This window comes from Scandinavium sp. UTDF21-P1B, from assembly GCF_040750395.1.
Taxonomy (GTDB): Bacteria; Pseudomonadota; Gammaproteobacteria; order Enterobacterales; family Enterobacteriaceae; genus Scandinavium.
The window spans coordinates 71,569-129,102 of the sequence record NZ_JBFLVD010000005.1; the positions used below are offsets into that span (position 1 = coordinate 71,569).

Genomic DNA, 57,534 nt, shown 5'->3' on the forward strand with positions numbered 1-57,534 from the left:
ATGCCAGCGCGATGGTGGTGGGTGAAGGCGATAAGGTTGAAGTCCGTCAAATCACCGCCAGTCAGGCTATCGGCGACAAATGGCTGGTTACTGACGGTCTGAAATCCGGCGACCGCGTCATTATTACCGGTTTGCAGAAAGTCAGACCGGGCGCTCAGGTAAAAGCGCAGGAAGTCACTTCTGACAAAGAGCAACAAACCGCAGGTAATGCGGCGTCAGAACAGCCTAAGTCTTAACTTAAACAGGAGCCGTTAAGACATGCCTAATTTCTTTATCGATCGCCCCATATTCGCATGGGTGATCGCCATCATTATTATGCTGGCAGGGGGACTTGCGATCCTCAAATTGCCGGTCGCGCAGTATCCAACGATTGCGCCACCGGCGATTGCCATCACGGCCGTCTATCCCGGAGCGGATGCTGAGACCGTGCAGAATACCGTGACTCAGGTTATCGAACAGAACATGAACGGCATCGATCACCTGATGTACATGTCCTCGAACGGTGACTCCACGGGTACTGCCACCATCACGCTGACTTTTGAATCCGGTACCGATCCGGACATCGCGCAGGTTCAGGTGCAGAACAAACTACAGCTGGCGATGCCGCTTCTGCCGCAGGAAGTTCAGCAGCAGGGCGTGAGCGTTGAAAAAGCATCAAGCAGCTTCCTGATGGTTGTCGGCGTTATCAACACCGATGGTACCATGACCCAGGACGACATCTCCGACTACGTCGCCGCCAACATGAAAGATCCGATCAGCCGTACTTCCGGCGTCGGTGACGTTCAGCTGTTCGGTTCCCAGTACGCGATGCGTATCTGGATGGACCCGAACAAGCTGAATAACTTCCAGTTGACGCCGGTTGACGTGATCAGCGCCCTGAAAGCACAGAACGCCCAGGTCGCAGCCGGTCAGTTAGGCGGTACGCCACCGGTAAAAGGCCAGCAGCTGAACGCCTCAATTGTGGCGCAGACCCGTCTGACCAACACCGAAGAGTTTGGCAAAATTCTGCTGAAGGTGAATCCGGACGGTTCGCAGGTTCGCCTGCGCGACGTGGCGAAAATTGAGCTTGGCGGTGAGAACTATGACATCATCGCGAAGTACAATAACCAGCCGGCATCAGGCCTGGGGATTAAACTGGCCACCGGTGCGAACGCGCTGAACACCGCCGATGCGATTCGCGCTGAGCTGAAGCGTATGGAGCCTTTCTTCCCGTCAGGGATGAAAATTGTTTACCCATACGACACCACCCCGTTCGTGAAAATCTCCATTCATGAAGTGGTGAAAACGCTGGTCGAAGCGATCATCCTGGTGTTCCTCGTGATGTATCTGTTCCTGCAGAACTTCCGTGCGACGCTGATCCCAACCATCGCCGTACCGGTTGTGCTGTTAGGCACGTTCGCGGTGCTTGCAGCCTTCAACTACTCGATAAACACCCTGACGATGTTCGGGATGGTGCTCGCCATCGGCCTGCTGGTGGATGACGCCATCGTGGTGGTGGAAAACGTCGAGCGTGTAATGGCCGAGGAAGGCTTGCCGCCGAAAGAAGCGACCCGTAAATCCATGGGCCAGATTCAGGGCGCGCTGGTCGGGATCGCGATGGTGCTCTCTGCAGTATTCATCCCGATGGCGTTCTTTGGTGGGTCAACCGGCGCGATTTACCGTCAGTTCTCGATCACTATCGTTTCGGCGATGGCGCTGTCGGTACTGGTAGCGTTGATCCTGACCCCTGCCCTGTGTGCCACCATGCTGAAGCCTATTCAGAAAGGCGGCCACGGCGAGCACAAAGGCTTCTTCGGCTGGTTTAACCGCATGTTCGAGAAGAGCACGCACCACTACACCGACAGCGTGGGGAACATTCTGCGCAGCACCGGGCGTTATTTGCTGCTCTATATCATCATCGTGGTCGGCATGGCTTACCTGTTCGTCCGTCTGCCAAGTTCGTTCCTGCCGGATGAAGACCAGGGCGTGTTCCTGAGTATGGCCCAGCTACCAGCCGGGGCAACGCAGGAACGCACGCAGAAAGTGCTGGATGAGATGACCAATTACTATCTCACCAAAGAAAAAGCCAACGTGGAATCCGTGTTCGCGGTTAACGGCTTCGGCTTCGCCGGCCGTGGTCAGAACACCGGTATCGCGTTCGTTTCACTGAAGGACTGGAGCGAACGTCCGGGCGATGAGAACAAAGTGGAAGCTATCACTGGCCGGGCAATGGCGCGCTTCTCGCAGATAAAAGATGCGATGGTGTTTGCCTTCAACCTGCCGGCGATTGTGGAGCTGGGTACGGCAACCGGCTTCGACTTCCAGCTTATCGACCAGGCGGGCCTCGGCCACGAAAAACTGACTCAGGCGCGTAACCAGCTGTTTGGCGAAATTGCCAAACATCCTGACGTGCTGGTCGGTGTGCGTCCGAACGGTCTGGAAGATACGCCACAGTTCAAAATCGATATCGATCAGGAAAAAGCACAGGCGCTGGGCGTCTCCATTAGCGACATCAACACTACGCTGGGTGCGGCCTGGGGTGGCAGCTACGTCAACGACTTCGTTGACCGTGGACGCGTGAAGAAAGTGTACCTGATGTCAGAAGCGCCATACCGTATGCTGCCGAGCGATATTGGCAACTGGTACGTTCGTGGCAGCAATGGCCAGATGGTTCCGTTCTCCGCCTTCTCAACCTCGCGCTGGGAATATGGTTCACCGCGTCTGGAACGTTACAACGGTCTGCCATCGATGGAAATTCTCGGCCAGGCAGCACCGGGTAAGAGTACCGGTGAAGCCATGCTGATGATGGAACAGTTAGCCAGCAAACTGCCAACCGGCGTCGGCTATGACTGGACGGGTATGTCCTATCAGGAACGTCTGTCCGGCAACCAGGCCCCTGCCCTGTACGCCATTTCTCTGATTGTGGTGTTCCTGTGTCTGGCTGCGCTGTATGAGAGCTGGTCAATTCCGTTCTCAGTCATGCTGGTTGTACCGCTTGGTGTGGTCGGGGCGCTGTTAGCCGCCACAATGCGTGGGCTGACCAACGACGTGTACTTCCAGGTAGGCCTGCTGACAACCATTGGCTTGTCGGCGAAGAACGCGATTCTTATCGTGGAATTCGCCAAAGACCTGATGGAGAAAGAAGGCAAAGGGCTCATTGAATCCACGCTTGAAGCCGTGCGTATGCGTCTGCGTCCGATTCTGATGACCTCGCTGGCCTTTATCCTCGGCGTAATGCCGCTGGTTATCAGCACTGGTGCAGGCTCCGGTGCACAGAACGCCGTCGGTACTGGCGTAATGGGCGGGATGGTCACCGCAACCGTGCTGGCAATCTTCTTCGTTCCGGTATTCTTCGTGGTGGTTCGCCGCCGATTCAGCAAGAAAACCGATGATCTGGAGCACAACCATCCGGTAGAGCGCCATTAATACGGGCAAGGCAAAATGAAAAGGGTCGCGAAAGCGGCCCTTCTTTTTTACACCGGACAAATTTTATCGCTCAGGTTTATTTAACTAAGATTCGTATTAAGAAATAATCTTAATAGCGAGGTTAATTCTCCGGACAATATGCGAGGATTCTGATTTGTTTTCAGACAACCCCTTAAGACTCTTCCGAATTTCGGATCGAATACTCAGGATAAATCACCTTGTCATTGGGTGGTCATATACATAACCTAATGAAAAATAAGATGGTCCATAGATATTTAACGTTTTTAATCTGGCTTGTCAGCTATTAGGCGAGATAAAAAAATTGGCGACATCTCAGGTGAATAACCAGTAATTGTAATTTTTCGTAATAGCGCGATGAAATCTTTTTCAGAGTAGATTATAGTTAACGTATCAGGTCACAGCGTATGTTCCGGGTCAGACAGTAGTATCCATCCCACACGGTGTTTGTTGGTTAATCATAAGGGGATGCGTTATGGACGAATACTCGCCAAAAAGACATGATATCGCACAGCTTAAATTTCTCTGTGAAACCTTGTATCATGACTGTCTTGCTAACCTTGAAGAGAATCGCGCAGGCTGGGTGAATGACCCTACGTCAGCCCTTAATCTTCAGCTCAACGAACTGATCGAGCATATTGCTACTTTCGCACTTAATTACAAAATTAAGTACAATGAAGACAATAAACTGATCGCGCAAATTGATGAATATCTGGACGATACTTTTATGTTGTTCAGCAACTATGGCATTAACGCAGAGGATCTGCAGAAATGGCGCAAGTCTGGTAACAGACTGTTTCGCTGTTTCGTCAATCTGAGCCGGACGAACCCGGTCAGCCTCTCTTGTTAAAATTATTACAAGCAAAAAGGTGAAGTTATGTCAGATAAACCTTTAACAAAAATCGATTATTTGATGCGACTACGACGTTGCCAGACGCTCGATACATTAGAACGTGTTATTGAAAAAAATAAATATGAACTTTCCGACAATGAACTGGCTGTTTTTTACTCAGCGGCCGATCACCGTCTTGCCGAACTCACTATGAATAAGCTCTACGACAAAATCCCATCATCTGTATGGAAATTTATTCGCTAATTATCACAACCTGAGATCGTCACCCCTCACCTTCTTTGATAAATAACGCAAAGAGTACTGTGCGACATAAGTCACACACTGACACAGGGAACGTTCCCAATTCATCAGCGAATCGCTACTGTGAGTCTCAGCCTAAGAGGAGAATCACATGAGTGAAGAAAAACGTAAAATGATCGCCGGAGAGCTGTATCGTCCGGGTGATGTCACCCTCCGTGCCGACCGTTTACGCGCCAGAACCCTTCTGCACAGTTACAATCATTCCACGCCTGAGGAAAAAGCTCTGCGCAGTCGCTTGCTGGGTGAACTGCTGGGCCGTGCTCAGGACGCCTATATCGAGCCAACTTTTCGCTGCGATTACGGCTATAACATTTTTCTCGGCAATAATTTCTACGCCAACTTCGACTGCGTAATGCTCGACGTCTGCCCAATCACTATCGGCGACAATTGCATGCTCGCGCCCGGCGTGCATATTTATACTGCCACGCACCCACTGAACGCCGATGAACGCAACAGCGGCGCCGAGTTCGGTAAACCCGTTACCATCGGCAACAGCGTCTGGATTGGCGGGCGCGCCATCATCAACCCGGGCGTCACAATCGGCGATAATGCGGTAATCGCTTCCGGCGCCGTGGTCGTTAAGGATGTACCGGCGAATGCGGTGGTAGGCGGCAACCCGGCGAAGATCATCAAAATGCTCGCCTGACTGTTATGCTTTTCTGCAACCAAACTGTTACTTTTCGCCTGAATCCACGCAACATAAAATGAAGCATCACCCAATTCAGGCATAACAGAAGGCGCAGATGAGCGAAATCCAGCAGCTGCTTACGCAAACCATCAACGAGCTGAACCACGCTGAAAAGCGCGATAACCGTCCGCGCTTCAGTATCAGCTTCATTCGCCGTTTTCCAGGTTTGTTTATCGCCATGTATCTCGGTTTTCTCGCGACATGGGTGGTCATGTACCGTTCGGAAACACTGGCCGATTCGCAATGGCTGCTTGTGGTGCTCTTCATTGTCCTGAACGGCTTCTTCTTTTTCGACGTGGCCCCACGCTATCGCTACGAGGATATCGACGTCCTCGATTTTCGCGTCTGTTACAACGGCGAGTGGTACAACACCCGCTTCGTGCCTGAAGCCCTTATCGACACCATTCTGCACTCTCCGCGCGTGGCGCAGCCGCAGAAAGCTCAACTGCAAAAAATGGTCGCCACCAAGGGTGAGCTGTCGTTCTACGACATCTTTACCCTCGCCCGGGCCGAGTCTGCGCAATCAGCCGGTTAAGCACGCGAATACCAGAGGCAAACCCGGAAGCGGACGTATTGCCGTAGCCCAGTACCAGCCCGGTTTCACCGCACGCAGGGTCGAGATAAAAGCGGCTCAGCGCTGCCGGAGCCATCTGGTACTGGCGCGCCAGATCGACAACCGCCCCGTCATCAATTTCCGCGATTTTTACCGTCAGATGCATCCCGCCCTCTCCTGCAGAAACCTGATGCGGTACGGTGAGTTCCTCTTTCAGCGCAGCCCGCAGCTGAGTCTGGCGTTTGCGATATAAGCGGCGCATCGACGCCAGATGCCGCGCGTAATGTCCTTCCTCAATAAACAGCGCCAGTGCCCGCTGCTCAGCCCGATGTCCTCCACGTAGCAGAGATTCGATGGCCGGCTGCACCGAAGCGGCTAATGCCTTCGGCATCACCATAAAACCAATTCTCAGCGAAGGGAAAAGCGTTTTGCTGAAGGTGCCAAGGTAAACCACCGGTGCGTCAGGCACCATGCCAAGCATCGCCGGGATCGGCACACCGCTGTAGCGAAACTCGCTGTCGTAATCGTCCTCAATAATCCAGGCTTTCGCCTTGCGGGCAAACTCCAGCAGCGCCAGGCGCCGGGTAGCGCTCATTAACGTGCCGAGGGGAAACTGGTGTGAAGGCGATGCGAAGATGAGGCGCGGCGCTGACACATCCATGGTCTGGAAGCACATGCCTTCCTCGTCCACCGGTAAGCCACGGAAGGCAAGGCCGGCAGCGATAAATGCGCTACGGGCACCGAAATAACCTGGATCTTCCAGCCAGGCAAGCTGGCCCCGTTCGCTTAATAACTGCGTACAGAGATTAAGCCCTTCCCGGGCACCTTCGGTGATGACAATCTGACTGGCATCACAGTTGATACCACGCGACAACGCGAGATGACGGGCAATGGCAACCCGCAGCGACGGCTCTCCGGCGGAATCACCATAACCCAACAGCATACTCCCTTCCTCCCTCAGCACGCGGTCAAGCAGGCGTCTCCACAACGGTAAGGGGAAATAGTTGACCGCAGGCATGCCCGGTGTAAAAGCGAGGGTCGGAGAATCTCGTCTTGTACCGGGAGGCAGCAGGTTCAGGTGAGGAGATAATCCAATAACAGGGTGAGAATCAGGGGAGGAAACTGTCGCCTGAGGCAGCGCGGCCACCTGCGATCCTTGCCGATCGCGCAGCAAAAAACCTTCCGTTGTCAGTTGTTCAAGCGCCGCGTTGACGGTATTGCGCGATAAATGCAGCTGTTGCGCAATAGTGCGTGAACCGGGCAAACGACACTGAGGATGGAGCGTCCCCTTAAGAATCGCCTGCCGCAGGGCGTGATAGAGCGTTCGCTGCAGCGTCTCTTCTGCTCGCCGCTGCAGAGCCTGGGTTAATAATGCATAAAATGCGTCGTCCGGGATATTCATCGCGCCTCCTTGTGGTACCACAAGAAGATACGTCAGTGGTTCTTTTTATGGAACCATCCACGCCCTATTCTGCGATGGTGCGTTCACAAAGGAGTCACTATGAGTCAAAAGAATCAGTTTGGTCAGCCCGTTGGTGATGCTTTGCCTGACTGGCAGCCCCGCCCACATCCGCAGCGCGAAACGCTTGATGGCCGGTTATGCCGTCTGGAACCCCTTAGCCAGCACCACGCCGAAGCGCTGTTTGCTGCTTATCAGCTGGCCGAAGACACGCGGGCCTGGACCTGGCTGCTGCGGGAGCCGGACGTAACGCCGGAAAGCTACGCCGCCTGGGTGGAATCGGTACTGGCGCTTCAGGATCCGATTCACTTCGCGGTTATTGATAAACAAACGGGGCAGCCGGTCGGCACGCTCGCGCTGATGCGCATCGACAGCAAAAACGGCGTCGTGGAAGTGGGCCATGTGCACTTTTCACCTCTGCTGAGCCGCACGCCGATGTCCACTGAAGCGCAGTGGCTACTGATGCGCTACGCGTTTGAGACGCTCGGCTATCGCCGCTATGAGTGGAAATGCAACAGCCTGAACGAGCCGTCACGACGCGCCGCGCTGCGTATGGGTTTTCAGTATGAAGGACGTTTTCGCCAGGCGTTGGTCATTAAAGGCCATAACCGCGACACAGACTGGTTCTCGATTATCGACAGTGAATGGCCAGGAGTGAATGGGGCGATGCAGAAATGGCTTGCCGCCGATAATTTCGATACCGACGGCAAGCAGTTGAGTTCCCTGGAAAGTTGGCGACAGCCTTAAAAACTAACGTTTTTTCTTACGCCCCTGCACGGCCTTAAAGCGGGGGTTGGTTTTGCAAATCACATACAGCCGCCCTTTGCGCCGTACAATCTGGCAATCCGGGTGGCGCTGTTTGGCGCTTTTAAGCGAGTTCAGAACCTGCATGGCTAGCTCCGTTTCGCATCAATAAATCCGCCAAAACGCTGACGGAAGCGCGCCATACTGCCTTCGCTGGAGGCTGTTCTTTGCTTCCCGGTATAAAACGGGTGCGACTTCGATGACACGTCCAGAGTGATATACGGGAAAGTTTCCCCTTCCAGCTCAATTTCCTTATCGGTTTTGATCGTTGAACCGACTTTGAAATATTCGTTGGCGCTGGTGTCGTGGAAGACCACGGTGCGGTAGTGCGGATGAATACCGGCTTTCATGATTAACCTCACTTGTTATATTATAACATAACACAAAGATACGCCGACGTTGGCACAAGATCAACCCTGTAAACAAAGCGGTTTTTTGAACGTAAAAAAGGGCGACTGTTGTCGCCCAGATTGATGAATTAAAAGCGTGGGTTATCGTACTGACTCTGCGTAGCGGGCGTTTTCCTGCTGCTTTTGTTCCCGACCGACAAGCCACGTGGTCAGCACGAAAGACAGCACCAGCGCAATCGCCACGCCCGACAGCGCAAACATAAAATACGGGCCGATATACGCAGGCAGGCTGAAAATGCTCGACAGAATGTAGCCGTACAGGCGCACGCCAAAGAAGGCAATAAACGCAGAGGCCAGCGAACTGGCGATCGTCGCGGCAATAAACGCCTTTTTATAGCGGGTCAGCACGCCGAACAACGCCGGCTCGGTAATGCCCAGCAGCGCAGACACCGCCGCCGAAAGCGTTACGGTTCTGTCCTGACGGTCCTTGCTGAGCCGCCAGATGGCAAACGTTGCCCCGGCAATCGCCATATTGGCCATAAACATCATCGGCATCAGCATGTCATAGCCGCGATCGCTGAAGTTTTGCAGCGCAATCGGCGTCATCGCGTGGTGCATACCGGTCAGGATCGCTATCGGACGGATAGCGCCAACCACCAGCCCGGCGAAACTTGCCGAGATGCCGAACAGGCCTTCGATAAACAGCGCCAGCCCTTTACCCAGCCAGATACCAATCGGGCCAATCACCACCAGCGCCGCCAGCGCGCCAATAAACAGCGTCAGCGTCGGCGTGAAGACCGTTTTGAGCACGTCAGGCATAATACTGTCGACCCATTTATGGATGTACTTCAGCGCCAGCACCGAGAAAATCACCGGAATAACGCTTGAGGCATAGTTAAAGACCGACACCGGAATGGCATTCATCAGCCACAGTACGGAAGCGGCGTCCGGCTGGTGCGCCGCCAGCGCTTTTGCCGCATCGATAAGCGTCGGATACATCAGGCAGGCGGCCACCGCCGCGGCCAGGTACTCATTGGTTTTAAAGATTTTCGCCGCCGACACTGCGAGGAAAAACGGCAGGAACCAGAACACGCCGCTGGCGATCAAATCGATAATCATCACCGTATCGCTTTTCGGTGACACCACCTTCAGCGCAATCAGCCCCGCCAGCAGGCCTTTAATCATCCCTGCCCCGGCGATAGCCGGCACGATTGGGCCAAACACACCGGACACCGTGTCCATAAACATCGACACCAGGCTCTTACGTCCCTTATTCGTGGCAGCAGGCTCTGCTATTTGCTGGCCGAATCGGGCCTGCAAGGACTCATACCATTCATTGACCTTCGGTCCGATGATTATCTGAAACTGGTCGCTCTGAAGCTGCGCGCCCAGCACGCCGGGCAGCGTTTTGATTTCACGCAGTTCGATTTTGCTATCATCAATCAAATCAAAGCGTAAGCGGGTCATGCAGTGCCAGACTTTATTGATATTCTCATGCCCACCGACCCGCTGAATAATTTGGTCGATGACGTCTTGCGTCCCCATAGTGACTCCTGCGAAGTGTTCTTTTTTTGGTTATCAGCATCGTAATAAAGCCTGAACAGCAAAACAAACCAATAAAACTTGAAACCGCTCACACTTCGCTACAAGAAAGGATTAAAGAAGCAGAATTATTGATTATTGGTCTGGTTTTTAATTCAATCCCCTCCTCATTTCAGACCAAAATATTTATTCCAGAAAAGAGTTTACTGCTGCCTAAAAATAGGGCGAAGATAACGCATCATTTAATTATTTTCCGTCTTATGCAGGGAGAGATTTTCGTGGAACCGACTCTGATTACCGCCATCGACTGCTTTATCACCCGCCCGGATCGTCACAACCTGGTGACGGTGAGAGTAATGACCGACAAAGGGATTTTCGGCCTCGGCTGCGCCACGTTCCAGCAGCGCCCGCTGGCGGTGAAAACGCTGGTTGATGAGTATCTGCGCCCGCTGCTGCTCGGTCGCGACGCCAACAATATCGAAGATCTCTGGCAGATGATGAACGTGAACGCCTACTGGCGAAACGGCCCGGCAATGAATAACGCCATTGCGGGCGTCGACATGGCGCTGTGGGACATCAAAGCCACGCTCGCCCAAATGCCGCTCTACCAGCTGTTTGGCGGGAAATCCCGCGACGCGATTGCCGCCTATACCCACGCCAGCGGCGAAACGCTGGAACAACTCTATGCTGCGGTCGACATTCTGCTCCAGCAAGGCTACCGCCATATCCGCTGCCAGCTCGGTTTTTATGGCGGAACGCCCACGGATTTACACGCCCCGGAAAATCCGTCGCCGGGGGCCTGGTTCGATCAGGATCAATACATGCGCAATACCGTGGAGATGTTCCGCGCCCTGCGTGAGCGTTACGGCCACCGCTTCCATATTCTGCACGACGTACACGAACGCCTGTTCCCACATCAGGCCGTTCAGCTGGCAAAACAGCTTGAACCGTACCAGCCGTACTTTATTGAAGATATTCTGCCGCCGCAGCAGACGCCGTGGCTGACGCAAATCCGCCAGCAGAGCAGCGTGCCGCTGGCGCTCGGCGAACTGTTCAATAATCCGGCGGAGTGGCACGATCTGATCGTTAACCGGCAGATCGACTTTATTCGCTGCCACGTCTCACAGATTGGCGGCATCACGCCAGCGCTCAAGCTGGCTGTACTGTGCCAGGCCTTTGGCGTGCGACTTGCGTGGCATGGCCCGGGAGACATGACGCCCATCGGCGTGGCGGTAAATACGCACCTCAATATTCATCTGCACAACGCCGCGATTCAGGAATTCATTCCACGCTCGGCCACCACCAATGCGGTGTTCCCCGGCGCACCGGCAGTGAAAGAGGGTTACGTCTACCCGCCGCAGGCTATCGGCATTGGCGTGGGCTTTAATGAAGAGCTGGCCGCGCTTCACCCGGTGGTTTATCGCCCGCATGAATGGACGCAAAGCCGCCTGCCAGACGGCACGATGCACACCCCGTAATCATCCGGGAAGCTGGCGGAAGGCAAGGTTATCGCGGTTGTGTGGAATGACGTAGGTGCAGGTGTAATTGATATCAATAATATCGCTGATCTCATACACCTCACCGCCTTCCAGAATACCGCGGTTGTTGATGTGCATAGCCGGGCTGCCCTTTTTGCAGCCCAGCAGTTCAGCCTGTTCCCGGCTGACGCTCACCGCCCGGTAGGTCGTCAGCATATGCGAAATCAGATAGCCCTTTTGCAGGACATATTGCTGTAACGATCCTTCGATAACCTGCTGATTAAGGTCCGCGAATGCCGCCGAGGGCATACGCGACACCTCAATTTGCACTGGGCTGTCGTCCACATAGCGCAGACGGCAGAACTGCCAGATAAAATCATCCTCCGTTAGCCCGAATATCTGTTGCTCCTCACGGTTCGGACGTTTTTTATGCAGGCTTATCATCCGGTAACGCATCTGGTCGAAACGCTTTTCGGTGATGGAGTTATACACCAGCGGGTTGTTGCGCGCCCGATCGTTAATCCAGCAGCCAGAACCCTGCACAATGCTGACTACGCCAATACTGGCGAGCTTCTCCAGCGCCTGCCTCACCGTAAAGCGCGACACGCCATATTCCTCCGCAAGCTTCCGCTCCGGGGGAAGCTTGCGCGGGCCACCGTCGCCCTGCTGATAAATCTTGCTGAGCAGATCCTGGGTGACGAACTCATTTTTCTTCATCGGGCGCGTCCTGATGATTTCTTTGAAAAAAGACAGTCAGCATTATCATTGCATCTGATGGGCAAACATAACGATTTCAGCAATAAAAGGAAGAGAGGCCCATGACAAGCCACAAGAGATGAAGGCTAAAACGGCTGGCGGCACGCCGCACAGCCGTTATGGCTTACTCGTCGAGGATCGGCGCAAAGCCGCCGTAAATCATCCGTTTACCGTCGAAAGGCATGCTTTCCCCCATCTCCTTCATCCGGGGATCGGCCATCATCTTCGCATTGGCCGCGTCCCGGGCCTCTTTCGACGGGTACTCAATCCAGCTGAATACCACCGCTTCATTCTCTTCCGCTTTGACCGCCATGCGGAAGTCCGTGAGCTTGCCGTCAGGCACGTCGTCTGCCCAGCACTCCACTACGCGAGTTGCCCCAAACTCCTTAAATAACGGAGCAGCCTTTGCCGCAAGCGCGAGATATTCCTCCTTTTTGTCCACCGGAACGGCAACGACAAAACCATCAACATACTTCATGAGAGAATCTCCGAAGTGAACGGCGCGGCCAGCGGTTCTGACCGCGTCCGGCGTTGATAAGTTTAGTCGCGGCCCCAGCTGAACGCATAGCGCAGACGACGTTCGGGCAGCAGGAATTCCGGCGCAACGCTCGGGCTCCAGGAATCATCCCCGCCAACCCCCATATGAAACGCATCCAGATTCAGCCAGCAGCCCTCTTCTTCGCGCAGCAGATGATTATGGGTCGTTTCGCGGAGCTGCTGCTGGCCGTAGCGGCTAAGACCGAAGTGGAAATTGCCCTGCCAGCAGTTTGTGCCATAGCGCAGCTCACGCGTGTCGCAGCGCAGGCCATTTTCCGTTGGGAAAATGTAAGGTGTGTGCATCCCTTCAAGCGGCACAGTCCAGCGCCCGTGACGGACAGATAGCTTACGATCCGGGTAGTTTTCATGCGGTCCAAGCCCCAGCCAGGATGCAGAAGGAGCCACTTCCGCAAGCTGGCAGCAAATGCCAATCCGCGGCGGCTCGGGTATATCCGCGGCCACGGTAACCTCGATATCCGCATGCAGCATGCCGTGCCCGTCAATGCGCCAACGCTTGTCGGAAATAAACAGCACCCTTTGCTGATGCTTCCAGGCGTGGCGGGTCACGATCGTCACGCTATCGTCCTGAGTTTGCGCTTCACAGTGCAGTAAAGTCGCCGTCATGTCATACAGCCCCGCCGCTTTCCAGCGCTCCACCCAGGCATTGGGATCAATGCGGGTCGCTTCGCTCACGCCAATATCGTTATCGAGCGGCGCGCGGGTAAAGTTATCCAGCACCGGCGACAGCAGCCCCGGCTGTTCGTTGCGCCACCACTGCTCCAGATGCCCGCTTTCACGGCTGAAATCCCAGCGCTGATTACCATGGCTAACGGTAAAGGTTGCGTCATTGGCGTTAAGGAGCGGAGCGTCGCCTGCGGAGGGCCATTCCGGCAACGCCAGCGGGGAAGGCATTCGCCACTGATCCCACGCACAGAGGTGCTGCGCATCGGACCAGGTCGTGGCATCGGTTTGCCACACTTCGACGTTCAGCCAGATTTCGCCTTTGCCAGCGGGTAAAGGGGGTGCCGCCAGCTCAATCGTCTGCGTTCCTTGCGGGAGAATATCGAGCGTGCACTCACCTTCGAGCAGCGTTTCACCGTCACGGGCCAGCCACCAGCGCAGGCGTTCGTTGTCGCTGCGGCGGAACAGGTATTCGCTGACGATGTCAATTTTCAGCGGTGAAGTGGAGAGCAAACGGAACTGGAAGAACTGCTGCGCGCGCTTCGCTTCGAACAGTGCCGGATGCGGCGTGCGATCGGGGAAAACCAGACCATTCATGCAGAACTGGCGATCGTTCGGCGTATCACCAAAGTCGCCGCCGTAGGCCCAGAAGGAGTTACCCTGCTCGTCCGTTTTGCACAGCGCCTGGTCGACCCAGTCCCAGACGAAGCCGCCCTGCAAACGTGGATAGTTACGAAACGCCTGCCAGTATTTTGCAAAGCCGCCAAAGCTGTTGCCCATCGCGTGAGCATATTCGCAAAGGATCAGCGGGCGTGTTTCGCCCGGAAGGCCAATCCACTTGCTGAGCGACCATTTCGGCACCGCCGGGAACGGCTGATCCTGATCGACCCGTGCATACATAGGGCAAATAATGTCGGTGGCTGCGGTGTCTGCCCCGCCGCCTTCGTACTGCACCGGACGCGAAGGATCGGTGGTTTTCAGCCAGCGATAAAGGGCATCGTGATTAGCGCCATGCCCCGACTCGTTGCCGAGCGACCAGATAACGATCGACGGATGGTTGCGATCGCGGGCCACCATGCGCGTGACGCGCTCGCTCATCGCAGGCAGCCACTGTGGATCGTCTGCCAGACGGCCCATCGGCACCATCCCGTGCGTTTCGATATTAGCTTCGTCCACCACGTACAAGCCGTAGCGATCGCACAGCTGGTACCACAGCGGATGATTAGGGTAATGCGAGCAGCGCACCGCGTTGAAATTATTCTGCTTCATCAGCAGAATGTCCTGACGCATGGTGGCTTCATCCACGGCCTGGCCCGCCTGTGGATGGTGCTCGTGACGGTTCACGCCACGGATCAAAAGCGCTTTGCCGTTGAGCGTCAGCAGACCGTTGACGATCGCCACTTTGCGAAACCCTACGTCACAGGCTTCCGTTTCCAGCACCACGCCATCAGCATTGCGCAGGGTTATCGTCAGGCGATAGAGATTCGGTATTTCTGCGCTCCAGAGATCCGGCGATGCTACAGGGATCGCCAGCGCCAGGCGCTCCGCCCAGCTACCGCGCTCGTCGACAATCGCTGAGCCAGGCTTCTGCCGCTGACGACCGACTTCTTTGCCTTCGCGCCACAACACCGCCTCCACTTCTGCGTCAGCAAATCGCTCACCTTCCAGCATGACGTTCAGCTTCAGCACACCGTGAGTAAAATCCTCGTTCAGATCGGTCGTGTGATGGTAATCAGCAATGCGGGTGGCGGGTTTATGCAGCAGAGAAACATCGCGGAAAATGCCGCTCATCCGCCACATATCCTGATCTTCCAGATAGCTGCCGTCACACCAGCGCAGCACCAGCACTGCGAGGCGGTTGCGTCCGGCGACCAGCGCTTGACTTAGATCGAATTCGGCGGGCAGACGGCTGTCCTGGGAATAGCCGATCCACTGACCGTTGCACCATAAATGGAAAGCCGAGTTCACGCCGTCAAAAACGACTCGCGTTTGCCCTTCGTTCAGCCAGCCTGGCGGCACGTCAAACTCGCGGGAATAACAGCCCGTTGGGTTATCGACCGGGACCTGCGGCGGGGTTACGGGAATGGGATAGGTAACGTTGGTGTAAATCGGCGTATCAAAGCCCTGCATCTGCCAGTTTGACGGCACGGGCATTGCCACCGAGTCCGCTAAGTCCTTTTCCAGCCAGATATCCGGCACCGCTTCCGGCGCGTGGAAAAAGCTGAAACGCCACTCGCCGTTGAGCAACAAACGGGAGGCGGAAGCCGCATCGTGCAGGGCCTCCTGCTCATTACGCCAGCTGAACATCGGGGCATGGGCCGCTAAACGGTGCCACTGGGTGACGACCGGGTTCTCCCAGTCACGACGGGCCAGCTGCAGGGCAAGAGCGGAAGGTGCTGCTGTCATCGGTTAATCCTTTTTACGAAGCGCTCACAATTTCATGCAAGCATGAACCGATCGATGGCCGTGGTAAAGGATCCGATCGGCAAGAAGCGAGGAGGATCACAAAGCGATCAGCGTAAACCGAGTTTGTCGGCAAACGCCGCGAGTTCCTGAAGTCGGCTGGCCAGATCGTCCGTGGATTCCGCCCCGGAAACCGCTGTTGATCCACGCACGACTAACGTAACGGGTAACCGCGTCTGGCTCAGCTTTTGCGGGTCATGTTTCCCGATAAGCCAGTCCACGCCCTGTTCACCTGCGGTACGGAACGCCTGACGAACGGTGGTGAGCGGCGGCGTAAACCAGGCGCTGTCGGTAGTGTCATCATAGCCGACGACCGACAGCTGGCGTGGAACGCTGATGCCTTTTTCCGCGCAGGCCCGCAGCACGCCGAGCGCCATCTGGTCGTTCGCCACCAGAATGGCATCAGGTTTCACCGCGCTCGCCAGCAGGCTGTGCGCTTTTTCATAGCCGGACTGCGCGCTCCAGTCACCGCTGGCGACGGCGCACGCTTCAATTCCGGCCTCAGCCAGCGCGTGATGCCAGCCCTGAAGGCGGGCGCGGGCGGAAACAGAACTCTCCGGCCCGGCCAGCAGCGCGATGCGCGAATGCCCCTGCTCCAGCAAATGCGCCACGCCAAGCGTTGCGCCCTGAGCGGGGCTGAAGACAAGGCTGTTGACCTGTGCCTGCTCGCTGACGTCGAGGAACAGCACCGGCAGCGGCGCTGCCAGGTCAGACAAACGCCGTGCCGCATCTTCTTCCAATGGCACGTTCACGATAAGACCATCAACGCGCTGGGCCAGAAGCTCCTGCACCGCTTCCCGGCAGGCCGCTTCCGCATAGTTTGTCACCATGGAGATCAGCACTGCGTAGCCCCGCTCGCTCGCCCGGCTTTTGACGGCAGAAGCAATCTGTGAGGGCGCATGCAGCGCCAAATCAGCGCTCACCAGCCCCAAAGCCAGCTGCCGCTTTCCGGCGAGCAGCTGTGCCCCACGGTTAGGTACATAGTTCAGATCTTCCATCGCCCTCTGCACTTTCTCCCGGGTGCGAGCCGAGACGTGTTCCGCCTGGTTGATCACGCGGGAAACGGTCTGGTAGGAGACGCCCGCCACGCGGGCGACATCATAGAGAGTGATGGCTTTCATTATTCAGTTCCCGAAACACAATGTCCCCAGTGTAACGGAAAAATGGCATCGCGACCGTGAGCGCTTCGCTATTTAGCTTAATACTTTCTCTTTTTTCAGCGGTGATACCGCCGAAGGCTTAACCTGGAACCAGGGCAAACAGAGCTGGATCAGCGGGCCAATGGCCAGCGCATAAACCAGCGTACCGACGCCCACGCTGCCGCCAAGAAAGTACCCAATGACCAGCACGGTGACTTCAATGGTGGTGCGAATAGCGCGAATAGACCAGCCGGTGCGGGCGTGAATGCCGGTCATCAGCCCATCTCGCGGCCCCGGACCAAACCCCGCACCGATGTACATTCCTGTCGCCAGCGCATTGAGCACGACGGCGGCAATGAGCAAGCCACTTTTCAGCCACAGGGAATCGGGCGAACCCAGCACGCTCAGCGTGGCGTTTGCTGCAAGACCAAGCACAATAACGTTACTGATCGTGCCGAGGCCGGGACGCTGGCGAATCGGGATCCACAGCAGCAGCACCAGCGCACCGGTAACAATCATTACCGTGCCGAAATCAGCCGACAGCTGACGACTCACTCCAAGATGAAACACATCCCAGGGATCGACCCCCAGTCCGGCACGGATATACATCGCAATAGAAACCCCGTACAGGCAGAGCCCGACGTACAGTTGCAGCAAACGGCGCAGCATACAAACCTCATATTCAGTTGCTGAAAACCGCATCATCGATAAAAATGGACTGATTATTAATGACCAGTTTTATAAAAGTGGACTGCTATGTCGCTACGTCGCTCCGGAAGTCAGTCTCTGGTGAGCCTGCTGGGCCACTGGCAAGAAAGTACCTCCCGTACCCCGCTCTGGCGCCAGCTCGCCGGGGCGTTACGGCTGCTAATCCTTGACGGGCGCCTGGCGCTCGACAGCCGCCTGCCCGGCGAACGCGAGCTGGCAACGGCGCTGAACGTCAGCCGGACCACCGTCGCCAGCGCCCTTGCTCAGCTCAGGGATGAAGGCTACGTGGTGAGCCGCCACGGCAGCGGCTCGCGGGTGATTCTGCCTGCGCAGCGAGCGCAGGTACCTACGCGAATGAACGCCGTTCAGGCGCTGGATTTATCGACGGCGGCGCTCAGCGCCGGACCGGAAATTCATCAGGCCTACAGTCATGCGCTAAGCAGCATGCCGCAGCATCTCACCAGCACCGGCTATGACCAGCAGGGCCTGCCCGCTTTACGCGAAGCCATCGCCCGGCGCTATACCGCTCGTGGCCTCCGAACGAGTGCGGATGAAATTATGGTGGTTAACGGCGCAGTCAGCGGGCTGGCGCTGATTCTGCGGCTGCTTACCGGGCCTGGCGATCGGGTGGTCGTGGAGAATCCAACCTATCCGCTCGCTATCGCCGCCATCCAGGGTGCATCCTGTCGCCCGGTGGGCGTGTCGCTTCCTGATGAGGGCTGGGACGTGAACGGTCTTGCCGCCGCATTTGCGCAGACCTCTCCGCGGCTGGCCTATCTGATGCCGGATTTTCATAATCCGACCGGCCGCTGTATGGATACGCCAACTCGCCAGCGCATTGCCGACCTCGCCGCAAATACCCGAACCACGCTGGCGATCGATGAAACGATGGTCGACCTCTGGTATAACGCCCCCCCTCCACCGCCGCTGGCTGCTTTTAACCCCGATGCGCCGATAATCACCCTGGGATCAACCGGTAAAAGCTTCTGGGGCGGCCTGCGTTTGGGCTGGATTCGAGCCTCAACGCGTACGCTGGCCTCGCTGGTACAGGCCCGCGACACGATGGATTTAGGCTCTCCACTGCTGGAACAATTGGCAACCCTCTGGCTGCTGAATAACGCCGAAAGTTTCCTGCCGGGCAGACGCAGCATGCTCGCCGCGCGTCGCGATATGTGCAGCGCACTGATGAGCGAATACTTCCCACAGTGGCGTTACATTCAGCCTGACGGCGGACTCTCTTTTTGGGTGGAATTGCCGGACATGGTAGCAACGCAGTTCGCTGCGCGAGCAGAAAGCGTGGGAATTCATCTGGGCACAGGAACGCGTTTTGGCCTGGCCGGAGCGTTCGACCGCTGGCTGAGGCTGCCCTTCACGCTGGATGATGAAGCTCTACGGGTCGCCTTTAAGACGCTACAACCGCTGTGGAATTCCCTGAACGGTCAGCAGAATACTTTGCGTACACGAAAAATTATTTAATAAAATGGCGACGAGCCGATACCGGATATCGGCTCGTCTAATATATCGTCCGTGATGGCATGAGATGATTGTGTCTTTGTTATCGCCGAAGATTATCCCGTTCTCAGGCTTCAGCAATATGACATGACGTTGATGTTTTTATTAATGCTGGCGCGGAATTGGAAATCCCTTTATCGAAATAATGAAACTGTCACCGTCTTTTTTTATTTTCGCGCCGGTCTCACACCACTCTGAGGCAATGCGAAAGAACTCATCGCTGCCGACATTCCAGTTCAGGCGTACATGCTTGACGTATCCGGAGCGGAGCATTTCACAGGCTTCGCCATAGTTACTGGCCGTGGAAAGTTGTTGTTTCATTTTCTCTTCTTCAAAAGTTTTCGCAATGCTTTGATTTCTTTAGGAGTAAGAGGGGATGATTCTTCTTCGGTATGCTGACTGTCTACCTCACCTTCGGATACTCCCGCCTCTGACGCGACTTCAAATGCCAGCTGTAGCAGCTTTTGCGTTGCTGCGCTCAGCGTCTCGTTATGGACTTCCGCATAATGCCGTAATTGCTCTTTCAGATCGCCGTCAATTTTAACATTCAGAACTGCAGTGCTCATAGTCTCGCTTCCCGCGCAATAAATTCAGATAATTAATACACGAACAGCCATTGGCGATCCAGAAATACTTTTCTCATAAAAATAAAACAAATAATTACCCAGATTTATTATCTGCCTAATATATGACAGCCAGATGACAGATATATTTCAATCAGGTGACGAATGATTAATTATTGCTAAAAAAGAAGGTAATGCCTCCAATCAGTAGAACATGTATTTTTCGATGAAAGTGCCAATAACTTTTTCATGAAGCTCAACAAAACGTGAGAAGCTGTTGGTTTTGCGGACCTGCCGTTTGATTCGGGTTCTTAGCGTCAGATTGTTACGCTCAATACGCTGAGTAAAGATTTTATCGGTCTGATGCCCGTCCTTCGGGACTTATCTGGCATAGCGGCCTCAGTCATCGCAGGTTAGCATACCGATGTTGAATGGCACGAGCAGGGCCATTCACCTCAAAACGGCGATGTTTCTCGCTTCGGCATTCAGCGACGTGATAGAGGACACTGGAAAGATTTCACCGAAACGTAAGCAGACAGGCTGAATAACAGTAATTACAGACGTGATAAAGGGGCGACGGCGCGCCCCTGGTAAACCCAATAATCAGGAAACTAATTGAGTGATCATGCCGAACTCATTGAAGATTGACCACTCTTGCTGGATCACCCCGCCCTGAATACGGTATTGGCTAATCCCCACCAAATGCACTTCTTTGCCAGTAGGTTTGCCATAAATCCCGTTACCCAGGTGGGTGCCCTGGGCACTCCAGCGAGTAGAAACCAAATAGCCACTCTGGTCATTGCCCATCCAGTAAACATCATCAACCGAAAAGGTCAGGTCCGGGAACATCGACAGCAGAGACAAAATCCACGACTTGTAGTTGCCCAGCCCCTGGTACACGCGCTCCGTTGGCCCCTGATAGGCAATATTCGGCGAGCAGAAATCAGTCAGAGAACGCAGCATTCTGCGGTTCCAGACGTTCTGATAAAAGGCTTCAATGAAGGCGCGAACATCCAGCTTATTGCCCTGTGGCATTGGCAGCATGGCGGGTTTGCCCTGCCCTGGAACGCGGAAAGGCTCACTCGCCCCAAAATCACGCGCCAGCGGGTTTTCACCATGTTTAGTCATCATGTCGCGTGCCACATCAAACACATTCAGACCGAGCTGCTGAATCAGGCTGGCGGTGTTGTGCATCACGTGCTCATAGAAGATTTCATTTTCCAGCATCACGCAGTTAGCGATACACATAAAACGAACCGGTTTGTTGGTCGGTGCGCCAAACTCACTGAAACCGGTGTTAGTGCCCATGATGTAGCTGCGATGGGACGAGTGAAAGCCCACATTTTCGTCCCCGGCCCAAATCACTTCATCCCCTAAGATGCGAATATCCGGATAAGCATTGAGGGTACGCGCGGTACCTGCCACCACTCGGTCACGCCCAACGTGCAAACCCACATCATCCCACACATTACAGTCATGGCTGTAGGTGTCGTAGATGTAGCCGATATCTCCTTCTTCCCAGATGCGATGGGTGATACGGATAATGTAATCGATGATGTTGACGTACTCTTTGTCAAACCCGCGCATTGGGTGGCGATGCAGGTGAGACGGAGCCTGAGCCAGAAACTTATCTGTGCCGCCGCGTTTATAGCTGTCCCAGGAGATGTTGAAATCAGACGGCATATGCTGCGCGTCCAGCTGTCTTGGCAAACGGTTCAACGAAGAAGGTGATATTTTCTTATCCATTTGATTTTCATTTTTATTATCGGCTTTTACATCATGAGTGCCTTTGCTTTCGCTGATATCGTTGACTACCTGTGGTTTGTTCATCGTACCCTCTTCAATTGGTTTCTGGTGTGATTAACAGTTGTCTTTCAAGCGATTATCTACATCGACTCTTTCAATTCTCAGCCTGCTTACGGCTTAACCACACGTTGACCATTTGTTGACTACGTGTTGTTTAAGTAAAGCTTTTACGTTAAAAACAACTTAAATCAACATAATTATCACAATCAAAATGGTTTTGGTGATCCAACTCACACTAAGGAAATCGAGGGTTGTTGATACGATCATTTTTCCAAACCCACTCCCCACCAGGTTGTTTTTTGCCCTAAAATGTGACTTATGTGTTGCATTTTGTTGTTTTTATCATTAATAATTGTTGTTATCATGTTGTTTTGTTGTTGTGAATTGTGAACTATCGGCAGGGACGGCATGAGAGACAATAGAGAGGCGGCCGGTATGAATAAAATAAGATGAGTATTACCTGCAACATTGCCCGCTATGACTGAGGGGTTTTTATAAAAGATTCGTTCTAATGGGCATAATGACAAATCAGGATGCGAATATGTTTAAACAATTATTCACCCGCCGGGAAATTTACCTTTTCTTTATAATGAGCTTGTTATTTTTTATCTGCATTAATGGTTATGATGCATTTCTTGCTTCCTATATGGTGCAACATGATATCCCACCTGAAATTATTGGTTTAATTATGGGAGCCACAGGTCTGGCGACGGTGTTATTACGTTTCCCATTGAGTGTGGTGTCGGGGACATTGCATAACCGCAAGATTTTTATCCAGCTTAGTCTTATATTGCCGATGATTATGTGGCCTATTGCCTATATCCATACCAATGATATAACCCTCTATATCGCCAAAACCTCATCGGGCATCGCCTCCGCGACCTGGGTGCTTTATAACATCATGTTTATTCGCTATTTCAGTAAGCATGAAGCCCCGGCGGCTGTTGCTCTGCTGGCACTCGCAAGCCCTGTCGGCGTTTTTTTAGGAAATACGCTGTGTGGCATCATCGTGCAGAACTTCCCGCCAAATCTTGGCTTCTTGATCCCAAGCATTGCGGCCTTGGCGGCGCTACTTATCTCTTTGTTCTTAAAGGAACATATCGAAACTCCGGTAAAATCCAGACTGGAAGACTGCTTCAAAAGTGCATGGGGTCAGCTGACCGATCGCACCATTTGGCTGGTGGGGATATTGTGCGCGATTGTGCTACTGGTGCCTTTCGCCACGCGCGATACTCTGACGCCGATTTATATGCTGAAGCTGGGCAATAAGGGCATTTTGATCGCCGCGCTGAGCAACCTTCATTTGTTGTTCTATGCACTGGCCGTCGCGCTGTGCAGCGCCTTCTTCTATCCGCGTTTGGGGTTAGTCAAAACGGCGGTGATGGGTTCTCTGCTACAAGCTATTGCCGCACTGGGTATTCCCATGACGCAAAACTATGTGGCGATTTTCGCCTTTCAGGCACTGGCAGGCTTTTCGTTTGGCATGGCTTTCGCCGTCATGATGTCACTCAGCGTGGTCAATACCACCCCTGAAGAGCAAACCGCACGGATGGGGCTGTTCCAGACTATCTACTCGACGGGAATGTTCTGGGGGCCGGTACTGATGGGGGTCATGTTGAAATACTTCAGCATGCAGGCGGGGTATATGCTGATTGCGGCCCTGTCCTGCATTGCCGCTCTGCTGATTGCCCTGGCGGCAAGGCTGGTTCAACAGAGGACGCCGCGCTACACCATTGAAATTGGAGCAGAAAAAAGGGCTTAACAGTCAGTGGAAAATAATAATGGCCGTGGTGGAACACACCGCGGCCATTTTCACCTGGGGGCAAAAAACCGGATGATTACTCCGCGTCGGCCTTAGCGAAGGTCACGCGCACATTGGCTGGGAACCTGCCTTTTTTGGCAGAAGCGCCTTCATTGGTGGTAAAAAGGTAGTGAATTTTCTCCCAACCGCTGACCAGCGTGGTCGCGTGGTTATGCAGCTTGTGCCCATCCGCCAGAACGACCGTGCGGCTGCTATTTTCAATCATTTGCCGGGCGACTGAGGCTTCATTGATGTCCTGGTCCATCACGCCCACCTCCGCATGGACTGCCCCGGCGCCTATCACGGCATAATCCACAAAGAAGCGTTTGATGTTTTCCAGAGCAATGGCACCGACACATTCAAATTTTGAGCTGATGAACTCGCCGCCTATCAAAATGGTTTTTATGGTGTCATTTTCATGCAGCACATTGGCGATGAGTGGCGAATTGGTAATGACGGTTAGCTCATTGACTTCAACCAGTTGGCGGGTAAATTCCAGTGTGGTACTCCCGAAGTCGACGAAAAGCGAATCGCCGGGTTTAAACAGTGTTACCGCGCTACGGGCAATGGCTTTTTTCTCTGACGCCGCAATTTTTGCGCGCTCATTGAACTCCATTTCGAAAGCAAATTGGCTGCTGACCGCCCCACCGTGGATTTTCTTTATTAGGCGCTGCTCTTCCAGTCTATTCAAATCGCGCCTTATCGTTTCCTGAGAAACCTGAAATATGTCAGCAAGCTCATTCACAAAAACTTGACCATTACTTTTTAGTTTTTCCAGAATGATGGCTCTTCTCTCCGAAGAGCTGACGACTTCAGTATTCATTTATGTTTCCTGATCGCTTTATTTTTTCTCAAGGCAGGACATAGAGAAATGCCCAGCATATTTTCCAGCATGGCAATTATACATTACCAGCATAAACGTCCTTATCCTTTTGTGTAACACTTATCCTGTCCGGACAAATTAAAACACCTCGTAAAAGTGATCTTAGTCACAAATTGTCGCTGCGCCACGCCTTTATGTTGCCTTTATGTGACTTTTATGTGATTTTCAACATAAAAACAACACACAAACAACAATTAAATCACACCATCAAGTGAGAAAGCTATGTTGAACCAGCGTTATGCCGCTATTGACCAGGGAACAACCGGGACACGCGTGGTGGTCTTTTCTGAAGACGGAAAGCACCACTCACCCGCCAGCGTTTCCCATAAACAAATCACACCCAATCCAGGCTGGGTTGAGCACGATCCCCTTGAAATTCTGCGTAACATCCGCAATTGCCTCGGCAGTTGCAACGTGGTTGACGCTATTGGCCTGGCGCATCAAGGGGAGAGCGTCGTCGCGTGGGATTCACGCAGCGGGCAGCCCCTCTACAATGCCATTATCTGGCAAGATCAGCGCACTGAAAACGTCGTCCGCGCCCTGAAGCACGACGGCGTGGAAGAGATGGTCAAAGCCCGCTCTGGCCTGCCCCTGGACACCTATTTCTCAGCCAGCAAATTGGGCTGGATCATGCGCAATGTACCGGGTGCGGAGTCCTTGTCCAGGCAGGGGCGCCTGCGCCTTGGTACCATGGATGCATTCTTCCTGTTTCACCTGTGCGGCGAACATGCGACCGACTACAACTCTGCTTCGCGCACCTCATTGTTTAACATTCATACGCTGAAATGGGACGAAGAACTGTGCCGCCTGTTCGGCGTGCCGATTGATGCGCTGCCGAAAGTCAAAGATAACGTCGGTCACTTTGGCGATGTCACCCTTAATGGCAACACCATGCCGCTGACTGCCTGCATCGTGGACCAATTCGCTGGCACTTATGGTCACGGCTGCCTGTCTGCGGGCCAGATGAAAATCACCTTTGGCACTGGCGCGTTCCTGCAATCCATTACCGGGCATCAAATTCCTGACCCAAAAGACTCCGGGCTGCTGCCCACGCTGTGCTGGAAAATGCCAGGCGAAGCCCCGGTCTATGGGCTTGACGGCGGGGTTTACAATGCCGCTTCCGCCATTAACTGGGCGCGGAAAATCGGCCTGTTTACCGATATCGAAGAGTTCAGCGATTTCCCTACAGAGCCTGCCATCTCACGCGGGCTGGCCTTTGTTCCGGCGTTATCGGGGCTGGGTTGCCCCTATTGGGATCGCTCCGCCGCGGGCCTTTGGGCGGGCCTGTCTCTGGAAACCGAACGCAAAGATATGCTGCAATCCATTCTGGAAGGCATTGCCGTTCGCTCCGCCGAAGTCATTGCCGCTATGGAAAAAGTCGGGCTGGTGGGCAAGTCAATTTCAGTCGATGGCGGGCTGGCAACCAATCTCTATTTCAAGCAATTCCTGGCCAATTTACTGCAAAAAAACATTGTTACCCCGAGCAACAAAGAGATGACGGCTCAGGGCGTAGCAATGCTGGCGCGCCGGGGCTTAGGGGTTGAGCGCGAATTAAAAATCAACAGCCAGTACGAAGTGATTAAACCCTTGGGAAATGACCTGTCGCACCTGTTCCTGCGCTATCAGGACATCATTTCCCGCGCCCGTAATTTGCGTCAGGAATAAGGGGGAACGATGTCGGAAATCGGCAATTTCATTATCTATATCATCATGGCGGGCACGCTACTGGGGGCATTCGCGTCAGTGGTACGCCCCGAAAGCGGGCTTGGCCGTGAGTTCGTCAACGGCATTCACTCCATCGGCCCGGTGTTTTTAGCGCAAGCGGGCATCATGGCGGCGCTCCCCCTGCTGACCCACCTCATCATGCAAACCGTGGGGCCGCTGTTTCAGGCTATGGGGTCAAATGCCGCCATCGCGGCGCTGTCGGTGATTGCCGTCGATATGGGAGGATACCAGCTGGCGAACGCGCTGTCTGCCAACCGGGATATGTGGATCACCGCCATGCTGGTGGGCTATACCTCCGGTGCCAGCATTGTATATCTCATCCCCGTTGGGCTGATTATGCTCAAGAAAGCCGACCATAAGTACCTGGCATTGGGGGCAATGGCTGGGCTGATTAGCATCCCGTTTGGTGTGCTGATTTCCCTGATGGCCATCACCTTTTATAACGTGCCGGTCAGGGAGATTATATCCACCACGTCGTCCATCAATTACGCGCTCACTATCGATTTCTTCACCGCGCTTAAACTGCTGGCTCCGCTGTTTGCTTTCTGTTTCATTCTGGCGATTGGTCTAAAATATTGGCCGATTCTCATGGTTAACGCTTTCCTTATTTTCGGCAAGCTGATAGACGCTTTTATCAAAATCGTCCTCGCGCTTTGCATCATCGAACACTTTACGGGGGTGTTTTCGCGGCTGTTTAGTGGCTGGATTTTCGACCCGCTGTTTGCCGACGAAAAAAGCTTATACCGTTCAATCGAAATCGCCGGTTACATTGGCATCATGCTGGCAGGCACCTTCCCGATTTGCTTCCTGTTCCAAAAATACTGCCAGAAACCAATGCGTTATATCGGGAAAACTCTTCGTCTGACCGACGCTGGCGTGCTGGGGCTTATCATGGTTCTGGCCAATATCATTGCCGTTTACCACCTGTTTCGCGAGATGCGCGCCAGAGACAAAGTGTTATGCATCGCCTTTGGCATCTGCGCGCAGGCCACCCTGGGCGACCATCTGGCGTTCACGGCTAATTTCCAGCCTTCTTTGGTGATCCCCATCATGGCAGGTAAGTTCTTTGCGGGAGTCCTCGCCATTGGCATCGCCATCGTAATTTCCGTGCCAGCTGCCGAGCAGCTGGAAGCAGACACCGCACCGCCCGAACCCGCAGAAGATCTGATCGCCTGAATGGCCTCGATTCTCTCTTTACATCACTACTCCCCCTATAAATATGGAGCCGACACCTCATGAGAAAGATTTTTCTAGCCTGCCCTTATAGCCACGCTGATGCCAATGTCGTCAATCAGCGTTTTGAAGCCTGTAATCAGGTAGCGGCAGCCATTATTGAGTCAGGTAATGCCGTTTTCAGCCAGGTCACCATGTCCCACCCCATTAATCTGGCTTTTCAGCACACAGAGAAAAGCGAAGTTGGCAAACGCTGGGCGCCCGTTGACGCTCTGTTCATGGACGCCATGGAAGAGCTCATCATTATTGACCTGCCGGGCTGGGATAAAAGCGTGGGAATTCAGCGCGAAATTGCCTTCTTCAAACAGCGTGGGCAGCGCGTGAGTCTGTGGTCAGAAAGCCAGAATGAGTTTGTTAATAGCTGAGTGAATTGTTTGAACTGAATTTATTGAATTGAATAAATGGAAAAAGGGGCCAATGGCCCCTTTTGCTTACAGATAAATTCACTTTATCTGGCTTCGATTGAAATACGCAGTGCGCTGTGTTCCGTCACGCCACTCATATCAATGTCCTTAAGCATAATACGGCGTTCAGGCATGCAGCGATAACGGCGGCGATACAGCTCCTTATCGCCATCACGCACCACCACGTCTCCCTTCACCGGGCGCTGCACGCGAATGTTAAAGGTGGCTTTGCTGTCAGTATCATCAAGGCGTACTACGCTCGGGGCCGAAATGCGGATCACCTCGTCGTGCTGTACCGCCACGAATGTCGACGTGTCGCGCACGGACTGCAACGAATGGGCGATAGTCGCGCCAATGCGTATCCCTTCCTGGTAACACTGGTCGCCCATATCGGCGGGGTGAGTCATGTTACCAACGGCGTAATAATTGGCATCCGAGCAGGCGCCGTGCTGATCAAACAGTGGCCGCCCGGTGGTAGCGTCGAACGCCAAATGGCTTTTTCGCACCAGAGTATATTCGCCGGTAAATTTGCCGGTGAAAATCACACTATCGCAGGCCAATGTTTGCTGGGTGCCCTTGCCCGATATCTCAATTCCTTCAACCCGCCCGCTGCCGACAATGCGCGATACGTGGCTGTTCAGGTAAACCGGTACATTAAGCAATTTGGCGAACAGTAAACAGAGACGCCAGGCCGTGGGGCGCGGGCCCTCTTCAACCATCGCCACGGCGCGTACTCCTGCGCTTCTCAGCGTCCAGATGGCGGAGAAGCTCACCAGCTCCGTGCCAACAATCACCGGATGGTTGCCGGGCTTAAGCCCACGCAGATAGACGAATTGCTGCAATGCACCCGCCGTCAGCACACCTTGCGGGCGAACACCGCTGACCAACCTTGGGTGACGTGGCGTTTCCCGGACCCCCGTCGCCAATACGATTTTCCGCGCCCGCAGGGTCTCTATGCCGCCATCTGACGAGATTTCGATCTGCCCATCGGGTAGCAAGGCGGTCACCGTGGTGGCAGTCCGAATCGGATAGTGCACATATTCCAGCAGCTTTTTGGCCCAGGTATGCCCTTTCATTGGCCGCCAAAAGGTCTGCAAACCAAAGGTCGGGTGACGGCAATGCTTTGGCACCCCGCCCGGCTGACTTTCTCGCTCGACCAGCAGCACGTCTTTCACGCCAGCGTCTTGCAATGCTCGCGCCACGCCCAGCCCGGCCGGACCTGCGCCAATGATAATAACGTCATACAACTTGCTCATTTTACCTGCCCCGTGATCAGCGTGTTGTCCATCCGCTCGCCGATGATCTCAGCCACATTGTTGCTACAGAAAAATCCGTTGCAGCGCCCCATCATGACCCGTGTGCGGCGGCGCAACCCGCCAATACAGCCCGGAGGAACAGCAGAATCAAACGCCGCCTCAAGCTCGCGCCGCGTAACCAATTCACAGTGGCAAACCACGCCCCCATTGCCAGAACAGGTGTAGTCGCGCGGCGAGTATTCCGACAGCATCGGCATCGTCGGCCATTCCAATACGGCAGGCGGCGTCAGAGCAAACAGGGCGGGGAAACGCTGGAGGTACTGAGTTTCCAGATGGCTGGCAATACCTAGCGCGGCAGTCAGCCCGGTGGAGCGAATGCCACCGACGGTGATCCACTGTTTCTCGGGATAAGGGCAAATTCGGTACTCTTTCAGCTCAGTCGCCGGGCGCAACCCGGCATAGGTGGCAGTCACGCTGTAGTCGGTCAGAGAAGGCAGGATGCGCTTCCCCTGAGCAATCAGCGATTTCAGTACCTCTTCGTTGACCTCCGCGCGATCGCGGTCGACCTGCTCCTCCGCCGTAGGCCCGAGTAACAGATTGCCAAAGATGGTTTTCGACAGCAAAACGCCCTTACTGCGTGCCGTGGGCACGGGCAGGATAATGGCATTGATTTGCGCGGAGGCCGGTTTGTCGAACACTAAAAATTGGCCTTTGCGCGGTTTGATTTCAAACTCCGGCGTATGCCACAGCGCATCGACATGGTCGCCATGATTTCCCGCGCAGTTGATGACTAACGCCGCGCGATACAACGCACTCTGGGTTCGCAGCGCCCACTGACCATCATTGAATTCGGCACCCAGCACCTCGGCGTTAAAACGATACTGTCCACCGTGCTTCACGGCTTGGGTCATGTAAGCCAGCGGGCTGCTCCAGGGGTCAATAATCCCTTCGCCGGGGACGATAACGCCGCCCAGAGCCCCTGCTGCCAGATGGGGTTCACGCTGGTAAACCTCTTCTGAGGACAGCTGGCGAACATCCAAAACACCATTTTCATGTGCCTGCTGAATGATGCCCGGCAGCGCCGCTAACTGCTCGTCATTCCACGCCACCACGATGGCACCGGTTTCCAGCAGCGGCAGGTTCATTTTTTGGTGAATGGCTTTGTATTCGGCATAACCTGCCTGCATGCAAGCCAGCTCAAGGCTGCCCGGCGGGGCGTCAAAGCCGGTATGAAGAATGGCGCTGTTCGCTTTGCTGGCACCAGAGAGGATATCTTCGCCCTTCTCCAGCAACAGTGTGCGTGCCCCCATTAGCGTGAAACGGCGAAAAACCGCACAACCAATAACTCCGCCACCAATGATGACGACATCAAAATCCTGAGTCTTCTGCTCCATAGAAATTAGCCCATGCCTGAATGATGACCTAATGTCACCACAAAACAACATCAAAAACAACATTAACAATAAAAAAACAACATAAAAACCACAGATGGAAATTAAAATTACAGAAACAAAAAAGCCACCTGCAATGCAGGTGGCTTTTGGAGAAGCACGGAACAACGCCAGCTGGGCTACTTGTCGAGGCGAGCCAGATAGGCATGATGGGCGTTTATCGCCACTTTGCGTGCCGTCAGAGGCAGGACATCGGCGGAGGCAATGTAGCCATCAGGATCCAGCACCCAGCCCTTCTGCTCGGCCGCCGCAATAATGTCTTCATCCCAGTAAAGTGCTTTGCGCTGATCGCCACGAGTAGTGAGCGTGACTTCGCACTCGCCTTCCAGGGTACGATACTGCCGCCAGCTGTTCTCTGGAATCGAGATAACAGAACGCTCCGGTGCCACCAGCACCACTTCTTCGCCATCCCGGTTAAAAGTCACCTCCAAAGTCCCTTTGAATACCATGATGACCTGCACCTGCTCGCAGCGATGGCGCCCTATCTTGCCGCCCGCCGCCAGCTTCAGCCACTCCACAGAGAAGCCATGCGGGCGAATAATCTTCGGCTGATTATTGCGATCCTGGCTGATACCAAAGCCAATTACCGGCGCAATTTCGGCCCCGTGGCCGGACAGAATAGCATCCAGCAAGCCCTGGGAAGACCACACGCGCTGTTCGCCGGTCACAGCAAATTCGGCCATCTGCTGCGGTGAATAGTGCGTCAGAGAATCAATGTAAGATTGCGCCAGTTCCGGCATCAGCTGTGCTTCATCCGGGATCGCCTCGCCCTTTTCGGTATCAATCAGCATGTTGTCGCGGCTGAGGTACAACCCATATTCCTTCGCGGCCTGCATGACCGACGGGTGCCAGATGATGCCGCCGGTATTGTCTCCGCCAAGCACGGTGAACACCCAGCCGTTGGTGTCCGTCGGGGAAGCGTTGGTAAAGCCACGGAAAATCCACGTAGGAATAGACAAAATAGTCGGTGCGCTAAATGTCGCCTCATTTTCGCCGTTTGCCCCCCAGCGGAACCGCCAGCTTCCCTCGTGAATCAAGAAAACTTCCGCCGTGAAGTGCAGGTGCAGGTTGTTAGTCACGCCCTTTGGCATCGCCGCTGCGCCAATATTAAAACCGTGCGGCAAAGGGATATTGATCACCTGCTCAGAGGATTGGGTCACGCCAGGCCCGATAAAGGAGTAGTTCTGCTTGAGGTTCGACCCCGGCAGTTTACAGTCAATAAAAGCCACGCTGCACGACACCATATCTTCTGGCGTAACCAGACGTTTACGGGCTTCTTCGGTAGTCAGAATCGTGTTTTTCATAAGTTTTCCATCCATTAATAGCCGGAACCGGAACGGGCTGGAGGGATTTCGCCGCGGGCCTGTGCTACGGCATCACGTCCAGCCTGAGAAAGTTGCATGACATCGTTCGCGGGAGTGACCAGAGTGAAACCTTGCGCAATACGGTCTGCCGCAGCCTTACCAGAGGTGCAGAAGATCCCGGCGATTTTTTTGGCGGCGCGCGTGCGATCCAGAACGTACTCTATCGCCGCCAACATGTCTGGATGCTGTGACTCGGCACTGGCCGTGCCGGTCAGCGTCAGGGAAAGGTCGTTAGGGCCAATGAAAATGCCGTCCAGCCCGTCCACTTCCAGAATGGCGTCGAGATTTTTCAACCCGTCGCGCGTTTCAATCATCGCCAGCGTCAGGATCTGCTCATTGGCGTGCTGCGGGTAATCTTTGCCGCCATAGAGCAAGGCCCGGGCTGGCCCAAAGGAGCGATTCCCCAGTGGCGGGTAGCGGCAGGCAGCGACAAAACGACGGGCCTCCTCGGCGCTGGAGACCATCGGGCAGATGATGCCGTAAGCTCCCGCATCAAGCAGTTGCATGATCAACGCGCCGTCGTTGTGCGACACGCGAGCGATTGGCGTAGCGGGCGTGGAGGACAAAGCCTGAAGCATGGTCAATGCTGAGGCGAAGTCAATCATGCCGTGTTGCATATCAACCGTAACCGAGTCATAACCGTGATGGCCGACGATTTCAGCACTGTAGCTGCCTGGAATGGCCAGCCAGCCGTTGATGATGGGTTGCTTGCGCTGTTTTAGCGGGTTGAGTCGCATAAAAAAACCTCGTTTATCCATGAATGTAAGGCGGTGGCTGTATCTTGCGCTGCCTCGAGCGGCACAAAATGGCCCACCGAAGGCAATACTTTCCAATGTGCCAAAGGTGCGGCCTGCTGCACCGCGCGATGATGTTCAGTCGTGCAAATCGGGTCTTCTTCCCCACTGAGAATCAAGACAGGAACCTTGAGACTCCCCAGTGATTCCCGATGGTCCACGCGGCTAATGGCGATTTCCGTTTGCGCGGCAAACACCTCGACACCGCTGCGTTGCGCCATCGCCATAATCCGCTGCTGCAATGCAGTATCCGATTGCCGCTGGCGGGCGACATAACGCGGCCAGAGCTGCTCGGCGATAAACGTCCCCATCCCCTGCACTCTGGCTTGCGCCACGGCGGCTCGCCTGATGGGGGCATTTTCGGGGCGGTCAGCAAACGGATTGACGGAAATCAGCGCCAACCCGGCGACACGAGCCGGCGCGATGGACTGTATTTCCAACGCCACCATCGCTCCCAGTGAGAAGCCGCACAGGCAGAATCGAGCAGGTAAAACCGCCAGCAGGCGTTCAGCCGCGGCTTTAGCCGAATCATCCCCCTGCAGCGTGAAACAGTGCACGCTGCTGACGTTAAGTTGCGCCAGCATCGGCTGCCAGAGTTGCTCGTCGCACAGGGTGCCGCCAAGCAGAATTAACGGAACAGAAACATTGCTGATAGGTTGCATCATAGAGCGGGCGCAGCGTCAGGTTCAGGTTCGCGGCGAGCTTCCACCATACGAATTATTTGTTGGATCAACAAGATAGAGATAATGGAGATAATGCCGACCACCAGAAAACCCTGCTTAATCGCAAAGTAGTATTTGATGTAGCCCACCATTACTGGCCCGAAGAAAATGCCGGCGGAGTAGACGCTTTGATATAACCCGACGCGGGTTGACTGCTGCCAGACGGGAGTATGAGTCACAATCAGCGAGTTGAGCACGGTGAGGATCATACCGAAAGCCACCCCGGCCAGCGCCTGCAAACCATACAGCACCATAATGTTGGGCGCGTAAGGCATCGCCATGGCAATGACTCCCTGCAGCACGCCGCCAATCATCGCCGTTTTCGCTAACCCGAGTCGGCGGTAAAACACCGGGGCGCAGAGCGCGGTAGACAGTGCGTAAAAGACCAGGTGGATACTGCTCAGTGTCGCCAGCGAAGCCGATGCCATACCAAAACCTTCTGCCAGCAGGGGCGTCAGGGTGTCTCGCGTGGCGAACGGCACCATCATCACCACTGCGCACAGGCCGCCGAGATACCAGACGGATTTATCCGTCAGTTGGCTGCGTACTGCCGATTGGGCCGCCTCTTTCCGCGCCCTTTCTGGTCGACGTTCGCGAATAAAGAAGGTCAGAACCAGCGCCAGCGTCGCGGCCATCGACGCTACCAGGAAACTCGACTGCGGGCCAAAGTGGCGCGCCATAAAACCGGCAAGCGTGATACCAATAAAGGTGCCGACCGGCGAGGTGACACTCAGCAACGCGATGGCCGCTGCCGCCTCCAGCGGCGGGAAAAACGCCACAAACATCACGTTGTAAATCACCCACGTAGCGCTGGTGACACCATCGGCAAGCTTGGCGATAAACAGCGTTTCAGCCGTCGGGTGTATAAAGACCATCGGCCACGACAAAATGGTGAACAGCAGGCCAATTTGAATGATGCATTTACGGTTGTGAAACTTATCTGAGAGTATCCCTGTGGGGAATCGCAGCAGCATCGACGCCAGCCCGGTAGCCCCGATAATCACCCCCATGGTTCGCGCTTCGACATTCAGCGACGTGATATAGGGCGCTAAAAACGGATCAAATGCATGAATGCTCACAAAAAAAAGCAAACTGATAATAAAGAACAGCACGACGTCACGACGTAAGATTTTCAGCGACATAATTACCTCCAGATTCAGGACGCGGTCCAGCCACCATCGACCATTAATGCGGTGCCGGTGATCAGCGCTGAGGCCGGTGAAACAAGGAAAACCACCGGCCCCATCACATCTTCCAACTGTCCTAATCTCCCCAGTTTGATGTTACTCAGAACTTGCTGATGGAAAGCCGGGTCAGCCAGTGAGATGCGCGAAAGCTCGGTTTCGATGAAGGTCGGGCATAGGGTATTGACGCGAATGCCGCAGGGGCCAAGTTCAATCGCCATGGCGCGGGTCATGCCCTCCAGAGCAAATTTCGAAGCGCAGTAGACACTGCGCATCGTGCCGCCCACGTGGCCCATTTGTGACGAGATGTGCACGATAGATCCATGAATTCCAGCGTCTTGCATCTTGCGCACCACCTGCTGAGATACAAAGAACGTGGCGCGCACGTTGACGTCCATCACCGCGTCGTAATCTTCACGATTCACCTCGGTGAAGTGCTGATGCCGTGCCAGCCCGGCGCTGTTGATCAGAATATCCAACGCCGGTAATTGTTCGAGTGCGTGCTGGACGTCGGCAGGCTGGGTGATATCAACCGCTACCGAATGGAGCTGCAGACCTGCCTCCCTGGCCGTACTCACCGCGAGATCCAACTGGGCGCGATCTCGTGCAGCAATCCACACTTCAGCGCCAGCCTCGGCCAACGCCAGCCCGGCGGCAAATCCTATGCCGCGCGAGCCTCCTGTCACTAAAGCGCGTTTTCCATCCAGACGAAAACTCGGGGTTTTTGGCAACGACATAGTTACTTCCTTATTCAACAATACCGGCGTAAGGAACATTTTTATGACCATAGCGGCGAACACGAATATTGGCCTGCTCGCCGTGACCGGCAAAGCCTTCCAGTGCACACAGGCGCGAACAATATTCGCCGACACAGGCCGAAGCTTCATCCGTCAGCACTTTTTGATAGGAGCAGGTTTTGAGGAATTTGCCTACCCACAAGCCGCCGGTGTAACGCGCTGCTTGCCTGGTCGGCAATGTATGGTTGGTGCCAATGACCTTGTCGCCATAGGCCACATTGGTGCGTGGGCCAAGGAACAGCGCACCGAAATTACTCAAATTCTGTAAAAACCAGTCAGGATTGCGCGTCATCACCTGAACATGTTCGAAAGCCAGCCCGTTGGCGATATCACGCATTTCTTCATCATTCTCGGCTACGATCACTTCGCCAAATTTAGCCCAAGACTGCCGCGCGATGTGTGCCGTAGGTAAAATCTCCAACAGACGTTCAATTTCCGCCAGCGTTTCTATCGCGAGTTTTTCTGAAGTGGTCAGCAAAATGGCCGGAGAGTCCGGCCCGTGCTCGGCCTGGCCTAATAAATCAGTGGCACAGAGTTCGCCATCAACGCTGTCATCGGCAATCACCAGGGTTTCCGTCGGTCCAGCAAACAGGTCAATCCCCACGCGTCCGAACAGCTGACGTTTGGCTTCGGCCACAAAGGCATTGCCGGGTCCCACCAGCATATCGACAGGGGAAATGGATTCGGTGCCAATGGCCATTGCCGCCACGGCCTGAATGCCGCCGAGGCAGTAAATTTCATCGGCTCCCGCCATATGCTGCGCCACCACAATGGCGGGCGCAGGCTTACCGTTAAAAGGCGGCGCGCAGGTGATGATGCGCGGCACGCCCGCCACTTTGGCCGTGATAACCGACATATGGGCCGACGCCAAAAGAGGATATTTTCCCCCCGGCACATAACAGCCAGCCGCGTTAACCGGGATGTTTTTATGGCCCAGGATCACCCCCGGCAGGGTTTCAACTTCAATGTCGACCATGCTGTTGCGCTGGTGCCGGGCAAAATTGCGCACTTGCTCCTGAGCAAAGGCGATATCAGCAATATCGCGTTCTGACAGCTGCTCGTAGCAGTCTGCAATCTCTTCTTTGGTCAGCCGATAGCTGTCACGATCAAGGTTATCGAAACGAATGGAAAGCTCGCGAACTGCCTGATCTCCGCGTTCGGCAATATCGGCCAGAATACTTTCTACCGTTTCCCGCACCTTGCGATCTGCAGTTTTAATCGCCTCTGCTTCTGCCCCTTGTTTAAGCCACTTTGCCATAATTTTTACTCCAGAATGTGTCGCTCACGGTAAATGAATTCGAATGCAATACATATATAGTCACGGCTAAATACGGAAATAAACCCCTAATGCATTCGAATGCAACACGGATCGCAAAAATTATGCATCGCCGCTGCAATCCCCCATAATGTCGTTCACGGTATTTTTATCAGAAGGGAGCTCTTTATGTCTGAACGCATGCGCCGCCCCGTCACCAGTTACGATGTCGCGAAATTGGCCGGTGTTTCACAATCTGCGGTATCACGTGCTTTCACCGAAGGGGGAAAAGTCTCGGCCTCCACCCGTGAGAAAATCAAAGAAGCTGCAGCGCAGCTTGGCTATCGCCCAAGCTTTGTCGCCCGCTCGCTGATAACTCGCCGCTCGAACCTGGTTGGCGTGGTCGTGCCCGGCTTGATGAATCCGTTTTATGCGGGCCTGGTTGACAAATTATCATATGTATTCAATGAGATGGGATATAGCATCCTGCTTTTTTCCATGCATAGTGATGGCAGTACCGACCCGATTATGGAAGATGTATTGCGCCATCGGGTCGAAGCGCTGATTTTGGTTTCCACCATGCTCTCTTCACGTTTTGCCGAAGAATGTCAGCAAAATGGCCTGCCGGTACTGCTTTTAAATCGTACCAATGGCAGCAAAAATGTTTCCAGTGTGACCAGCGACAATATTCGAGGCGGCGCGCAAATCGCCGATTTTCTGGTGGCGGGTAAACACCGTCAATTGGCCTTTATGGCCGGGCTGGATACCTCCTCCACCAGCCGCGACCGTGAGCAGGGATTCATTGAACGTCTGCAGTGGCACGGCGTGGCACCGCCGCTAAGAGTCCAGGGCTTGTACACTCTTGAAACCGCGATGGAAGCGACACGCAGTCTGCTCAAGGGCAAAAAACGCCCCGACGGCCTCTTCTGCGCCAACGACATTATGGCGATCGGCGCACTGAATGTGGCGGTCGGCGAGTTCGGTTTGGTGGCTGGACAAGACATATCGATCATTGGTTTTGATGATATTGTGATGGCTGACTGGCCGTTATTCAAACTCACCACCTATGTTCAGCCCATGGACGAAATGGTGAACTCCGCCGTGCGCATCATTACCCAGCAATTTGCCGACCCGGGCTCTCCCGCCGTGCAACAGGTCCTGACCGGCAAGCTGGTGGTACGCCATAGCGCCCGCCTTCCGGTATAGTGCCCTTCCCCGTTATGCCACGTACTAATTCATTTTGCTCTAATACCAGAATGATCGACCCAGAATGAGGTATATCTTTAGGACCTGCCATTTCTTTGTTAGCAACTCTCTCTGGTTGATTTAGAGATTACGGGATGGACTGCGGTACGCAGTAAGGATGGTAGTACCAGCTCCCATGACGGGAGAGCATAAGAGACATCGTGCAGCCTACTGGTGATACACCGTTTTTGTACCACTAAGGCTATGGGGGAGGAATTGCAGTACTTTAGCCGTTAGCTATCAAGTACTTACCCAGAAATGGGTGGGGGCCCTGCCAGCTACATCCCGGCACACACGTCGTCTGCCCTGGCTGCTTCCTTCCGGACCTGACCTGGTGAACAGAGTAGCGTTGCGGGAGAACCAACAGAGCCCCCATTGAGAGCGTCATTTCTGACGCGCTGGCGCATTATCCCTGTGCGGCCCGGCAATTGCAACCCACGGCGGTCCGGATGATGGTTTATTGTCCGATGTGTTCTCCATCTCCCCTTTTTTGGGAACGTGTCGATATTGCGAAGTGGCTCCAGCAAATCGCCGGGCAGCGTTCAGACTATCCGATACTCTGGGTGTTTCTCTCTTCTTTATGGGGTCAATCATGATCAAATCACCGCCTTCACCACTGATGCTACCGATGCCTACAGCACCGCAACCAGAAAGTTGAAATTCCTTGAAAATCAAATGGTCAAACCCGACAAATTTGCGCCAGGCGCCTCGCAGGTGATTGGCCTGGTGCTGGAGTTTACCTTCCAGCAGCCAGACTAACGTCGCGCTTCACATCCCCCGGAGCCTCCATTATTCTGTGCTTTTCCCCTCAGGAAAGCGCAATGGAACCTGTTGATACATTCCCGCACAGGGTGTGGCAAATTGTCGCTGCAATCCCCGAAGGATCGGTCACCACCTACGGTGAGGTCGCCCGGCTCGCCGGGTCACCCCGCGCGGCTCGTCAGGTCGGTGGTGTGCTGCGCCGATTACCGGAAGGATCAACGCTACCCTGGCATCGTGTCGTTAACCGTCATGGTAATATTTCACTGACCGGCCCGGATCTTCAGCGCCAGCGCCAGGCGCTGCTCTCTGAAGGCGTTCAGGTATCGGGCAGTGGAAAAATTGATATGCAGAAGTATCGCTGGATTTACTGACTCCCTCCCCCGGGCGGAGGAGGGAAAGCGCCGTTAAGGAATCTGAGTTGGCGCCGGGACGGCAGAAGAAGGATTCACCTGCGTCGGGGATGTCGATGGAACTGTGGTTGCAGCACCTCCGGTCGCATTCACCGGTACGGCGGTTTGCTGCACTGGCACCAGCGTCAGATCGGCTTTGGTCCCGCCCTGGTTAATCACCTGCTGTACGGTATCGGTGATAAACACCAGCTTATCGTTTACCGTTACCGCAGCGCTCAGCAGAATGCGCGCGTTCGGCTGGATATCGGCCGGGTTAAACGGCAGCACGAAGCTGAACGGTGCCTGTTTCCCTTCGGTACGCGTCACCTTCTGCGAAATCACTTTTGAAGGCGCATCGGCGAGTGAGGCATCCGACAGGGTAACGGTCAGGACGGCATCCGGTGGCAGAGCCACTTTCTGGCGGATCCACACCGTACCAGAAACGTTAGGTTGCTGAATGACAGGCTGTGTAGCCTCAGAGGGATTTGGGCTTGGCGCTGGGGTTTTAATATCCGCGCTTTTCTGAGCACAGGCGGACAGTGCCACCGCAACCGCTAAACCACTTAACACGTGCACGAGTTTCATTATGTTCTCCTTATCATCCATGCGCTCGCGGGATGAAATCCTGCGAGAGTGCGTAGTTAAAACATTTGTGACGGAGTAAGTGTGGCACAGATCTCAGATTTTTGCCTGTAATCGCGCCGTTATTCAGACAATTGCACCCATCGGACCACTTCGAAAACTGCGTTATACTGTGGCTATTCCCGCGTACCGCGCGGTCTTTTTATCTTTGAGGACATTTATGAGTCAGGCTCTCTCTAATCTGCTAACCCTGTTAAATCTCGAAAAAATCGAAGAGGGATTGTTCCGCGGCCAGAGTGAGGATCTGGGCTTACGTCAGGTTTTTGGCGGCCAGGTTGTCGGTCAGGCGCTGTACGCCGCTAAAGAAACCGTTCCCGCCGATCGGCTGGTGCACTCATTCCATAGCTATTTCCTCCGTCCGGGAGACAGCCAAAAGCCGATCGTTTATGACGTGGAAGTGCTGCGCGATGGCAACAGCTTCAGCGCCCGTCGCGTTGCGGCTATTCAGCATGGCAAACCGATTTTTTACATGACGGCGTCGTTCCAGGCTCCGGAACCAGGCTACGAGCATCAAAAGCAAATGCCGCCCGCTCCGGCACCTGATTCTCTGCCATCGGAAACCGATATCGCCCGCCAGCTTGCGCATCTGCTGCCACCTCAGGCGAAAGAGAAGTTTTTATGCGACAAGCCGCTGGAGATCCGCCCGGTCGAGTTCCACAACCCGCTGAAAGGCCACGTCGCTGAACCGAAACGACAAGTGTGGATCCGCGCCAACGGCACGGTAGCCGATGATTTTCGCGTACATCAGTATCTGCTGGGCTACGCCTCCGATTTCAACTTCCTGCCCGTTGCGCTGCAGCCCCACGGCGTCGGCTTCCTCGAAAAAGGGATGCAGGTTGCCACCATCGACCACTCCATGTGGTTCCACCGTCCGTTCAATATGAATGAGTGGTTGCTGTACAGTGTGGAGAGCACGTCAGCGTCCAGCGCCCGCGGATTTGTACGCGGCGAGTTTTACACTCAGGACGGCGTACTGGTGGCCTCGACCGTGCAGGAAGGAGTGATGCGTAACCGCAGCTGACAATAGTGCGGTCTGCTGCCCTCTCCCCCAGCCCCTCTCCCATAGGGCGAGGGGAGTAAAGATGGAGCTCAACAATTCCCTCTCCCTGCGGGAGAGGGTCAGGGAGAGGGGGATAACTGATGCCCCAAAAACAAAAGCCTCCGAATCGGAGGCTTTTGTCGCTATGGAGATTATTCAACAATCAAGCGTTATAAGCATTCTCGCCGTGGCTGTTGACGTCCAGCCCTTCGCGCTCCTGCTCTTCCGGTACGCGCAGGCCCACGGTCAGGTCAGCCAGCTTGTAGCCGATAAAGGCAACAACCGCAGACCAGACGATAGTGACGGCGACGCTTTCCAGCTGCACCAGAACCTGATGGCCCATGGTTACGCCTTCCGCATAGCCCACGCCGCCCAGTGAGGTCGCCGCGAAGATGCCTGTCAGGATGCAACCAACGATACCGCAGACGCCGTGCACGCCGAATACATCGCAAGGATCATCCACGCGCAGCCAGCGTTTCAGCGCCGTGACGCCCCACAGGCCAGCCAGACCGGCTGCGATCCCGACAATCAGCGAACCACCCACGCCGATATAGCCACAGGCAGGCGTTACCGCAACCAGACCCGCGATGGCACCGGAACAGGCACCCAGCAGAGAAGGCTTGCCGCGCAGCGCCCATTCACCGAAGACCCAGGCCAGAATCGCCGCTGCTGTTGCTACTACGGTGTTCACGAACGCCAGACCCGCAATTTCGTTCGCCGCGCTCGCGGAACCGGCGTTGAAGCCGAACCAGCCCACGTAGAGGATTGCCGTGCCGGTGAAGACCATCGGCAGGTTATGCGGTTTGAACGCTTCTTTGCCAAAGCCCGCACGTTTACCAACCAGGTAAGCCCCAACCAGACCCGCTACGGCGGCGTTGATATGCACCACGGTGCCGCCTGCGAAGTCCAGAGCACCATGCGTCGCCAGCAGACCACCGCCCCACACCATGTGCGCAATCGGCACGTAGGAGAAGGTCATCCACACCACCACGAAGATCAGTACCGCGGAGAAGCGAATACGCTCCGCCAGAGAACCAACAATAAGGCCGACGGTGATACAGGCAAAGGAGCCCTGGAAAGCGACATGGATGTACTGATAGAAGGTGCCCATCAGCGCTTTAATGTCGATGCCTTTCAGCAGCACCCAGTCGAAGCTGCCGAAGAAGTTACCGCCGGTGCCAAAGGCCAGCGTATAGCCGTAAACCACCCACAGCACGCAGACCAACGCGAAGGAGACCGTGACCTGCGTCAGCATAGAGAGGACATTCTTCCCGCGGATCAGGCCGCCGTAGAACAGCGCGATGCCGGGGATACTCATAAACAGCACCAGCGCGGTGCTGATCATCATGAAAGCGTTGTCAGCTTTATCCGCGACGGCAGGCGCCGCCATCGCCAGACCCGGCAGCAGAGCCAGGAGACCAGGGGCAAATTTCAGTACTTTGTTCATGTTCTCGATCCCTATCACTGTGTGGTCTGAGAATTACAGAGCCGCTTCGTCGGCTTCGCCGGTACGAATGCGAATCACGCGCTGCAGCTCGGCGACAAAAATTTTGCCGTCGCCAATCTTGCCGGTGTAGGCCGCTTTGCTGATCACGTCGATCACTTCCTCAAGCTGATCGTCGGCGATCGCCACGTCAATTTTCACCTTTGGTAAAAAGTTGACGCTGTACTCGGCACCGCGGTAGAGCTCGGCATGCCCTTTCTGACGTCCGAAACCTTTTACTTCGGTCACGGTCAGCCCCTGAATACCAATTGAAGACAGTGCTTCACGAACATCTTCGAGTTTGAATGGTTTAATCACCACGGTAACCAGCTTCATAGATCCCCTCCAGTCAGAATTCAGTAATGGCCGCAGCTAACACGTATGAGGTAAAGCAAGCAGCGTGCCAGAAATAAAAAATCAGCGTTTTCCGACGGTTTCTGTGGGATGCGTAGCAGGCAAATTCGTGATGAAGGAGTCATAAGGCGGGAGATGAAACAAAAACGCACCAGCGTAGTGCATGGTGCGTCGAGGGAATGCACCAGCGCGCGCTGGTGTTAGCAAAATGCTTAACGGTGGTGCATCAAGCGATAAGTGACTCTTCTTCGATGCTGGCCGCCAGCTCTTCGCCGGCCAGCTGAAGCTGATACATCTGCCAGTAACGTCCTTTCGCTTCAAGCAGCTGCTGATGCGTGCCACGCTCTACCGCCTGCCCGCGATGCAGCACCAGAATGGTGTCCGCCTCCACGATTGTCGACAGGCGATGTGCGATCACCACCAGCGTTGTGTGCTGACGAACTGCCGCCAGCGCGTGCTGAATGGCCTGCTCGGTGCCGGAATCGATGTTGGCCGTCGCTTCATCAAGGATCAGGATTTGCGGCGTATCCACCAGCACGCGGGCCAGCGCCAGCAGCTGTTTCTGCCCAACGGAGAGATTATTGCCCTGCTCGCCGAGCTGGGTATATATCCCGTCACTCATACCGCGGGCCAATTCCGCCAGCTGCACGGTTTCCAGCGCCTGCCAGACCTGCTCTTCGCTGATATCGCGCCCAAGCGCGACGTTAGCAAAAAACGTATCGGCCATAACCACGGGATCCTGCTGTACCATCGCCACGCCCTGCCGCAGGACGCTGTGATCGAGCGTAGGGAGCGGCCGTCCGTCAAGGCGAATCTCGCCTTTGGTCAGCGGGTAATAGCCCATTAACAGGCTGGCGAGCGTGCTTTTTCCGCTGCCGGTATGGCCGACCAGCGCCACGAAGCTTCGCGTCGGAATGGTAAGATCGATATCCTGCAACACCAGCCTGTCGCCGCGATAGGCAAACGACACGTTATCCACTTCAATCGATCCGCTTTGCAGCGGCGCAGCGTCGTGACCATAAACCTGGCGTGGCTTATCCATCAGCTCAAAGACGCGCTCCCCCGCTACCACGGCCTGTTGCAGCATCGACTGCTGAGTCGTGAGTTCAATCAGCGGCTCATTGAGGCGCCCGAGATAGCTGATAAACGCGTACAGCACACCCACTTCAATGGTGCCTTTGGTGGTCAGGCCGAACAGCATCAGCAGGCCGCACAGGATCAGCGAGGAAAATAAACTCAGCAGCGGGCGCAGCAGGAAACCGTCCAGGCGCAGCGTCTGCATCCTCGCCATGTAGTGTGAACGGCTCGCTTCGCCCATGCGTTCGCCAAAGCGCGCCTGCTGGCGGAACTGCTGGATAACGCTCATGCCGTTGATGACTTCATTGAAGCCGTCGTTGATATCGGCCAGATAGGCGCGCACGCGGCGCACAATTGGCGTGCTGTAGCGTTGATAAATCACCATCACCACAATCACCGCCGGGAAAATGGCAATGGCCACCAGCGCCATGCGCCAGTCGAGGCTGAACATCGCCACCAGCATTGCACCAATCAGCGCTGCGCTGCGCAGAACCGTGGAGACCACGGTGACGTAGAGATCGCGGATCACTTCGGTATCGTTGGTCACGCGGGAAATCAACTGTCCGACAGGCTGCACGTCAAATTCGCTGAGCGGCTGGCGCAGCGCGGCATCCATCACGTCCGTGCGCAACTGCTGAACCACCCCCACCGCCGCCCGGTTAAACAGCAGTGATTGCACGTAGTGCAGCGACGCCGCCAGCAGCTGCAATCCGACATAGGCCGCTGCAAGGCCGCCGACAATGCCCCACGGCAGGTCGCTTTTCGCCACCATGTTATCAATGAAATAGCTGATGAGCAGCGGGCCGCTAACCTCTGCGGCGGCGGCAATCCACATGATCACCATGCCTATAGTCAGGGACTTGCGCCACGGTGAACCGTACGCCAGGAGGCGTTTCAGCGTCGGCCAGAGCTGTCCAAAATTACGCATCGGCTTCCTCCTCGCGCTGTTCTTCCGGAACGTCGTCGAGCGCCGCCTCCAGCTGCTGATAGCGGTACATATCGCGATACCAGCCCGGCTGCGTCGCCAGCTGCTCGTGAGCGCCGCGCTGGGCAATGTGTCCGTGCTGCATGACGATAATTTCGCTCGCCTCGGTTAACGCCGACAGACGATGGGCGCTGATGATCACCGTGCGCCCTTCGCCCCATTGCCGCAAATTGTGCAGGATTTGGTGCTCGGTCCGCCCGTCGACGGCGGAAAGCGCGTCGTCGAGGATCAGGATTTCCGCGTTCAGCAGCAGCGCACGGGCAATGGAGATACGTTGTTTTTGCCCGCCCGAGAGCATCACACCGCGCTCGCCGACTTCAGTATCGTAGCCCTGCGGCAGGCGCAGAATATCTTCATGCACGCTGGCAAGCCGCGCCACGTGCTCAATCTCTTCCTGCGTGGCCCCCGGATTACCCAGCGCAATGTTGTTCCCGACGGTGTCGGAAAACAGGAACGGCGTCTGGTTCACCACCGCCAGACGACTACGCCAGCCGTCAAGCTGGAGCACAGTCAGCGGCTTATCCTGAAAACGAATATCACCCTGAGTCACGTCAAAATGACGCTGAATCAGCGACAGCACCGTGCTCTTCCCGGCGCCCGTCGGACCACAAATGCCCAGCATCTGGCCCGGAGCAAGGCGGAACGCCACGTTGCTAAGGGTGGGTTTATCCGTTTGTGGATAGCGAAACTCATGGATATCCACGGCCAGGGTGCCGCGTTCAGGTGCCAGCGCTTCTCTACCGTCGTTCACCACCGGCGCTTCCGCCAGCATGGCGCGGATACGGGTGTAGGCCGCGCTGCCACGCTCAACGATGTTGAACATCCAGGCCAGCGCCAGCATCGGCCAAATCATCAGGCCGAGGTACATCATAAAGCTGGTGAGCTGCCCGAGCGTCAGGCTGCCGTGCACCACCATCCAGCTGCCGCCGCCGATGGCCAACAGGTTTGCCATACCGATGGCGATATAGATCGTCGGGTCAAAACGTGCATCCACGCGGGCTACGCGCATATTTTTTGCACCCGTGTCCGCAGCATCTGCCGCAAACTGCGCCGACTGCCTGTCTTCCAGGCCAAAGGCTTTGATCATGCGGATGCTGGTCAGGCTTTCCTGCGTGCGATCGTTCAGGCCGGAAAAGGCAGCCTGCGCAAGCTTAAAGCGCTCGTGCAGCGTGTCGCCGTTGCGTTTGATCGCCAGCGCCATGATCGGCATTGGCAGCAGCGCCAGCAGCGTCAGCTCCCAGCTGATTTGCGTGGACATGACGATCAGCACCGCGCAGCCCATCACCAGCGAGTCCACCAGCGTAAGCACGCCTTCACCTGCGGCAAACACCACGCGGTCAACATCGTTGGTGGCGCGGGCAATCAAATCCCCGGTGCGGTGGCGCAGATAAAATTCGGGATGCTGGCGGCTGAGTTGGCGGTAATAATCTTCGCGCAGCTCCACCGCAAGCTGGTAGGACGCGCCAAACAGCAGCACGCGCCAGACGTAGCGCAGCAGATACACCACCACCGCAATCAGCGCCAGCGTGCCCACCCACATCATGACTCGCGTGGCGGTATAGTGATTTTTTGTTACGCCATCGACCACGTAGCCCACCACCTTCGGCGGGATAAGCTGCAGAATGGCAATAATAATAAGCAGCAGGACAGCACCGAGATAGCGACGCCACTCCCGGCGGAAGTACCAGCTGAGTTGAGCAAATAATCGCACGCAGAATTACCCAGAGAATGATTCGATCGGCAGCGCGGTAGTGTATTTGATCTGTTCCATCGCAAAGCTGGATGTGACGTCAGATAACCCCGGTACGCTGTTCACCAGTCGTTTATAAAAATCGTCGTAGCGTTTCATGTCCGCCACCTGAACCCGCAGCAGATAATCGTACTCGCCCGCCATGCGCCAGAAGCCTAACACTTCCGGCATTTGCGTCACCTGGGACACAAAGCGGCTGTACCATTCGCTGCTGTGATGCTGGGTTTTAATCAGCACGAAGGCCGTGAGCCCGAGGCCCAGTTTTTCCGCATCCAGCAGCGCCACCCGACCGCGTAAAATGCCTTCGTCTTCGAGACGTTTGAGGCGTTTCCAGCAGGGAGTGGTGGTCAGATTAACGGCATCGGCCAGCGCCTGCAAAGAGAGGGTGCAGTCCTCCTGCAGCAGCGCCAGCAGCTTACGGTCAATTTTATCTATCATCAGCCCATCACAGAGAAAATTATTCTCTTCCTATTGTATTTCAAAGGCCAGATAGCAACAATTTTTTCCGTGCTTTCCAGTAAGCTGGGCACAAAATGACAAACGGAAAAAGCACCATGAACAGCACCTGGGTAAAACACGCCATCAGTGAGATTAACGCTGACTATCAGCGCTCTGCCGACACGCACCTGATTCGTCTGGCGCTGCCCGGGTTTCCGGGCATTCAGCTCTACCTGAAAGACGAGAGCACACATCCGACCGGCAGCCTGAAGCACCGCCTGGCGCGCTCGCTGTTTTTATACGGACTGTGCAACGGCTGGATAAAGGAAGGCACCACGATTATCGAGGCTTCGTCTGGCTCAACCGCCGTCTCCGAAGCCTACTTCGCTCGCCTGCTCGGCCTGCCGTTTATCGCCGTCATGCCCTCCTGCACGGCAAAGCGCAAAATTGAGCAGATAGAATTTTACGGCGGACGCTGCCACTTTGTGGAAAGCGCCTGTGAGATCTATGAGGCGTCTGAGAAGCTCGCCCGCGAGCTGAACGGCCATTATATGGATCAGTTCACCTTCGCCGAGCGGGCAACCGACTGGCGCGGCAACAATAATATTGCCGACAGCATTTTCCGCCAGATGCAGCATGAGCCGAATCCCGTTCCGTCGCATATCGTGATGAGCGCGGGTACCGGCGGCACGTCGGCCACCATTGGACGCTATATTCGCTGTCAGGGGTATGACACAAAGTTAACCGTGGTCGATCCGCAGAATTCAGTGTTTATGGACTTCTGGCAAAGCCGCGATGCCACGCTTCGCAGCCCGGTGGGCAGTAAAATCGAAGGGATCGGCCGCCCACGCGTGGAGCCGTCATTTATTCCTGACGTGGTCGATAATATGCTGCGCGTGCCGGATGCAGCGAGCGTTGCCACCGCGCACTGGCTGGAAACGCAGCTGGGCCGCAAAGTGGGCGCATCGACCGGCACCAACATGTGGGGTGCACTCGAAATCGCTGCTCAGATGCGCAGTGAAGGCCGGACAGGTTCCATTGTCACGCTGCTGTGCGACAGCGGTGAACGTTATCTGGAAACCTACTACAACCCGCAATGGATTGAGGCCAATATTGGCTCGCTGGCATCGTGGAAAGCGAAGCTGGCTGAACGGCTGGGGTGAGAATAAAAGGCGTAGGCACTCAGGTGAATACGCCGATTTCTTTAACCAATCAATAGCAGGCAGGAGAGATCGTCCCCGGCATTGATCATATCGATCGCTTTCTCCATCCGGCGGTCGATCGTTGACGAATGCAGGGTATGCTCTGCAAGACTTGCCACGATCTTCAGTACCGCCTTTTCGTCCGGCACTTCTTCCAGCGATTTCACACTCAGCAAATGCTTAATATAGAAATAGTCGAGGATCAGACGGTAAACCTGGCGCATGGCCTTTGAGTAATCCACCCCGGGGAAATGGCTGTGGTAAATTTTGTAGGTCAGCAAATTACGCAGCACATGCGGGGCGCTAAGGCAGGAATCCTGGCACACTAGCTGCCATTGCTTATCCAGTGTGGCAAATTTGTCAGCGAGCACTTGCAGGTCCGGACTTTCGGCGACGTCTAAATACGTTGCCATCTGCCGGTGCGCCTCACCGATAATGCCATCCCTCGCGCTATTTCTCGCGATCAGCGAACCCAGCACGGACAGTGCACGCACCTTCAGTCCAACCGAGTCCGTAGCCGATGGGCGATGGATCAGGTTCGCGCCATGCGCCAGATCGTTTAATAGCTGCTGATGGAGCTGCTCTGCCTGCGCGAAATGGCGGTGCAGGTCGAACTCAATGCGTTGCAGGTACACCATAAAGTGCGCCAACGCCATCAGATTCTGTTCAACGTTCACCGAAGGCGCCTGCAGGAGGTGCCAGGCAAAGAGATGGACAACCTGGTGGATTTGATTAACCGGTTGCCGCTGGCCGATAAGGTTGATTTTCGCCTTCGCCAGCAGCTCATCCTGTTCATGTACTAACATGCTGTCTGCATCGAACAACACCAGCCTCGCAACCTCCGGGCATGAGAGCGTCATTAAATGACGCGTTTCATCAGCGTAGCGCATTTTAGAACGTGGATAGGTTGAACAGGTGGCTGAAAGCGCCTTTTCCCCAAGCTCCCGGTGGACCAGGCATAACTTATTTTCGTCGATAAACGGACACTGTCCCTGCTCGTCCAGCTTGATCATCGAATAATTGCTTTTACCTTTTCGCACCCGCAGCAGGCTCTCTTTTGCCAGAGCGGCAATTTCTGGCTGTTCAGAGTTGAGGTAAGCATGATGGGTTTTCTTGTCGATGGATATCTTCCATCCCTGACAGCAGGAGATCAGGCATTCGGGGCCGACGCAGGCAAACTTCTTCACGAACTCCGGTTTGATCACTTTATGGATTTGCATAGCATTCTTCACGTGTAAAAGGCGAAAAATAGCACGCTGCCAGAAAAGATTAATAACGCCATAACCTGACGTTTTAACGAGCATTTCGCCCGTTCCGGAACGCCAAAGAAAAAAGCCAGACCTCATCAGAGGGCTGGCTTGCCGGAAGGGTCTCATTCATTCGGGGGAATAAGGGAGATGTGGAGTATCCAGCCAATGCGTTAAATAGTGGGAGACCGCCTGATTCTGGCAATGCCCGATAACCGGTAAGTGCGGCAGCGCCGCTTTCAGCTGCGGCATGGCGTTGCCCATAATCAACCCCTTCCCTACCAGTCCCAGCATTTCGCTGTCGTTCATCGCATCACCAAACGCCATACAGTCAGCCATCGTCATGCCCAGGTGACCGCTAAGGGCGGTGAGCGCCGCTCCTTTGTTACAGCCAACCGGCAGCACTTCCAGACATTCAAATGCAGAAAACGTGAGGTGCGCGCGATCGCCGATGGCGTCATTCAGTTGGATGCGCAGGCGGCTGAGATCGTCATGATCGCCGCAGAAACAGATTTTAGTGACGTCATGGGCGGGCAGCCGTTTGAAATCACAGAGCTGATAGCGGAAGCCGCTGTAAACATGCGCCTGGAGCATGTCAGGAATATCCCGGTCGGTAAGCCAGCCGCTGTCGTTGAATACGTGCATGCTCGCCTGAGTATCCCAGTGGCCGTGCAGAACCAGATCGGCCACTTCCGGATTAAGATCGCTACGATGGAGAACATCCCCTTCCAGCGAGTGAATGCGCGTGCCGTTGCCGGTAATGAGGAAAGCATCGAGAGAAAAATTACCGATCAGGTGGCGCATTTCGAGCACGTGGCGGCCTGTGGCAAACGTCAGCGTGATTTCCCGCTCGTGCAGGCGCTTCAGGGTGCTTAACGTTTTTTCACCCAGGCGATGGTCGGGCATCAGCAGTGTTCCGTCCATATCAAATGCAGCCAGTCGTGCCATGTGCTTCCCCGAAAGTGTGATGTAAGTCGCTTGCCCAAAAGTATCGCCTGAGATATACGGAAGGAATAGTGAATGAATGTTCTTTATTGTTCCGGGTTTATCAGGACAGAAGCGATGCGGCAACTCAACAGACTCAATCAATTCCAACGCCTGTGGCAACCCTCTACCGGCGCGCCGCAGCAGATTACCGTAGCAGAGCTGGCGGAACGCTGTTTTTGCAGCGAAAGGCACGTGCGTACCCTGCTGCGCCAGGCGCAGGACGCGGGATGGCTGAGCTGGCAGGCACAGTCCGGTCGTGGCAAGCGCGGCACGCTGACCTTTCATGTGACACCAGAAAACCTGCGCAATGAGATGATGGAGCGGGCGCTGGAGCTTGGCCAGCAGCAAAATGCCCTGGAGCTGGCGCAGCTGGCCGCGCCGGAGCTGCGGGCGCTGCTGCATCCTTTTTTAGGCGGTCAGTGGCAGAACAACACCCCGACGCTTCGCATTCCTTACTACCGCCCGCTTGAACCGCTGCATCCCGGCTTTTTACCGGGGCGTGCCGAGCAGCATCTGGCCGGGCAAGTGTTCTCGGGTCTGACGCGTTTTGCTCATGATAAAGATGAGCCAGTGGGCGATCTGGCGCATCACTGGGAAGTCTCCGACGACGGGCTGCGCTGGCACTTTTATATCCGCTCAACGCTGTACTGGCATAACGGCGATCCGGTGGATACCACACAGCTCTGGCGTCGGCTGGAAATGTTGCTCACTCTGCCAGCGCTGCGGACGCTGTTCGCCAGCGTGCAGAACATTGCCGTAACGCACGCACAGTGCCTGACCTTCACTCTGGTGAAGCCAGACTATTGGCTGGCTTATCGTCTCGCCAGCTATTGCAGCGTACTTGCGCACCCGGACAATGCCGCTCTTGGCACCGGCCCTTTCCGTCTGAACGTATTCGAGCCTGAACTGGTACGGCTGGAGAGCCACAGCCGCTATCATCTCAGCCACCCACTGCTACAGGCCATTGAGTACTGGATCACGCCACAGCTGTTTGCCCAGGATCTGGGGACCAGCTGTCGTCATCCGGTTCAGCTTGCCATTGGTGAAGCAGATGATTTGCGTAATTTACGCCCCGTCAGCGACAGCATCAGCCTGGGGTTCTGCTATCTGACGCTCAGAAAAAGCCCGCGTTTGACAACCGCTCAGGCGCAGAAGCTGATTGCGCTTATCCACCAGACGTCGTTGATGCAGACCCTGCCGCTGGACGAAAACCTGATCACCCCAAGCCAGGAGCTGCTGCCGGGCTGGGCGATCCCTCTGGCGGCAGAGACGGATTCCGTTATATTTCCGCCAGCGCTGACGCTGATTTATCATCTCCCCGTTGAGCTGCATACGATGGCAGAACAGCTGCGGCAGGCACTTGCTCTGGCAGGATGTGAGCTGACGGTCATTTTCTACGACGCCAAAACCTGGGACGGCTGTGTTGAGCTGGCAAAAGCCGATTTGGTGATGGGCGACAGGCTCATTGGTGACACGCCGGAGTATACCCTTGAGCAGTGGCTGCGCTGTGATCCGCTCTGGCCGCATACCTTGAGCGCTGCACAATATGCCCACCTTCAGGCAACGCTGGATGCAGTACAAACCCAACGGCAAGCGGCATCGCGACACGCTGCACTGCAAAACGTCTTCCACCATTTGATGGAAGATGCCGTGCTGACGCCGCTGTTTAACTATCAGTACCGAATCAGCGCGCCGCCTGGCGTCAACGGGATACGACTGAACGCGCGGGGCTGGTTTGATTTCACCGAAGCGTGGCTTCCGGCATCCACATCGACGTAAAGCACGTGTTGTCGCTGGTGGACGTAACGCTCAGGCGTTACCATAGCGTTTTCTCAGAATTGACAGGATTTGCTATGAAACGCGCCGTTGTGGTTTTCAGCGGAGGTCAGGACTCCACCACCTGCCTGGTACAGGCTCTCCAGCAGTATGACGAAGTGCACTGCGTAACCTTTGATTACGGGCAGCGCCATCGTGCAGAGATCGACGTGGCGCGTGAACTGGCATTAAAACTCGGCGCCCGTGCCCACAAAGTCCTGGACGTGACGTTGCTTAACGAACTGGCTGTCAGCAGCCTGACGCGCGACAGCATTCCTGTACCGGACTACGAGCCGGAGGCTGACGGCATTCCGAATACGTTCGTTCCCGGCCGCAATATTCTGTTTCTGACGCTGACCGCGATTTATGCCTATCAAGTTAAAGCCGAAGCGGTGATTACCGGCGTGTGCGAGACCGATTTTTCCGGCTACCCGGACTGCCGGGATGAGTTCGTGAAAGCACTCAACCACGCGGTCAATCTCGGCATGGCCAAAGAGATTCGCTTTGAAACCCCACTGATGTGGATTGATAAAGCCGAAACCTGGGCGCTGGCTGATTACTGGGGACATCTCGAGCTGGTGCGAAGCGAAACCCTTACCTGCTATAACGGCATCAAGGGTGACGGCTGTGGGCACTGTGCCGCCTGTACCCTGCGCGCCAATGGCCTGAATCACTATCTGGCAGACAAAGCTGGCGTGATGGCAGCCATGAAGGCGAAAACGGGTCTGAAATAACCCATCATCCCCGGCGGTAAAAATGCCAGCCGGGGATTATCTCGACGAATTACCCCACCATTGCTTCCAGATGTTCGCGAAGCTCACCTTCCAGCGCCAGCGCCTTTTGCGTTTTCAGATCGATGCAAACAAACGTGATTTGTGCGTCTGCCACCACTTCGCCCTCAGGCTCCAGGGTCACGACCTGGCTCAACACGCCGCTTTTACCGTTTAGCTGCTGCACCTTGCTGGTGACGGTGAGCAAATCGCCCAGCACCGCCGGGCGGCGATAGTTGATGTTGATATTCACCACCACAAACGCGATGTTGTGCTTCGTCATCCACTGGAATCCGGAGCTGTTTTCCAGCCCGTCCCAGCGGGCTTCTTCTAAAAACTCCAGATAGCGGGCGTTATTGACGTGCTGGTAGACATCGAGGTGATATCCGCGAACTTTGATTTGAGTCTGCATAGCGCAATAGCCTTTCTTATTAATAGAGTCAGAGGTCGCACACTGGTACGACCTCTTTAGTCTGGCATTTTTTTACAACTGTGCAACCTTTTGCCGGGGTCAGAGCATCAGATGCGAAAGATTTCTTTCAACCAGGGCGCCTCCCATCCCCGGTACCTGACGCAAATCATCGATACTTTTAAAAGGGCCGAACTCCTCACGGTAGCTGATAATAGCCTGGGCTTTTTTGAGCCCGACGCCGTTCATCACGCGGGCAAGCTCTTCAGCGCTGCCGGTATTAATGCTGACCTTATCGCCGTTGCCCCGATCGTTTTTGGTGGATGCAGCACTTTTCTCAGTTCCGGGGGACATTGTCGCCGCGGCTTTGACATCTGGCGGCGCTTTTCCCGTGGCGGTGGCCGCAAGGGTCTGCGAGCTGAAACCTGAGCCGATAAGCATTAAGACGAAGAGTAGCGTTTTGATTCCTGTTTTCATGCTGTTATCTCCTTGTTTGTTGACAGCGAGGTCACCATAACCGGACAGCGAAAACAGCGCTAAGGGCAGATTTCAAAAATGGAAAAGGCCGCGAAAGCGGCCTTTTGTTATTGCAGTTCGTTACGAAAATCTGCGAGCGTGCCCGAATTATTGCTGCTGTTCGGCAATGTCACCCAGCTTGATTTTCGCTTCTTTGCGCAGGTTCGCCATCAGTGCTTCAAAGGCCACCTGAGCATTGTTCTGAGTGATGCCCTGCACCATCGCTTTTTTCTGCTCTTCCGGCATGGTGCCATCTTTCACTTCATCCAGCGAAACCAGAACCACGTTACCTCGCATGTCAGAGCCAACGCCATAGCTTGCCTTATCCTTCTGCGGTAACGGCAGCGTGAACGCAGTCTGGCTCAGCGGATCCTGACCGGTACGGCTCAGCGTTTTTGCTGTACTGAAGCTCAGGTTAGCGGCTTTCATGGCCTCATCGCCTTTGCCCGCTTTCAGGTCGGCCAGCAGCTTCTCAGCCGTCAGGTTAGCCTGCTGCGTTGCTTTGGTGTGCTTCACGATATCCGTGACCTGATCCTTCACCTCAGCCAGAGGCTTAACGGCTTCTGCTTTATGCTCGCTAACGCGCAGAACAAACGCACGGTCACCGTCGACGGTGATGATGTCGGAGTTACTGCCAGGCGTGCCGTTTTCACCTACCAGGCCACCGTTGAAGATAGCATCAGAAACGGGTTTGAAGTTCAGCTCCGCCGGGAGATTATCATGACCAAACCAGCCGGTTTCGATCGCTTTGATACCGGATGCCTGCTCGGCGCCCGCCAGGGATTCGTTATCGTTGCTGGCCGCATCGCTGACTTTCTGCTGCATCGCGTAGTAGGCATCAAGCGCTTTTTCCTGCTTCACTTTCGCCGCGATTTCATCACGCACTTCTGCCAGCGGTTTCACCTTCGCAGGCACCACGTCATCAAGACGGGCAACCAGGAAACCCACGCTGGATTTGATCACACCAGACAGCTGACCTTTCTCTTTCAGACCGGCATTTTTCAGCTCGTCCGGCGTGGTAGAGGCTTCCAGCCAGCCCATGTCGCCACCGTTTTTGGCGGAGATGATATCGGTGGATTTTGCCTTCGCAACGTCAGCAAAATTCGCCCCTTTGTTGATGTCATCCAGCGCAGCTTTCGCATCGGATTCCGTTTTGGTCTGTATGACGCTGTAGCGCACGCGCTGTGGCTGGGTGAACTGATCCTGATGCTGATCGTACCAGGACTGAATATCCGCGTCAGAGGCCGTTTCCTGCAGGCTGGCAGCATCCAGTTTGATGTAGCTGACGCGGAACTGCTCCGGTGCGACAAACTGGTTTTTATGCTGCTCGTAGTAGCTGGTAATTTCCTGATCGCTGACCTGCTGCTTCGCTGCCAGCGCATTTACATCAATCGTGGCTTCACGGACGACACGCTGCTGAGAAACAAGAGCCGCCAGCTGGTCAGTTTCGCCGGGTAGCATGAATTCAGAGCCAACAATGGCGTTGATCAGTTGCTGGGTCACCAGCTGGTTACGCAGCGCCTGCGCATACTGATCGGTGGTCATGCCCATCTGGCCGACGATCCCGCTGAAGCGCTGGTTGTCGAATTTGCCGTTAGACTGGAAAGCCTGAGTCTGGAAAATCGCCTGCTTCACCTGATCGTCGCTGATGCCGAGATTCAGATGTCTGGCGTACTGGTCGAGGAGCGATTCATCAATCAGGCGGTTGAGCACCTGCTGACGCATCGTTTTCATATAATTTTCGTTAGAAGCCAGCTCGGAGAACCGATCGCCTAACTGCTGCTGCATGCGATTTCTTTCGCTGGCAACGGCATTCTCATACTGTGCGCGACCAATTTCCTGGCCATTCACTTTTGCGGCATATTCTTTGTTACCGCCAATCAGGTAGCTACTCACGCCGGTCAAAATGAACGACACGATAATGATACCGAAAATAATCTTGAGCACGACGCTATTGGCTGCCGTACGTAAGGAGTCCATCATGGTGTAACAACGCTCCGCTGTAGGTGACTTTAAACCTTGCACAGCATAGCACGAGAGCGGCTGCGCACGATGACGTATTTTGGCAAGAAACGAGGGGTATTGTCAGCCTGAAAGTCGCCTGAAGCCGCTGAAAATCAGACTAAACAAATAAAAAAGGCACATCTGATGATGCGCCCTTGTACTTTATCACGTTCCCGGGGAGGGAAAGCGATCAGTTTACCGCGTCTTTCAGTGCCTTACCTGCACGGAAACCCGGAACTTTAGCAGCAGCAATGGTGATCTCTTTACCGGTTTGCGGGTTGCGACCAGTACGGGCAGCACGCTCTTTAACAGCAAAAGTACCAAAACCTACCAGCGCAACGTCATCCCCAGCCTGCAGAGACTCAGTAACGGAAGCGATCAAAGCATCTAACGCACGGCCAGCAGCAGCTTTAGAAATATCCGCACCTGCAGCAATTTTGTCAATCAGTTGAGATTTGTTCACTGTTCTCTTCCTCTCTTTATAATTTATATCGCACTGGAATCCTTCGCAGCACGACGGCGCAGCAGTTATATCAGGAGTGTCATGCCCTTACAACACCCGTTGCCTATGACATACCCAACCAGCAATCTAAATTAGCTATACAAAAAAAGGCTGGCAAGTGCGAAATCACTTCCCAGCCCCGTTTTTATTAACGCTCTTTGCGCGAAGTCACTATTTTGCGCTTACAACCTGCATGCCGTAAGGAGCATTTTGCAGTGCAAGGGCAAGAACCTCTTCAATGCGCTTGACCGGATGGATATCCAGATCGGCAATCACGTTATCCGGAATCTCTTCCAGATCGCGTTTGTTTTCATCCGGAATCAGAACAGTCTTAATGCCACCGCGGTGTGCCGCCAGCAGTTTTTCCTTCAGACCGCCGATCGGCAGAACCTGACCGCGCAGCGTGATTTCACCAGTCATGGCAACATCGGCTCTCACCGGGTTACCCGTCAGGCATGAAACCAGCGCGGTACACATAGCAATACCCGCACTCGGACCGTCTTTCGGCGTTGCGCCTTCCGGCACGTGAACGTGGATGTCGCGTTTTTCGTAGAAGTCGCCGTTGATGCCGAGCTTCTCTGCACGCGCGCGAACGACGGTCAGCGCCGCCTGGATGGATTCCTGCATCACTTCGCCAAGGGAGCCGGTATAAGTCAGCTTACCTTTGCCCGGCACGCATGCTGTTTCGATGGTCAGCAGATCGCCGCCCACTTCGGTCCACGCGAGGCCCGTTACCTGACCGACACGGTTTTCATCATCCGCACGACCATAGTCGAAGCGCTGCACGCCAAGGTAATCATGCAGGTTGTCACCGTCGATGGTGATGTGCTTGAGCGTCTTATCCAGCAGCAGCTGTTTCACCGCTTTACGGCACAGTTTGGAGATTTCACGCTCCAGGCTACGCACGCCCGCTTCACGGGTGTAGTAACGAATGATGCCGATGATTGCGCTGTCTTCAACCGTGATTTCGCCTTTTTTCAGGGCGTTACGCTCAATCTGTTTTGGCAACAGGTGACGTTTCGCGATGTTCAGCTTTTCATCTTCGGTATAGCCGGAGAGGCGAATCACTTCCATACGATCCAGCAGCGGCGCCGGAATATTCATGGAGTTAGAGGTCGCCACAAACATCACATCGCTGAGATCGTAATCGACTTCCAGATAGTGATCGCTGAACGCCACGTTCTGTTCTGGATCAAGCACTTCCAGCAGCGCAGATGCCGGGTCGCCGCGCATGTCCGAAGACATTTTGTCGATTTCATCCAGCAGGAACAGCGGGTTTTTAACGCCCACTTTCGCCATTTTCTGAATCAGCTTGCCCGGCATGGAACCGATATAAGTACGGCGGTGACCACGAATTTCCGCTTCGTCACGCACGCCGCCCAGCGCCATACGAATGTACTTACGCCCTGTTGCTTTGGCGATGGACTGGCCCAG

General features: G+C 55.0%; 53 protein-coding genes, 1 other RNA gene and 1 pseudogene (2 of these 55 cut by a window edge). 19 read left to right on the forward strand and 36 right to left on the reverse strand.

Annotated features, from left to right (window positions below; all coding sequences use genetic code 11):
* The 6 genes from acrA to AB1287_RS02070 form a co-directional block, all read left to right on the forward strand.
* Positions 1–236 carry the end of a multidrug efflux RND transporter periplasmic adaptor subunit AcrA gene (gene acrA, locus AB1287_RS02045; protein ID WP_312624703.1) on the forward strand. Its footprint begins 958 nt before the window's first position, so 236 of the gene's 1,194 nt are visible here — the last part of the coding sequence; the start codon falls outside the window, past its left edge; the stop codon is at positions 234–236.
* Between the two features lie 22 nt (positions 237–258).
* Positions 259–3,405 (forward strand): multidrug efflux RND transporter permease subunit AcrB, encoded by a 3,147-nt coding sequence (acrB, locus tag AB1287_RS02050; RefSeq protein ID WP_435616796.1) that lies wholly within the window; start codon positions 259–261, stop codon positions 3,403–3,405.
* A gap of 493 nt (positions 3,406–3,898) precedes the next feature.
* A complete protein-coding gene (gene tomB / locus AB1287_RS02055) occupies positions 3,899–4,273 on the forward strand; it encodes an Hha toxicity modulator TomB (protein ID WP_097161545.1) in 375 nt (124 codons plus the stop codon).
* A 27-nt stretch (positions 4,274–4,300) separates the two neighbouring features.
* The gene (locus AB1287_RS02060; RefSeq protein WP_312624706.1) at positions 4,301–4,519 is read left to right on the forward strand and encodes an HHA domain-containing protein; all 219 of its coding nucleotides are present in this window, start codon (positions 4,301–4,303) and stop codon (positions 4,517–4,519) included.
* A gap of 148 nt (positions 4,520–4,667) precedes the next feature.
* A complete protein-coding gene (gene maa / locus AB1287_RS02065) occupies positions 4,668–5,222 on the forward strand; it encodes a maltose O-acetyltransferase (RefSeq protein WP_435616797.1) in 555 nt (184 codons plus the stop codon).
* A gap of 97 nt (positions 5,223–5,319) precedes the next feature.
* A complete protein-coding gene (locus tag AB1287_RS02070; protein WP_312624708.1) occupies positions 5,320–5,799 on the forward strand; it encodes a YlaC family protein in 480 nt (159 codons plus the stop codon).
* Here AB1287_RS02070 and AB1287_RS02075 read toward each other — a convergent pair.
* On the reverse strand, positions 5,759–7,219 hold the full coding sequence (locus AB1287_RS02075; protein ID WP_312624709.1) for a PLP-dependent aminotransferase family protein: 1,461 nt from the start codon (positions 7,217–7,219) through the stop codon (positions 5,759–5,761). The two genes, AB1287_RS02070 and AB1287_RS02075, sit on opposite strands and share 41 nt — an antisense overlap.
* A gap of 99 nt (positions 7,220–7,318) precedes the next feature.
* Here AB1287_RS02075 and AB1287_RS02080 point away from each other — a divergent pair, with 99 nt between their 5' ends.
* Entirely contained in the window at positions 7,319–8,023 is a 705-nt protein-coding gene (locus tag AB1287_RS02080) for a GNAT family N-acetyltransferase (RefSeq protein ID WP_312624710.1), read from the forward strand.
* 3 nt (positions 8,024–8,026) lie between these two features.
* Here the strand turns inward: AB1287_RS02080 and ykgO are convergent, their stop codons facing one another.
* From ykgO to AB1287_RS02095, 3 genes are all read right to left on the reverse strand, one after another.
* Positions 8,027–8,167 (reverse strand): type B 50S ribosomal protein L36, encoded by a 141-nt coding sequence (gene ykgO / locus AB1287_RS02085; protein WP_312624711.1) that lies wholly within the window; start codon positions 8,165–8,167, stop codon positions 8,027–8,029.
* A 2-nt stretch (positions 8,168–8,169) separates the two neighbouring features.
* On the reverse strand, positions 8,170–8,430 hold the full coding sequence (locus AB1287_RS02090) for a type B 50S ribosomal protein L31 (protein WP_435616798.1): 261 nt from the start codon (positions 8,428–8,430) through the stop codon (positions 8,170–8,172).
* 141 nt (positions 8,431–8,571) lie between these two features.
* Positions 8,572–9,975, reverse strand: coding sequence for a PTS transporter subunit EIIC (locus AB1287_RS02095; RefSeq protein ID WP_435616799.1), 1,404 nt, complete (start codon positions 9,973–9,975; stop codon positions 8,572–8,574).
* A 275-nt stretch (positions 9,976–10,250) separates the two neighbouring features.
* Between AB1287_RS02095 and AB1287_RS02100 the strand changes: the two genes are divergently transcribed.
* Entirely contained in the window at positions 10,251–11,450 is a 1,200-nt protein-coding gene (locus tag AB1287_RS02100) for an enolase C-terminal domain-like protein (protein WP_435616800.1), read from the forward strand.
* Here AB1287_RS02100 and AB1287_RS02105 read toward each other — a convergent pair whose 3' ends face one another.
* From AB1287_RS02105 to AB1287_RS02125, 5 genes are all read right to left on the reverse strand, one after another.
* Positions 11,451–12,167 (reverse strand): GntR family transcriptional regulator, encoded by a 717-nt coding sequence (locus tag AB1287_RS02105; protein ID WP_435616801.1) that lies wholly within the window; start codon positions 12,165–12,167, stop codon positions 11,451–11,453.
* A 163-nt stretch (positions 12,168–12,330) separates the two neighbouring features.
* A complete protein-coding gene (locus AB1287_RS02110; protein WP_435616802.1) occupies positions 12,331–12,684 on the reverse strand; it encodes a DUF1428 domain-containing protein in 354 nt (117 codons plus the stop codon).
* 62 nt (positions 12,685–12,746) lie between these two features.
* Positions 12,747–15,830 carry a beta-galactosidase gene (locus AB1287_RS02115; protein ID WP_435616803.1) on the reverse strand — a complete coding sequence of 1,028 codons (3,084 nt, stop codon included), beginning with the start codon at positions 15,828–15,830 and terminating at the stop codon, positions 12,747–12,749.
* Between the two features lie 107 nt (positions 15,831–15,937).
* Positions 15,938–17,008, reverse strand: coding sequence for a LacI family DNA-binding transcriptional regulator (locus AB1287_RS02120; RefSeq protein ID WP_435616804.1), 1,071 nt, complete (start codon positions 17,006–17,008; stop codon positions 15,938–15,940).
* Positions 17,009–17,080: 72 nt separating this feature from the next.
* Positions 17,081–17,695: a YitT family protein gene (locus AB1287_RS02125; protein ID WP_435616805.1), complete on the reverse strand. Its 615-nt coding sequence runs from the start codon at positions 17,693–17,695 to the stop codon at positions 17,081–17,083.
* 87 nt (positions 17,696–17,782) lie between these two features.
* Here AB1287_RS02125 and AB1287_RS02130 point away from each other — a divergent pair, with 87 nt between their 5' ends.
* A complete protein-coding gene (locus AB1287_RS02130) occupies positions 17,783–19,210 on the forward strand; it encodes a PLP-dependent aminotransferase family protein (protein WP_435616806.1) in 1,428 nt (475 codons plus the stop codon).
* 141 nt (positions 19,211–19,351) lie between these two features.
* Here the strand turns inward: AB1287_RS02130 and AB1287_RS02135 are convergent, their stop codons facing one another.
* From AB1287_RS02135 to AB1287_RS02150, 4 genes and pseudogenes are all read right to left on the reverse strand, one after another.
* Entirely contained in the window at positions 19,352–19,567 is a 216-nt protein-coding gene (locus AB1287_RS02135) for a hypothetical protein (RefSeq protein WP_435616807.1), read from the reverse strand.
* Positions 19,564–19,812: a hypothetical protein gene (locus AB1287_RS02140; RefSeq protein ID WP_435616808.1), complete on the reverse strand. Its 249-nt coding sequence runs from the start codon at positions 19,810–19,812 to the stop codon at positions 19,564–19,566. Before AB1287_RS02140 ends, AB1287_RS02135 begins: the two co-directional genes overlap by 4 nt.
* Positions 19,813–20,013: 201 nt before the next feature.
* Positions 20,014–20,259, reverse strand: a pseudogene (locus AB1287_RS02145) (IS1 family transposase); the annotation flags it as partial.
* A 153-nt stretch (positions 20,260–20,412) separates the two neighbouring features.
* Positions 20,413–21,639 carry an ester cyclase gene (locus tag AB1287_RS02150; protein WP_435616809.1) on the reverse strand — a complete coding sequence of 409 codons (1,227 nt, stop codon included), beginning with the start codon at positions 21,637–21,639 and terminating at the stop codon, positions 20,413–20,415.
* Positions 21,640–22,135: 496 nt separating this feature from the next.
* Here AB1287_RS02150 and AB1287_RS02155 point away from each other — a divergent pair, with 496 nt between their 5' ends.
* Entirely contained in the window at positions 22,136–23,377 is a 1,242-nt protein-coding gene (locus AB1287_RS02155) for an MFS transporter (protein WP_435616810.1), read from the forward strand.
* A gap of 76 nt (positions 23,378–23,453) precedes the next feature.
* Here the strand turns inward: AB1287_RS02155 and AB1287_RS02160 are convergent, their stop codons facing one another.
* The gene (locus AB1287_RS02160) at positions 23,454–24,239 is read right to left on the reverse strand and encodes a DeoR/GlpR family DNA-binding transcription regulator (RefSeq protein ID WP_312624726.1); all 786 of its coding nucleotides are present in this window, start codon (positions 24,237–24,239) and stop codon (positions 23,454–23,456) included.
* A 282-nt stretch (positions 24,240–24,521) separates the two neighbouring features.
* Between AB1287_RS02160 and AB1287_RS02165 the strand changes: the two genes are divergently transcribed.
* From AB1287_RS02165 to AB1287_RS02175, 3 genes are read left to right on the forward strand one after another with little or no spacing between them, the layout of a single operon-like run.
* Positions 24,522–25,964 (forward strand): glycerol kinase, encoded by a 1,443-nt coding sequence (locus AB1287_RS02165; protein WP_435616811.1) that lies wholly within the window; start codon positions 24,522–24,524, stop codon positions 25,962–25,964.
* Positions 25,965–25,973: 9 nt separating this feature from the next.
* Entirely contained in the window at positions 25,974–27,200 is a 1,227-nt protein-coding gene (gene eutH, locus AB1287_RS02170) for an ethanolamine utilization protein EutH (RefSeq protein WP_435616812.1), read from the forward strand.
* Between the two features lie 59 nt (positions 27,201–27,259).
* Positions 27,260–27,622 carry a DUF1937 family protein gene (locus tag AB1287_RS02175; RefSeq protein ID WP_435616813.1) on the forward strand — a complete coding sequence of 121 codons (363 nt, stop codon included), beginning with the start codon at positions 27,260–27,262 and terminating at the stop codon, positions 27,620–27,622.
* A gap of 83 nt (positions 27,623–27,705) precedes the next feature.
* On the opposite strand, the gene AB1287_RS02180 is transcribed toward AB1287_RS02175, so the two are convergent.
* From AB1287_RS02180 to hisD, 8 genes are all read right to left on the reverse strand, one after another.
* Positions 27,706–28,917, reverse strand: coding sequence for an NAD(P)/FAD-dependent oxidoreductase (locus AB1287_RS02180; protein ID WP_435616814.1), 1,212 nt, complete (start codon positions 28,915–28,917; stop codon positions 27,706–27,708).
* Positions 28,914–30,311: an NAD(P)/FAD-dependent oxidoreductase gene (locus tag AB1287_RS02185; RefSeq protein WP_435616815.1), complete on the reverse strand. Its 1,398-nt coding sequence runs from the start codon at positions 30,309–30,311 to the stop codon at positions 28,914–28,916. Before AB1287_RS02185 ends, AB1287_RS02180 begins: the two co-directional genes overlap by 4 nt.
* Before the next feature lie 176 nt (positions 30,312–30,487).
* Positions 30,488–31,672, reverse strand: a complete 1,185-nt coding sequence (locus tag AB1287_RS02190; RefSeq protein ID WP_435616816.1) for a cupin — start codon at positions 31,670–31,672, stop codon at positions 30,488–30,490.
* Positions 31,673–31,686: 14 nt separating this feature from the next.
* On the reverse strand, positions 31,687–32,469 hold the full coding sequence (locus AB1287_RS02195; RefSeq protein WP_312624734.1) for an HpcH/HpaI aldolase family protein: 783 nt from the start codon (positions 32,467–32,469) through the stop codon (positions 31,687–31,689).
* On the reverse strand, positions 32,451–33,191 hold the full coding sequence (locus AB1287_RS02200; protein WP_435616817.1) for an alpha/beta fold hydrolase: 741 nt from the start codon (positions 33,189–33,191) through the stop codon (positions 32,451–32,453). Before AB1287_RS02200 ends, AB1287_RS02195 begins: the two co-directional genes overlap by 19 nt.
* Positions 33,188–34,390: an MFS transporter gene (locus tag AB1287_RS02205; RefSeq protein WP_435616818.1), complete on the reverse strand. Its 1,203-nt coding sequence runs from the start codon at positions 34,388–34,390 to the stop codon at positions 33,188–33,190. The genes AB1287_RS02200 and AB1287_RS02205 overlap by 4 nt, the downstream gene beginning before the upstream one ends.
* Positions 34,391–34,404: 14 nt before the next feature.
* The gene (locus AB1287_RS02210; protein WP_435616819.1) at positions 34,405–35,169 is read right to left on the reverse strand and encodes an SDR family NAD(P)-dependent oxidoreductase; all 765 of its coding nucleotides are present in this window, start codon (positions 35,167–35,169) and stop codon (positions 34,405–34,407) included.
* 10 nt (positions 35,170–35,179) lie between these two features.
* Positions 35,180–36,487 (reverse strand): histidinol dehydrogenase, encoded by a 1,308-nt coding sequence (hisD, locus tag AB1287_RS02215; protein WP_312624742.1) that lies wholly within the window; start codon positions 36,485–36,487, stop codon positions 35,180–35,182.
* A 186-nt stretch (positions 36,488–36,673) separates the two neighbouring features.
* On the opposite strand from hisD, the gene AB1287_RS02220 reads away from it, so the two are divergent.
* On the forward strand, positions 36,674–37,690 hold the full coding sequence (locus AB1287_RS02220; protein WP_435616820.1) for a LacI family DNA-binding transcriptional regulator: 1,017 nt from the start codon (positions 36,674–36,676) through the stop codon (positions 37,688–37,690).
* A gap of 308 nt (positions 37,691–37,998) precedes the next feature.
* On the opposite strand, the gene ffs is transcribed toward AB1287_RS02220, so the two are convergent.
* Positions 37,999–38,095, reverse strand: an RNA gene (gene ffs / locus AB1287_RS02225) — signal recognition particle sRNA small type.
* A 455-nt stretch (positions 38,096–38,550) separates the two neighbouring features.
* Here ffs and AB1287_RS02230 point away from each other — a divergent pair.
* Positions 38,551–38,862, forward strand: coding sequence for an MGMT family protein (locus AB1287_RS02230; protein ID WP_312624750.1), 312 nt, complete (start codon positions 38,551–38,553; stop codon positions 38,860–38,862).
* A gap of 33 nt (positions 38,863–38,895) precedes the next feature.
* Here AB1287_RS02230 and AB1287_RS02235 read toward each other — a convergent pair whose 3' ends face one another.
* Entirely contained in the window at positions 38,896–39,465 is a 570-nt protein-coding gene (locus AB1287_RS02235) for a YbaY family lipoprotein (RefSeq protein WP_312624751.1), read from the reverse strand.
* Between the two features lie 217 nt (positions 39,466–39,682).
* On the opposite strand from AB1287_RS02235, the gene tesB reads away from it, so the two are divergent.
* Positions 39,683–40,543 carry an acyl-CoA thioesterase II gene (tesB, locus tag AB1287_RS02240; RefSeq protein WP_435616821.1) on the forward strand — a complete coding sequence of 287 codons (861 nt, stop codon included), beginning with the start codon at positions 39,683–39,685 and terminating at the stop codon, positions 40,541–40,543.
* Positions 40,544–40,724: 181 nt separating this feature from the next.
* On the opposite strand, the gene amtB is transcribed toward tesB, so the two are convergent.
* The 5 genes from amtB to AB1287_RS02265 all read right to left on the reverse strand — a co-directional run bounded on the left by amtB (position 40,725) and on the right by AB1287_RS02265 (position 46,648).
* Complete coding sequence (amtB, locus tag AB1287_RS02245) at positions 40,725–42,008, reverse strand: ammonium transporter AmtB (protein WP_312624753.1); 1,284 nt, start codon at positions 42,006–42,008, stop codon at positions 40,725–40,727.
* Positions 42,009–42,041: 33 nt separating this feature from the next.
* Positions 42,042–42,380 carry a P-II family nitrogen regulator gene (gene glnK, locus AB1287_RS02250; protein WP_097161518.1) on the reverse strand — a complete coding sequence of 113 codons (339 nt, stop codon included), beginning with the start codon at positions 42,378–42,380 and terminating at the stop codon, positions 42,042–42,044.
* A 244-nt stretch (positions 42,381–42,624) separates the two neighbouring features.
* Positions 42,625–44,403, reverse strand: a complete 1,779-nt coding sequence (locus AB1287_RS02255; RefSeq protein ID WP_435616822.1) for a SmdB family multidrug efflux ABC transporter permease/ATP-binding protein — start codon at positions 44,401–44,403, stop codon at positions 42,625–42,627.
* Positions 44,396–46,171, reverse strand: a complete 1,776-nt coding sequence (locus tag AB1287_RS02260) for a SmdA family multidrug ABC transporter permease/ATP-binding protein (RefSeq protein ID WP_435616823.1) — start codon at positions 46,169–46,171, stop codon at positions 44,396–44,398. The genes AB1287_RS02255 and AB1287_RS02260 overlap by 8 nt, the downstream gene beginning before the upstream one ends.
* A 6-nt stretch (positions 46,172–46,177) precedes the next feature.
* Positions 46,178–46,648, reverse strand: coding sequence for an Lrp/AsnC family transcriptional regulator (locus tag AB1287_RS02265; protein WP_312624757.1), 471 nt, complete (start codon positions 46,646–46,648; stop codon positions 46,178–46,180).
* Positions 46,649–46,764: 116 nt separating this feature from the next.
* On the opposite strand from AB1287_RS02265, the gene AB1287_RS02270 reads away from it, so the two are divergent.
* The gene (locus AB1287_RS02270) at positions 46,765–47,811 is read left to right on the forward strand and encodes a PLP-dependent cysteine synthase family protein (protein WP_312624912.1); all 1,047 of its coding nucleotides are present in this window, start codon (positions 46,765–46,767) and stop codon (positions 47,809–47,811) included.
* Positions 47,812–47,852: 41 nt separating this feature from the next.
* Here the strand turns inward: AB1287_RS02270 and fliB are convergent, their stop codons facing one another.
* Both fliB and cof read right to left on the reverse strand, forming a co-directional pair.
* Positions 47,853–49,070, reverse strand: a complete 1,218-nt coding sequence (gene fliB, locus AB1287_RS02275) for a flagellin lysine-N-methylase (RefSeq protein WP_435616824.1) — start codon at positions 49,068–49,070, stop codon at positions 47,853–47,855.
* 156 nt (positions 49,071–49,226) lie between these two features.
* The gene (gene cof / locus AB1287_RS02280) at positions 49,227–50,045 is read right to left on the reverse strand and encodes an HMP-PP phosphatase (protein WP_312624759.1); all 819 of its coding nucleotides are present in this window, start codon (positions 50,043–50,045) and stop codon (positions 49,227–49,229) included.
* A gap of 114 nt (positions 50,046–50,159) precedes the next feature.
* On the opposite strand from cof, the gene AB1287_RS02285 reads away from it, so the two are divergent.
* Together AB1287_RS02285 and queC are read left to right on the forward strand one after the other, a co-directional pair.
* Positions 50,160–51,863, forward strand: a complete 1,704-nt coding sequence (locus tag AB1287_RS02285) for an SgrR family transcriptional regulator (RefSeq protein ID WP_435616876.1) — start codon at positions 50,160–50,162, stop codon at positions 51,861–51,863.
* A 74-nt stretch (positions 51,864–51,937) separates the two neighbouring features.
* Positions 51,938–52,633 carry a 7-cyano-7-deazaguanine synthase QueC gene (gene queC / locus AB1287_RS02290; RefSeq protein WP_312624762.1) on the forward strand — a complete coding sequence of 232 codons (696 nt, stop codon included), beginning with the start codon at positions 51,938–51,940 and terminating at the stop codon, positions 52,631–52,633.
* Positions 52,634–52,682: 49 nt separating this feature from the next.
* On the opposite strand, the gene AB1287_RS02295 is transcribed toward queC, so the two are convergent.
* From AB1287_RS02295 to lon, 5 genes are all read right to left on the reverse strand, one after another.
* Complete coding sequence (locus AB1287_RS02295) at positions 52,683–53,081, reverse strand: YbgC/FadM family acyl-CoA thioesterase (protein ID WP_435616825.1); 399 nt, start codon at positions 53,079–53,081, stop codon at positions 52,683–52,685.
* Positions 53,082–53,180: 99 nt separating this feature from the next.
* Complete coding sequence (locus AB1287_RS02300) at positions 53,181–53,555, reverse strand: helix-hairpin-helix domain-containing protein (protein ID WP_312624766.1); 375 nt, start codon at positions 53,553–53,555, stop codon at positions 53,181–53,183.
* A gap of 147 nt (positions 53,556–53,702) precedes the next feature.
* A complete protein-coding gene (gene ppiD / locus AB1287_RS02305; RefSeq protein ID WP_435616826.1) occupies positions 53,703–55,577 on the reverse strand; it encodes a peptidylprolyl isomerase in 1,875 nt (624 codons plus the stop codon).
* Positions 55,578–55,788: 211 nt separating this feature from the next.
* Entirely contained in the window at positions 55,789–56,061 is a 273-nt protein-coding gene (gene hupB, locus AB1287_RS02310; protein WP_002444653.1) for a nucleoid-associated protein HU-beta, read from the reverse strand.
* 210 nt (positions 56,062–56,271) lie between these two features.
* Positions 56,272–57,534 carry the 3' portion of an endopeptidase La gene (lon, locus tag AB1287_RS02315; protein ID WP_312624768.1) on the reverse strand. The gene runs 1,092 nt beyond the window's last position, so the window shows 1,263 of its 2,355 coding nt (coding positions 1,093–2,355); its start codon lies beyond the right edge, outside the window — the gene reads right to left on this strand; it ends in the stop codon at positions 56,272–56,274.

Bases quoted from the DNA above. Each gene is read 5' to 3' on its own strand.
- eutH (WP_435616812.1), top strand. From the start codon at position 25,974: ATGTCGGAAATCGGCAATTTCATTATCTATATCATCATGGCGGGCACG.
- AB1287_RS02090 (WP_435616798.1), bottom strand. From the start codon at position 8,430: ATGAAAGCCGGTATTCATCCGCACTACCGCACCGTGGTCTTCCACGAC.
- AB1287_RS02175 (WP_435616813.1), top strand. From the start codon at position 27,260: ATGAGAAAGATTTTTCTAGCCTGCCCTTATAGCCACGCTGATGCCAAT.
- AB1287_RS02095 (WP_435616799.1), bottom strand. From the start codon at position 9,975: ATGGGGACGCAAGACGTCATCGACCAAATTATTCAGCGGGTCGGTGGG.
- maa (WP_435616797.1), top strand. From the start codon at position 4,668: ATGAGTGAAGAAAAACGTAAAATGATCGCCGGAGAGCTGTATCGTCCG.
- AB1287_RS02115 (WP_435616803.1), bottom strand. From the start codon at position 15,830: ATGACAGCAGCACCTTCCGCTCTTGCCCTGCAGCTGGCCCGTCGTGAC.
- AB1287_RS02060 (WP_312624706.1), top strand. From the start codon at position 4,301: ATGTCAGATAAACCTTTAACAAAAATCGATTATTTGATGCGACTACGA.
- AB1287_RS02130 (WP_435616806.1), top strand. From the start codon at position 17,783: ATGTCGCTACGTCGCTCCGGAAGTCAGTCTCTGGTGAGCCTGCTGGGC.
- AB1287_RS02295 (WP_435616825.1), bottom strand. From the start codon at position 53,081: ATGCAGACTCAAATCAAAGTTCGCGGATATCACCTCGATGTCTACCAG.
- ppiD (WP_435616826.1), bottom strand. From the start codon at position 55,577: ATGATGGACTCCTTACGTACGGCAGCCAATAGCGTCGTGCTCAAGATT.
- AB1287_RS02235 (WP_312624751.1), bottom strand. From the start codon at position 39,465: ATGAAACTCGTGCACGTGTTAAGTGGTTTAGCGGTTGCGGTGGCACTG.
- AB1287_RS02300 (WP_312624766.1), bottom strand. From the start codon at position 53,555: ATGAAAACAGGAATCAAAACGCTACTCTTCGTCTTAATGCTTATCGGC.
- AB1287_RS02150 (WP_435616809.1), bottom strand. From the start codon at position 21,639: ATGAACAAACCACAGGTAGTCAACGATATCAGCGAAAGCAAAGGCACT.
- AB1287_RS02265 (WP_312624757.1), bottom strand. From the start codon at position 46,648: ATGATAGATAAAATTGACCGTAAGCTGCTGGCGCTGCTGCAGGAGGAC.
- AB1287_RS02165 (WP_435616811.1), top strand. From the start codon at position 24,522: ATGTTGAACCAGCGTTATGCCGCTATTGACCAGGGAACAACCGGGACA.
- AB1287_RS02160 (WP_312624726.1), bottom strand. From the start codon at position 24,239: ATGAATACTGAAGTCGTCAGCTCTTCGGAGAGAAGAGCCATCATTCTG.
- AB1287_RS02120 (WP_435616804.1), bottom strand. From the start codon at position 17,008: ATGAAAGCCATCACTCTCTATGATGTCGCCCGCGTGGCGGGCGTCTCC.
- AB1287_RS02110 (WP_435616802.1), bottom strand. From the start codon at position 12,684: ATGAAGTATGTTGATGGTTTTGTCGTTGCCGTTCCGGTGGACAAAAAG.
- AB1287_RS02185 (WP_435616815.1), bottom strand. From the start codon at position 30,311: ATGGAGCAGAAGACTCAGGATTTTGATGTCGTCATCATTGGTGGCGGA.
- AB1287_RS02125 (WP_435616805.1), bottom strand. From the start codon at position 17,695: ATGCTGCGCCGTTTGCTGCAACTGTACGTCGGGCTCTGCCTGTACGGG.
- AB1287_RS02190 (WP_435616816.1), bottom strand. From the start codon at position 31,672: ATGAAAAACACGATTCTGACTACCGAAGAAGCCCGTAAACGTCTGGTT.
- hisD (WP_312624742.1), bottom strand. From the start codon at position 36,487: ATGGCAAAGTGGCTTAAACAAGGGGCAGAAGCAGAGGCGATTAAAACT.
- tesB (WP_435616821.1), top strand. From the start codon at position 39,683: ATGAGTCAGGCTCTCTCTAATCTGCTAACCCTGTTAAATCTCGAAAAA.
- AB1287_RS02180 (WP_435616814.1), bottom strand. From the start codon at position 28,917: ATGAGCAAGTTGTATGACGTTATTATCATTGGCGCAGGTCCGGCCGGG.
- AB1287_RS02205 (WP_435616818.1), bottom strand. From the start codon at position 34,390: ATGTCGCTGAAAATCTTACGTCGTGACGTCGTGCTGTTCTTTATTATC.
- AB1287_RS02220 (WP_435616820.1), top strand. From the start codon at position 36,674: ATGTCTGAACGCATGCGCCGCCCCGTCACCAGTTACGATGTCGCGAAA.
- AB1287_RS02105 (WP_435616801.1), bottom strand. From the start codon at position 12,167: ATGAAGAAAAATGAGTTCGTCACCCAGGATCTGCTCAGCAAGATTTAT.
- glnK (WP_097161518.1), bottom strand. From the start codon at position 42,380: ATGAAGCTGGTTACCGTGGTGATTAAACCATTCAAACTCGAAGATGTT.
- AB1287_RS02075 (WP_312624709.1), bottom strand. From the start codon at position 7,219: ATGAATATCCCGGACGACGCATTTTATGCATTATTAACCCAGGCTCTG.
- cof (WP_312624759.1), bottom strand. From the start codon at position 50,045: ATGGCACGACTGGCTGCATTTGATATGGACGGAACACTGCTGATGCCC.
- AB1287_RS02155 (WP_435616810.1), top strand. From the start codon at position 22,136: ATGACAAATCAGGATGCGAATATGTTTAAACAATTATTCACCCGCCGG.
- AB1287_RS02080 (WP_312624710.1), top strand. From the start codon at position 7,319: ATGAGTCAAAAGAATCAGTTTGGTCAGCCCGTTGGTGATGCTTTGCCT.
- AB1287_RS02270 (WP_312624912.1), top strand. From the start codon at position 46,765: ATGAACAGCACCTGGGTAAAACACGCCATCAGTGAGATTAACGCTGAC.
- AB1287_RS02135 (WP_435616807.1), bottom strand. From the start codon at position 19,567: ATGAAACAACAACTTTCCACGGCCAGTAACTATGGCGAAGCCTGTGAA.
- AB1287_RS02255 (WP_435616822.1), bottom strand. From the start codon at position 44,403: ATGCGTAATTTTGGACAGCTCTGGCCGACGCTGAAACGCCTCCTGGCG.
- AB1287_RS02070 (WP_312624708.1), top strand. From the start codon at position 5,320: ATGAGCGAAATCCAGCAGCTGCTTACGCAAACCATCAACGAGCTGAAC.
- AB1287_RS02140 (WP_435616808.1), bottom strand. From the start codon at position 19,812: ATGAGCACTGCAGTTCTGAATGTTAAAATTGACGGCGATCTGAAAGAG.
- fliB (WP_435616824.1), bottom strand. From the start codon at position 49,070: ATGCAAATCCATAAAGTGATCAAACCGGAGTTCGTGAAGAAGTTTGCC.
- acrB (WP_435616796.1), top strand. From the start codon at position 259: ATGCCTAATTTCTTTATCGATCGCCCCATATTCGCATGGGTGATCGCC.
- queC (WP_312624762.1), top strand. From the start codon at position 51,938: ATGAAACGCGCCGTTGTGGTTTTCAGCGGAGGTCAGGACTCCACCACC.
- AB1287_RS02200 (WP_435616817.1), bottom strand. From the start codon at position 33,191: ATGATGCAACCTATCAGCAATGTTTCTGTTCCGTTAATTCTGCTTGGC.
- ykgO (WP_312624711.1), bottom strand. From the start codon at position 8,167: ATGCAGGTTCTGAACTCGCTTAAAAGCGCCAAACAGCGCCACCCGGAT.
- amtB (WP_312624753.1), bottom strand. From the start codon at position 42,008: ATGAACAAAGTACTGAAATTTGCCCCTGGTCTCCTGGCTCTGCTGCCG.
- tomB (WP_097161545.1), top strand. From the start codon at position 3,899: ATGGACGAATACTCGCCAAAAAGACATGATATCGCACAGCTTAAATTT.
- AB1287_RS02210 (WP_435616819.1), bottom strand. From the start codon at position 35,169: ATGTCGTTGCCAAAAACCCCGAGTTTTCGTCTGGATGGAAAACGCGCT.
- AB1287_RS02230 (WP_312624750.1), top strand. From the start codon at position 38,551: ATGGAACCTGTTGATACATTCCCGCACAGGGTGTGGCAAATTGTCGCT.
- AB1287_RS02195 (WP_312624734.1), bottom strand. From the start codon at position 32,469: ATGCGACTCAACCCGCTAAAACAGCGCAAGCAACCCATCATCAACGGC.
- AB1287_RS02285 (WP_435616876.1), top strand. From the start codon at position 50,160: ATGCGGCAACTCAACAGACTCAATCAATTCCAACGCCTGTGGCAACCC.